This is a genomic window from Moraxella oblonga NBRC 102422, assembly GCF_001598275.1.
GTDB lineage: Bacteria > Pseudomonadota > Gammaproteobacteria > Pseudomonadales > Moraxellaceae > Moraxella > Moraxella oblonga.
This window is the reverse complement of the sequence record NZ_BCYQ01000020.1, coordinates 1-46188: the sequence shown is the minus strand read 5'-3', so window position 1 is coordinate 46188 and position 46188 is coordinate 1. Positions and strand designations below refer to the sequence as shown.

The window sequence follows — 46188 nt, the reverse complement described above, 5'->3', positions numbered from 1 at the left end:
CACCGTAATGTTTAATGTGGATAAAGTGTATTTGATAACAACATCTTTTGACAAATCTTGTTAAGATATTTGTCATTGCAATGTACTCATAATCATTTTGTTGGTGGTTGATGAATTTTGCTTATGAAAAAAGTCTTTGTTGAACCAACCAAGCATTCTCATCAACAAAAGTGTGAGACAACCAACGAATGAACGAATGTATGAATAACATTTAAGTAAATAGTGGCAAACAAGATGATAAGCTGTCGGTGCATTTGGAAGCGTTGCAAAAGTTGTAAATACCCAAATTTGACAAAAATAAATCCAAAAATGCTAAACGGTTATGCCCATGTTATTTTATCCTACAAATGATAGAGCCTATCCATTTTTGGTGTTTGCAAAACGTGCGGTCATCTAAACAATACCAATCTTAAAAAACGTGCCTTATGGGTGCGTTTTTTATTTTATTGGTTTTTGTTTGATTTTTTTAAAGAATAATTTGACAATGGCAAGATAAGCCAATAAAAAAACCGTGATATAATATTGGTTAATTTTTCCAAAATTACCATGACTTACCAACCCTCCGATGTTGCCTTAGATTCTTTGGTATTGCCCCCTGATGGACATTGTTTTCATTGTGGTGAAGTTTTGCCCAGCGAACCTTTTTATACCATGATTTTTCAAAAGGAACGCCCCATGTGCTGTTTAGGCTGTCAGCTTGCTTCTGCCAGTATCGTTGAGGCTGGATTGTCGCAGTATTATCTAGATCGCCGTGAGATTAGCCCAACTGCACCCTTGCCCATAGCCAATTTTGATGCTTATAATCACGATGATGTCAAATCTTTGTTTGTGTACCAAGAAGATGGGGGTAGTGTCGCCGAGCTTTCGGTGGCAAATTTGCGGTGCACGGCTTGCACTTGGCTGATTGAGAGTCGCTTGCGTAGTATAGGTGGTGTACGTGCTTGTCAGGTCAATCTCACACAGGGGCGTATGCGAGTCAATTGGGACGAAACTTGTTGTCATATCAGCGATATTTTGTCCGCCATACATTCGGTGGGTTATGATGCCAAACCCTATCGCCAAGACACGCACGAAGCGATGATGAAACGCCAAAACAAACAAATGCTCATCAGGCTAGGCGTGGCGGCGGTAGGGGCAATGCAGGCGATGATGTTTTCTATTGGTATGTATTTTGGGGATTATTCGGGCATGGCCGAAGAACATCGCCATTTTTTGAGGGCGGTGGCGTTATTTGTTACCATGCCTGTCATTTTTTATGCAGGAGCACCATTTTTTGCTTCGGCTTACCATGCTCTAAAAGCTCGCCAAGTCAACATGGACGTGCCTGTCTCTATCGCTCTCATCATTACTTTTGTGGCAAGTTTATACGCCACATTGACCCAGTCGGGTGAGACTTATTTTGATTCGGTAGCGATGTTTATTTTCTTTTTGCTGGCTGGGCGATATATTGAACAAAATGCCCGTCTAAAAGCGTCTAATTTGGCTTCTGATTTGGTGGTGATTGAGCCAACGTTGGTACAAAAATTTGTTGATGATGTGGGGTTGTTGACCCATTATAAAAATAATACATTAAACAAAGATATCATCAATCAATGGCACACAAAAAACAGCCATGACTACGCCGACAAGATACTGGCACAGACCGTCAAGATTGGTGATGTGATTTGGATAGAAGCAGGGCAACAGATAGCCTGCGATGGTGTGTTATTGTCAAACAACGCAACTGTATCCCAAAGCCTTTTGACTGGTGAGAGTGATTTGATTGTCAAACGGCAGGGCGATGTGTTGTTTGGGGGTTCACAAAATGATGCCCAACCTTTTGCCATGCTTGTAACGGCAGAAATCAACGACAGCCAAATGGCACTCATTGACCGTCTGATGAATCGTGCCATGAGTGAAAAGCCCCAAATTGCCCAAGATGCTGACAAAATGGCAAGGTGGTTTGTGGCTCGTGTACTTGCATTGTCTGTACTTATTTTTGTGATTTGGTTTTTTGTGGATAAAAGTCAGGCAGTATGGGCGACAGTGGCGGTACTGGTAGCGACTTGCCCCTGTGCGTTGGGTCTTGCCACACCGATTGCCTTGACGATGGCAACCAACCGACTGGCTAGTTTGGGGTTTTTGGCGACTCGTGGGCATACCATTCAAAGTTTGTCAGAAGTTACCCATGTGGCATTTGACAAAACTGGTACACTCACGGTAGGGCAGGCGAATCTTTTACATATGGATTATATGGATTTTGATAAAACGCATTGGCTTAAAATCAGTGCCAGCCTAGAAGTGGGGTCAAAGCACCCTGTGGCAAAGGCAATATTGACATCAGCTCATGGACTGCATTTGCTTAAAGTGGATAGCCTGACACATCATACAGCAGGAGGTGTGGAGGGTTGTATTGATGGTGTGTGGTATCGGATAGGGCATGATGAGTTTGTGCTAAATGACACAAAAGGGCAAATCATTGTAGAAAAATTGAGCGATTTTTCGGCAAATATGTCAGTAGCACTCTCCCAAAAAGTTGGCGACACATGGCAAATGGTGGCGCGTTTTTATTTTAATGACGTGATACGCACAGACACAAAAGCACTTATCAAAAGCCTAATTACCAAAAACATCACGCCCATCATGCTCACAGGCGACCCCAGTGATAATGCCCTAACAGTCGCCAAAGAGTTGGGCATACAGACCGCTTATCATGGCTTATCCCCAACCGATAAAGTCAATCACATCAAAGAGTTGCAAAAAAATGGACATACTGTCTTGATGGTGGGTGATGGCATCAATGACGCACCTGTACTGGGTGCATCCAACGTGTCGGTGGCAATGGCGGGGGCTAGTGATTTGGCACAGGTGTCGGCTGATGGCGTTCTGTTGGGTGGTAAGTTATTGGTTGTGGATAATGCTTTGGACATTGCTAACAAAACTCGCCACATCATACGCCAAAACTTACGTTGGGCATTTTTTTATAATACAGCTGTTATTGTGCCAGCAGGGCTAGGTTATGTTCCACCGTGGCTTGCTGCCATTGGTATGAGTGTGTCAAGTCTGATTGTGGTGGTGAATGCGATGAGAATTAAGCGAATGTCAACTGTCAAAAATTGAGCGAATTTTATAAAATCGTGGTAAAATTGCCTCACATCAGCACCATTTGATTTCATGAATTTAGCCATTAGCCAAAACCGCCATATCCTATCAATGATAGGCATACCTGTGTGGGCGAACAAAGCGCACACCACAGAATGTGTGCCTGCCATGAGCGACCGTTTGGGACAAAGACCTGCACCCATGATTACTGGCGTGTTGGTGGGTGGTTGTGATGATAATGATTACTATGATAGTGATGATTGTTATGATAGCCATGATAATGATGATGGCTATGACAGTCATGATGAACGCATTGGCAACGTCGCTGATGACATTGCTATCCATGCACCCACCTCTGATATGCCTGATGATGTGGTAATGCCCAAGCAATTGGTGGATAACTCAACCACCCCCCCACAGGTCGCCACCGCCCAACCTAACTCACCCATGACCACACCTATCCCCAAAGTGGACATTCGCTATCATCTTAAAGGTGTGCGATTTGGGCGGTGGGTGTTGGTGGTGGATTTGCAATTTTTGGATACAGATGTGCATTCAGTTTGGCTCTCCTTGTGTGAAGCGTTAGAGCGTCAAGCCCAAGCTGCCAACCTACCTTATCGCACCCATGAGATACGTTATCCGCTGGTCAAGGACGACTATGCCGAACACCAAGATTTTGCACCTGCCAACCAAGCCTGTTTGGGTTTTGTATTGGGGCTTGCCATGCCTGATGTGATGGGCGTGCAAATTGGACTGCTGACCCCACTCACCGAAGGACTGGGCATTAAAAATGCTTATACCTTGACCGATGTTCGCTTACTTGCCAAGCATAGTGAGCAAAAAAGGGCATTTTGGACATTTGTCAATCAATAGCCTAAGCCCAAGATTAACTTGCCTAATCATGACAATTTTTGTTATACTCATCTCTTTTTCCATGACTTTAACAAGGATTTTTTATGAGCGTTCGCCATTTTCTCACCTTACTTGATTTATCCAAAGATGAATTGCAAGCTGTTATTAGCCGTGCCAGTGAACTTAAAAAAATGCAACACGCAGGCGAGATTTATCGCCCCTTTGTCGGTCGTACACTTGCGATGATTTTTGAAAAATCCAGCACTCGTACTCGTGTCTCATTTGAGACTGGTATGGGGCAGTTTGGTGGGCAGGCTTTATTTTTATCGCCCAACGATACCCAGCTTGGACGTGGTGAACCGATTGAGGATTCGGCTCGTGTCATTAGTTCTATGACAGATATTGTCATGATTCGCACTTTTGCTCATCAAAAAGTACAAACCTTTGCCAAATATTCGTCTGTACCTGTCATCAATGCCCTAACTGATGATTATCACCCCTGCCAGCTTTTGGCGGATATGCAAACCTTTGCCGAACATCGTGGCGACATCAAAGGCAAAACGGTAACATGGGTCGGCGATGGTAATAATATGTGTAATTCTTATATTTTGGCAGCCGAGCAGTTTGATTTTCATCTAAATATCGCCACACCAAAAGGCTATGAGCCAAACAGTGAACTGGTGAACAAATATGCCCACCGTTTGACATTGACCAATGACATTTATGAGGCGGTCAAAGGCTCACACCTTGTGGTTACTGATGTGTGGGCAAGCATGGGGCAAGAGGCAGAGCAAAAAAAACGTGAAACAGATTTTGCAGGATTTCAAGTAACCAAGCAACTCCTTGATATGGCGGATAAAGAGGTGCTTTTTATGCATTGTCTGCCCGCTCATCGTGGTGAGGAGATTAGTCATGACCTGCTAGACGACCCTCGTTCGGTGGTGTGGGACGAAGCCGAAAATCGCTTGCATGCCCAAAAAGCCTTGATGGAGTTTTTGTTAAAAGATAAAATCAAACTGTGATGATATCCATCAAAACTATAAATTTGATACGTTTTTGTGGGGGGCGAATACCCCGCGAACAATCGCTAATTTTGTGTCATTTTTAAAGTTCTTTTGGTGTGTGTAAACCGTTCGTAAATAGCGAACGGTTTTTTTACATATTGGCAAATCAATAGCAAATAATTCCACTTATTTTTACATAAAATATACAAAATAATCATAAAGTTACATAATGTTTATATTGATATAAATTGTTGTTGAATTGTATCAGTATGCTTAGTGTGCATGGTTCTTGCAACACCCTAAGCCAATCAACATCTAGGTTTGAGCATTTTTTTGATAACAAAATGCCTAAATTTGGTTGATGGCGGTTGTATGGCAATTATGATATACTGATAATACAAGATTTTGGGGATTTGAGATGATGACATTACAGCGACAAAAGGGCTTTACGATTGTAGAGTTGCTGATTACTGTGGGTATATTGGCGATTTTATCGGCTTTTGCCGTGCCTACTTTTGTAAAAACCATGAACAAAACTAAGTTTAATGGCGAGGTGCGTGCGGTGGTGGAGACTTTTCAAGAGGCTCGCACCAATGCCGTTATCCAAAAAAGAGCCCACACTGTTACTGTTGGGCAAAGTAGTATCCAGTTTACATCTTCACCTGTAAATAATCCAAGTACTCAAATTACATTCAAACATCTTACCATCTCACCAACCCTCAGTGTAAGTTATGATTATATGGGTCGTGTTAATGTGAAAGGTGCAAATAAAGAAACAGAGTTGGGCGGACATTGCTTCACACTCACTCACAAGACAGATGCAACCATCGTTGCTTCTGTGCTAGTACAGTCGGTTGGTAATCCCAATATTTTTAAAAATAGTAATAACTGTCAATAAAAGAGATAAATAATGAAAAATAGCCAACAAGGGGTAGGATTGATAGAGGTGATAGTTGCTTTGGTAATTCTTGCCGTTGCTGTTTTGGGGTTTAGTGCCATGCAGTTGCGTGCAGTGACTACCAGTACCGAAGCTTCTAACAACGTCTACGCCACCAACATTGCCCGAGATTTAGCAGAGCGTCTGCGTGTCAATCGTCAAGGTTTAGAGGCATTGCAAAAAACTAATTTTAATGTAGCTGCTAAGCCACGTGATTGTGGGAAGAATGTATGTAATGCAACACAAATGGCACAGTATGATTTTGACCAAGTGCGTACACGTGCCACCAATTTAGGTATGCAAATGGCTGTGCTCACTTGTGCAGGTTCTACACTAGCTCGTTCGTGTGTCTATGTATCATGGGGTGATACCAATCCTACCAATGGTAATGACAACAACCCTGATGGTGGCATGGATTGCACCAATGGCACAGTTTACAACACCAACGCACAATGCGTCATCATGGAGATTTATAATCGTGTCTAATTATCAAAAAGGCTTTACCATGTTAGAGCTTATCATTTCTATGGCGTTGGGCTTACTTATCATTGCGGCGGCGACTGGTGTGTTTTTGGCGGGTCAGCGTTCTCTTGCGACACAGACAGGTGCGAGTGATTTGCAACAAAATGCCATTTTTGGTATCGCTCAGCTTACCCATGATTTGCGTCATATCAACCTAAATACCACATCAACCACCACCATCAAAATTGATGATCCAGGGGCGGGCATAGTGTTTAGTGATAAAAACTTTGCAGGCATCCAAAATGTACACGTTACTAAAACGGTTGATCCAAGTAAGGTTAATGACAAGGCTGTGTTTGTAGGACTAAATAACGACCAGCTCACCATTCAGTTTAAACCGCATGTAGCAAACTTGTTGCAAAGCTGTGTGGGTACGCCTTTAAAAGCTAATGAAATCAATGTACAGCGTTATTTTATCCAGCCCATGCCACAAGGCAATGGTCGCTTTGGTTTGTACTGTGATGCAAATAATGATACTGATAAGTTTGGCAATCCACGCTTGATGATTCCTGATGTTGAAGCCTTTAAGGTGCGTTTTGGCACAAAAAATGGCAATAATATGCAATATAAAGGCATCGGTACGTTAACTGCTACTGATCAACTTATCTCTATTGAAGTCGGGCTTATCATGCGTTCCACTCACAATCTAGGTTCATCAAATAGTGTTGTTAATGATGAGAAGACCTACCGTATCGCAGGGCAAGAGGTTAAACTTACCGACACATCAGGAACGCCAGCATTTATGCGTGAAGTATTTAGTCAAGTGGTCGCTATTCGTAACAGTTCTGGGGGTTAAGTATGAATATTAAAAATCAACAAGGGGCGACGCTCATCATGGTGCTGATTGTATTGCTACTCATCAGTTCTATTGCTACTATCGCCATGAAAACAGGTATGTTTGGGCTACGTTTATCTACCAACAACCAAGTGGATAGCCTACTTTTAGAAAACAACAACTCAGCTTTGTTTAACCTAGAAGACCCAAGCAAAGTCTCACAACGTCTAGCAACCAACAGCATGTATGGACATTTTTTATCCAATGCCAACGCTGATGATACATTGGTGTTTTGTTACCGTTCTAGTCAAAGTGAGTTTTTTGACATCACTCGTGCCAGTGTGCTTGGCAATAGCAAGTTGGGCAGCCAAGGGTACTGCGGTGAAAGTGATTTCTCGGGCGGTCGTCAAGTGGTGATTTCACAGATTTATATCAGCCGAGCACCAGATAATGATGGTACGCCATTGGCAGGATTGGCGACAGGGGTGAGTATCGGTCAAGGTTCTATTGGTATCACTAAGATGAAGATGAATGCAACATCCATCTCTATCTTGCCAAGTTTTGCCAATAGTGGTATCAAGGATATTGTAGAGTGTCTAGGTTCTACATATACAAAAATTGAAGACTCTGTGAACTGTCTGGGAAGGGCAAAAGTACCTTATAACAGACAAGATGCCCAGTACATGATTGGTACCGATTTCCAGAATGTCAATACTAAACCTGCAACCACACCATAACCAAGAGAGTATAAATGATGAAAAAATTTAATATAAAAACCTTAGCCCTATCATTGTCTGCTGTCATGACTGCTACCACAGTTATGCCACAAGCACAGGCTAGTGATATTGAGATTTATAGAGAAGCAACAGCAGGGGCAACCAGTTTGGTGTTTATGCTTGATATCTCAGGAAGTATGGACGTGGGAAGCGTTGCTGATGATTATTTAACCAATACTGGTCAAGCACTAAACTGGGCAAATGATAGAGGTGTCAGTGGTGCCAAACCAGCTATGAGTGGTAATACCGTCCTTTTTTACTATTGGAGTGAGAGGGGTTTTTCAGGTTATACACGTGATTATAGACGTGTTCTCAAAGCCGAAGGTGATCGGTCGAAGGCAGTTCAAGAGCAGTGCGTGCTAGACAATGGCTATTATAAATGCTACAGCCGTATGTCTCGCCTACAAGATGCGTTTTATCTACTGCTAAATGGTGGTCGTGATCTAAAAGGTGAGGAAATTACCAAACTGTCTGATGATAAAGTGATTGGACTTTCAACATTGGGTGTATATGTTGATAGTGCTGTTGATACAGGTCGTATGGTCGTGCCTGCACGCCGTTTAGATGCTATGGTAAATGGTAAAACTCAACGCCAAATCCTCACCGATGAGATGTCTAAGTTTACAGCACGTACCAACACACCAACTGCTCGTTCATTTGCTGAGGTGGTGGCATATTTTATGGGTACAAATACCACTAATGTGCCATCAAATTACCAAGCAACCGCAACTCAATATTTGTATATTCCAGGTAAAAATGCACGCTATAAGTGTGATAATACTCACCCCACTCGTTGTAATATGATGCCAAGTGGATTGCAACGCATTTTGTATAACACTGATATTATTGGTTCTGGAAGGGATCCTAATGAAAGTAGACTGTCGTGGACTAACTACCCAATCGGCACAACTTCTGCAACGAATGCCTATACGTCTATGCCGGGCTACACCTACGTAATTAAACCAACCAAAGTTTATGGTAGATCTGGATTTCAGTATTCAGATCCCTTAACCAAAAATGGTTCTAACTACGCTTCTCCCCTAGATGGCGATTCTTGTGCTGCACAAGGTGTGTATGTTTTGACAGATGGTGAGCCAACTCAAGATTCTGGTTCGGAGGGTTTGTTTGCCTCTGCATTTGGTGAAAAAATCACCTGCCCAGATACGGGTGATAGTTTGTATTGTGCAATTACTGCTTCTGAAAAATTACTGTCTGGCAATCACAAGAAAAAAGTTCCCATCAAGACAGCGGTGGTTGGCTTTGGTGCAGTATTTACCAAAATTCCATCATATGATGCAGCCCTAACCAAAGAAGAAAACTTAAAAAATGTAGGTGTTACAGGAACTGACGTTACCACCATTGACAACTTGCCTTCAAATGATAAAGAGCAACGCCGTGCGGCTGCTTGGGGTATTGTCGGTGGCGGTGGTTGGTATTCGGGCAGTAGTACCGTCAGCGTCGTAAATAGCGTAAACTCATTCTTGCAGACATTAAACACCGACATTCCTTCAATGGCAACAGGTTCGCCAACCGTGCCAGTGAGTAGTTTGAATAGACAGTCGTTATCAAGTCAAGCCTATTATGCTTCCTTTGCTCCTCAACCTGACAAAACTCAGCAGTTGTGGACAGGTAACATGAACAAATACAACACCATCAATGGCTCACTATATGGTCAAGGCAATCAATCATTATTTCAAACCAGTGGCTTGATTGATCAAACCACGCTTGGTCTGTGGGATAGAGAAATCAATGGTGAAACAGCAAGTGGTGTGTTTGGCAACCTCAAATTACGTACCAATGAACAAAACCAGACTCAGCGTCAAGTCTATACCGAAAGTACTGGCGATAACCGTGCCTTGACCACAGTTACGGTGGATTCATTAAGAAATGGACAAGATAACAATAAGAATTATTGGCTCAACCTGCTAGGTTACAAGGTATCAGAAAATGAGACTGTGGACTTCAATCAGCTCAGTGCCAAGCCAGAACTTCGTCAGCTTGGTGCGACCATGCATTCTAGTCCAATTTTGCTAACCCAGTCAGGTAAGATTAACAGTCAGCTAGAAGAAAGCAACCGAGACGACTATTTGGTTTATGGTAGTACGCAAGGTGTGTTGCATATTGTAGATGCTGATACAGGCGAAGAGAAATTTGCTTTTGTACCACAAAAAATGGTTGAAAAACAAAAACAAGCCTTCTTGCACGAAAGTAACACATCAGGCGGTAAAGAAAAATTGTTTTATGGCATTGATGGTGCGTGGGTGGCTCACACCGAGTATGTCCCACGCCCTGATGATGGTGCATTGACGGTGGGCCTATCCAATCCAAGTGATGCCAATTCAGCAAAAGGTAAACAGTGGATCTATGGCGGTCTGCGTATGGGTGGTAAAAACTACTACAGTCTAGATTTGAGCAGTATTGCCAATACTGCCAAGCAAGGTCAAAATGACGGTCAAATCTCTGGAGCACCTGTACTCAAATTTAACATTGACCCCGAGGCTGGAGCGGTCTATACCTCATCAGGTAAAAAATCCTATCCAGAGCTTACCAAAATGGGTCAAAGCTGGTCCAAGCCATCGTTAGGCTATGTACGTTGGAATGGTGAGCGTAGACTTGTGATGTTTGTCGGTGGTGGCTATGATGTAGGTTATGAACAGTCAGATTATGCACAAACCAACGGCGAGGGTGCAGGCGTGTATATGTTTGATGCCAACACAGGCGACCTACTATGGTGGGCAAGCAACAATGATGTTACAGGCGGTAAAGCAACCAAACACAGTGCCACAGGCGATGATAACGGTAGCTTGCAATACAGTGTGGTCAGCCGTATCAACACCATTGACCGTGATAGTGATGGCTTGATTGATGCCTTGTATTTTGGGGATTTGGCAGGTCAAGGTTTCCGTATTGATCTAAATAACGCCAATAAGATAAATGCTAACGGCAGTGCAGAAGTGCCATTCTCTATTCGTGTGGTCAAGATTTTTGATGAACACAAGAATGATGGTCTAAGCCCACGCTTATACGAAATGCCAAGCATTTCTGTGCAAGAGGCAGAAGGTATTGGTCGTTTTGCGGTGGCGGCGTTTGGCTCTGGTGACAGAAGTTCACCATTGGCGGGTAACTATGAAAGATTGAAGACAAATCTTAATACTGCTGATGACTCTGTTTTTGTGGTGTATGATTATGATTTGGGCAACACGGCGTGGAGAACCATGTCTATGGGCAATCTTTTGACCCATCATGGTAAAGGTGCATTAAAGACAGCTGTTCTTGACAGTAACCTTAAAGGCACTGAACGTGAAGTGAAAGCTGATGGTAAAAATCAAGGCTGGAAATACGCCTATCCTACGGAGAAGAAAGGTCGTTATAAAGCATTTGGTGAACCCTACGCCATCACCAATCTGTTGTTTGTCAATACCTATGACAGAGATGGTGGCGGTCTAAGTGGTGCATGTGGTGCTGGTGTGGTTGGTGTAAGTCAAGCCTATCAGTTCTGTTTACCAACAGGTATCTGTGAGAAGGACGAGCATGGCTATGTACGCAACGAAGAAACACCAGTAGTTTCTTCTAGCACACCGGGCTTGGTAGAGATGACGCTTGGTCTGGGCGAGAAAGGTGTTGGTAATTTGAGTAACATCTCAGCAAACAGTAGTAGTGCAGACAGTTCTGCAAGTTCTAATGTCAAAATTGATTGTTCAAAAACAGAAAATCAATCAAAGCCTGAATGCTTGAATGTAGAAACACCTTCGATTCTTTCACAGTTGCGTTGGTTTGAATCACGTCAAGAGCAAAGCCAAAACTAAGGATTGTCCATGAAAAAATATCAAGGTTTTACCGTGATAGAGTTGTTGATGGTGTTGGTGATTCTCTCCATCATCACCGCTTTTGCTGTGCCAAGTTACCAAGAGTATACACGCAAAAAGGACAGAGCTGTCGCCCAACAAGAAATGCAAAAAATCGCTGCGGATTTGGAGCGTTTTCGTGGCAAAAACTTTACTTATAAAGGGTTTACATTGCCAAACGAAAGTGGAACAGCGCCACAAGCAAATGCACCAGTGGAGCGTACAGTCTCTGTTAATGGTAAAGAGATTTATACGATTAAGGTAACTGATAATGCAGGTGTCAATATCGCCAATGCAAAGGCCGACGGTTTTGCTTGGCGTATCTATGCTGAACGTACAGATCCAGCCGCTCAAGCACTCAATTATGACTTGCTTATGACGAGTGTGGGTGAGCGTTGTATGACGCAGGCAAAAGATACTGTTAAAAAGGGTACTTGTGGTGACAATGAGGTGAATTGGTGATGCAAAAAGGTTTTACAATTATTGAAATCATCATTGTGGTGGGTATTATTGGTGTGATTGCAGCCATTGCAGTGCCATCTTATGATAAATATGTGGTGCGTACCAACCGCACCGCAGTACAAACAGAGATGGTGCGTCTAAGCCAAGAGCTACAACGTTATCAAGTAACAAACCGCAATAGTTTTCAGGGTGCGGACAATAAAATCAAAGGGGTGAAAAACGCCTCCTTTCCAGACGGTACCCCCCATTATACCATTAACATACAGATTCAAGATAATGGTAGAAAGTGGACCATGACAGCAGAACCTGCGTCCGCCAAACAAAATGGCGATGGTAGTGTTGTTCTAAATAGTCGTGGACAAAAGTGCTGGACAAAAGGATCAAGTTGTACTCCGTCAAGTTCAACTGATTGGAAATGACCTTGATAAAAACGACATCTTAGGGTGTCGTTTTTACTTTTGGGCAATCAATACAAAAAATCATCTTTGGTGTTAGATTGTTGCAAAATTTCATCATTTTTTCACTTGCAAAAATCTGCATTTTGGGCGATATTATGCCTTTTAAGGTCTTAGGGGTGTGTGATGTCTGGTTCTTTACAAAAACGCCAACAGGGATTTATGCTCGTTGGTTTTTTGCTGTTAGTGGCGATTATTGTGGGTTTGGTGTTTTTGGCAATGCACGCTTACAAACTTGATGCCGAAGTGGTTGGTAAGTTTGAGACACGCCGTTGGAACATACCTGCCACGGTGTATTCTCGCCCCCTTGAACTGTTGCCACAGATGCCATTGAGTGATAAACATCTCAAAGACTGGCTTCATCGTCTAAATTATAGCGAGACCAACAGCCAAAAAACAGGGACTTATTATAAAGAGGGCAATACTTACACCATTTATGCTCGCAAATTTGATTATGGCGATGGCGACATAGACGAAGCACGTGTGTTGAAAATCACTCTGCGTGATGGGCAAATTGCCAAATTGCAAAGCACCATCGCCCAAAATAAAGCTCGTTTAGAGCCGATAGAGATGGGTCGGATTTATCCTGAAAACAACGAAGATAGAGAAGTCCTAAAAAAAGAAGATGTACCCAAGCCTTTGGTAGATGCACTCATCGCTACCGAAGACCGTTTATTTTATGAACATCATGGCGTATCGGTGCGTGGTATTGCTCGGGCGATTGTATCAAACATCACAGGTGGGGCAAGGCAGGGCGGTTCTACCATCACACAACAACTCATCAAAAACTTTTATCTCAACTCTGACCGCACCCTAAAACGCAAGGCGAACGAGGCACTCATGGCTTTGCTTTTGGAACGTCATTATGCCAAAGACGATATTTTAATTGCTTATCTTAATGAGATTAATTTGGGGCAAAATGGCAATGTGTCGGTCAATGGTTTTGCGGTGGCATCACGATTTTATTTTAACAAACCCTTATCAGAATTGCGACTTGATCAGTATGCACTGCTTGTGGGCATTGCCAAAGGGTCTAGTTATTACAACCCTAGAAAATACCCCGAACGCACCAAAGATAGACGCGATACAGTGCTTCACAATATGCTAGTCATGGGTAAAATCACCCAAGAACAACATGATGAGGCGGTTGCTCATGATATGGATATTGCGGATAAGCCCATGCTTGCCAAACGTCATTTTCCTGATTTTTTTGACGTGGTTAGACGTGATTTAAAAACGTATTATCAAGAAAAAGATTTGATGAGTGCAGGGCTCCGTATCATTTCTACGCTTGATCCAATTGCCCAAACATCTGCCGATAATGCCATGACGGCACAGCTTGCCAAACTCAAAAAGACCAGTAAAGCCACCCAAAACCTACAAGGGGCGTTGGTGAGTGCTGACCCTCAAACAGGGGAGCTTGTGGCGATTGTAGGTAGTGCAGGGGAGTTTACAGGATTTAACCGAGCGGTGGATGCCAAACGCCAAGTGGGTTCGCTTTTAAAACCTGTGATTTATCTGACAGCACTACAATCAGGTAAATACAACCTAGCCAGTGCTGTTAATGATGAACCTGTGGCGTATCCATCAGGGGGCAAATCATGGACGCCAAAAAATTATGGCGGTAAAAGCCATGGCGAAGTGCCACTCATGACTGCCCTTGCCAACTCTTACAACCAGTCGGCGGTCAATGTTGGTATGGATATGGAGCTTAAAAATTTTCATGGGCAATTGCGTCAGTTTGGTATTGAAGCGGAAATTTCACCTTATCCATCGGTGCTTTTGGGGGCGATGGATTTGTCACCCATGAATATGTTGGGTATGTACCAAATCTTTGCTTCTGGGGGTTATCATGCACCCATTCATAGCGTTAGACAAATCATCAGTGAAACAGGGCAAGTGCTAAAACGAACTGATGACGACCGTAAAGTTCAGCGTTTTAAACCAGAACATATGTATCTAATCAACCATGCCATGACCGAAGTTATCAAAAATGGTACAGCCAAAAAAGCCCTATCTTTGGGAGAGCATCTAAACCTAGCGGGCAAGACAGGCACAACCAATGACGCACGAGATGCGTGGTTTGCAGGATATAGTGGCAACTACGTGTCTGTGGTATGGGTTGGGCGTGATGACAACAAGCCCATCGGATTGACGGGCGGTACAGGAGCATTGCCGATTTGGGTGGATTATATGAGTCGGCTCAATCTAACACCCAACCATTTTGAAACACCAGACAAAGTAACGTGGGCGTGGCTAGATAACGGCACAGGACTGCTTTCTAAGGAAGGTTGTCCTAATGCGGTGTATTTGCCTGTGCTGAATGAATTTATGCCACAGCAAGGCACGGATTGCTACTACGAAACCCAAGTGTCAGAATTTCAAAGCCAATCAACACAGGTGGTAGATGGTGATGATGACAGTCAGACTGAGGAAGAGTTTGTCCCAGATGAAGGCGTGCATTATGGCGAGCCTACCGAGTACAGCGAATAACAGTATAATAAAGGTTAAAAATGCGACATACTACCATTACTTTAAAGGCATCTGCCCTGCAAAAAAACCTAAATACCATACGCCAAAACGCCCCAACCGCCAAAGTCATGGCAATGGTAAAAGCCAATGCTTATGGGCATGGTATTGCTTGGGCTTTGCAGGGGTTGTTGGAAGCGGACGCCTATGGTGTAGCAAGTTTTGGAGAGGGTGTGCAAGTTTTTGACATATTATCCAAAATCAACTGTCAAAAATTGTCAGTTAAGCCCATTGTTCTTATTGAAGGAGTGTTTAGTCAAAGTGAATGGTTACAAGCGTTAGACTATAATTTTAGTTGTGTGGTGCATTGCCAAAACCAACTGGATTGGGCATTGGCAAATGTGCCAAAAAATGTCAGTTTTTCACGTACTATTTGGTTAAAATACAACACGGGCATGAACCGTTTGGGGTTTGGCAAAAATGACGTTTTGGCATCTGCCAAATTGCTTATGGATAAAGGTTATAACATCATTTTAACCAGTCATTTTGCTTGTGCAGACGACAGAGAAAATTTAGCAAATGGCTTGCAAATAGAGCGTTTTAATGAGGTGCTTGGTGCTTTAAAAGCCATGCATGCGGATAAAATACAAGGCTCACTTTGTAATTCGGCAGGAATTTTTAACTTTCCTAGTGTTCATTATGATTGGGTGCGAGCGGGGATTGCTCTATATGGTGGTATGGCTGTGGCGGACAAAACCCCAAATCAGCTTGGGTTGCGACCTGTAATGACTTTTACTACACATATTTTTGCCATTCATGAGTTAAATGTGGGTGAGCAGGTGGGTTATGGCGGATTATGGATGGCAGACAAGCCCAGTCGCATTGGTGTGCTAAGTGTGGGCTATGGTGATGGCTATCCTAGAGTGGTACAAAATGCCCATGTTTTTATCACAAAAAACAGTCAGCAGTTTTTAATACCTGTTGTGGGGCGTGTGGCGATGGATATGATGATGATAGACATTACCGATGTGCCTGTGGGGGTGGGCGATGAAGTTGTGTTGTGGGGAGAGGGTTTGCCTGCCTATCAAGTGGCAAATTGGGCAAACACCATTGATTATGAGCTTTTTTGTAAAACTACCGCACGCCCTCTGCGTCAGCTTGCCATGTAGGGTATGTTATGCTAGAATGAACTGATAGGAAATTTGGAGGTGTGTTATGATGTATGTGGTGATGGCGTTGTTGATTGGGCTTGGTATGTTTTTTGTCATCATATACAATGGACTTATTCGCCTCAAAAACCAAGTTGCCAACGGACTATCCCAAATTGACGTTCAGCTAAAACGTCGCCATGACCTAATTCCAAATTTGGTGAACATTGCCAAACGCTATATGATTCACGAGGAACAAGTGTTGGTCGCTATCACAGAAGCTCGTAATATCGCCCAAAGCATGAATGGCGTGAAAGCCAACCTTAGTGATAATGGCGAACTTGCCAAATTAGCCAGTGCCGAAAATACCTTATCAAAAGCTCTCACTGCCTTCTATGCGGTGGTAGAAAACTACCCAGAATTAAAAGCAGACACCACCCTAAAAGAGTTGTCAGACGAAATCAAAAACACCGAAAATCGCATAGGTTTTGCTCGCCAATTTTATAATGACAGTGTGATGTTTTATAACAATCAGCGAGAAATTTTCCCCAATAACATCGTAGCAAATCTGTTTGGGTTTTTTCCCATATCCCAATTAGAATTTACGGACAAATCCAGTATTGGTGTCTCTCCCAATGTATCATTTTGATGATTGCCCAACATGACCACTCATCATCAATTTTTTGAATTACAACGCCATTACAAAAGAAATAGCCTAATGCTTTATTTTTTATTTGTCATGGCGATGATGATTCATGTGGTGGTAGCGTTATTGGTATTTATGGTGGCTTGGTATTTTATTGTTGGGGTTTGGACAGAATTTTTATGGTTTTGGATTGTTTTAATTATTCCTAGTTATTTTATTTTAAATGTTTTATATCAGTATAATAAAATCACCCACAATCACGATTTAATATTAAAGGATATTGAAGTCAAACGCTTATTTATTAATGTGTCTGGTTTGGCAAATTCATCATCTCAAAATGTGATTTGTGTGAATTATATCAAGGAATTTGAACCTAAATATCGCCGATATTATCAATTTGCCGAACAACTTGCCATTGCTTCTAATATCTATTTGCCAAAACTATATGTCATGAATGATAAAGGCATTAATGCTTTTGTGGCAGGATTTGATGATTATGACATGATGCTTGTGGTGAGTGAAGGGGCATTACAATTAGATAATGAAAGCCTATACGGTTTAATCGGTCATGAATATGGACATATATTACATGGCGATGCCAAATTAAATGTCAAAATGTATGTGCTTATGTCAAGTTTGTCATGGCTTTATGATGTGGCTGATAGCTTGGAGTGGATTTCTAAATGGCGACAAAACCCCAAAGTAAAACGCTATTATCTTACCAACGATAAAGGTCAAAAGCGTGAATATGTACAGGTAGTTGGTGTCGGGCGATTGTCTATTGAATTTATTTCATTGATGATTCGCTTGGTGGGTTTTTTGGGTATGGCAAGTGGCGAATGGATAAAACAGCATTTTAACCGCCAGCGTGAATTTTTGGCAGATGCAACTTCTATCCAATTAACCAGAAGTAATGGTGTAACCAAATTATTAAAAATATTACAACAAAATCCTTTTTTAACCAAAAGTAAGAAATGCTATACCACACATTTAAGTTATTTTTTCTTTTTGAACCCACATAATGATTATGCTCTAAGTTGGCGAGAACGGATTGGTGATTTGGGCAATACCCACCCTGACAATCATGAGCGTATTCATGCTTTGTATGCGTCTGATTATGAAGATTTTGCAAAAATGGCGATTGCTCATTTGGACGTAACAAAATTGCAACGCACTTATGATGATATGATGGCTTTGCAGATTAATGATAGCATTTCCCACATTAGTAAGCACCCAACCAATCATTATCCAACTTCATCTAAAATAACTCCCAATGTCATCAAAGACCAGTTGCCCAATATTATCCCAGTTTATGATAAACCAATCATGCACTTACAAGAAAAAGTTCTCAATGATGGATTGGTAGTTGATAATACAGACATCGCTGATAATGTGATTTATCCTAGTCAAGCAAAAGCGGATTATGAATTGGTTAATGTTCAATACATTAGTATTAATCATATAAAAAAACTACATTTGCCATTAATCATCAACCGATTTTTACACAATAATGATGTGGGTAGAGATGATTTGACGCAGTTATTTCAGCTATTTTACGCGGTTATGATTTGCCATGATAAAAATGAATTATGTCTTGATAAACATATTTGTTTTGGTGATGTTTTTTATGAACAAGATGGTCATGATAGAGTGCTGACAATTGACAGGTCATTATTGATGGAAGTGGCAAAAACGGATAGACGTATTGACCATGGATTGTTGTGTGTTATTTATCAAAGAATTTATCAAGATTTATGCGATAAAAATAAACAATCATGGCTGATGGGTGATTTTTATCAGTTATGCCATTATATCAGTTATGGCAATCATCAAAACACCAACAATAATTCATTGGCTACTTTGTGGCAAGGCGTTCATTTGTATGGATTGCTTTCTGTTTTTGATAAAATGTATGATTTTGAGGAGATTTATCAAATGTTATTTGATAAATTAATCATCAAGGCAAAACAGTACTGTATCAATCATAATGAATGGGTGGTGATTTTATTATTAATAAAAATTATCACCAGTCATCAGTACGACCATCATAAAAGTATCCATACTATTTATCGTTATATACGCCTCATCAATTCCCAATTATCAATCCACCAAGATGATTTGGAAAGTATTATAATGATGATTTTTCAATGCAGTGCGGTGGATATCGCATTGTTGTTGTGCCATTATCAAAATGATGACCTAATGATGAATAAAAGATATTTAGATACTTTGCACACTTCTCTATTGGGTAATGGTGTGTTTGATGAATGTGATTATGAGATTATGTCTGTTTTGTATGACAAATGGTGCCCAAATACCAAATTTATTCCTACGTTGTAATGCAGGTGATGATGGTGTTTTTATTTTTGGGTGGTTATTTTAAAAGCCATACAAATCTGTTACAATAACTCACCAAGTTTTTTTTAAGGATACCTCATGAATCGCCTTGCCAATTTTTGTGCTGGTCCTGCCAGTATGCCTACCGAAGTCTTACTAAAAGCCCAAGCCGAGCTACTTGATTGGCGTGGTAAAGGCGTTTCTGTTATGGAAATCAGCCATCGCAGTGCTGACTACATTGAGATTGCCACCAAAGCCGAGCAAGATTTACGCAAATTGATGGGTATTTCAGACGATTATGCGGTGTTGTTTTTACAGGGGGGTGCATCTTTACAATTCTCTGCCATTCCCTTTAACCTGTTAAACGGCGGAACGGCGGATTATCTAAACACAGGTACATGGTCAGAAAAAGCCTACAAAGAAGCCAAACGTTACGAAGCATTGGGGCTTGGCAAAATCAATCTGGTGGCACAAGGCGATGGTAAAGATGTTCCAAACGCTGATGTTTGGCAGTTGTCAGATAATGCATCTTATTTTCATTATTGCCCTAACGAAACCATTCATGGCGTGCAGATTTTTGATACCCCAAAAGTCAATGCCCCCATCGTGGCGGATATGTCCTCTTGTATTTTGTCTGAACCTATCAACGTCAATGATTTTGGATTGATTTATGCAGGGGCTCAAAAAAACATCGGACCTGCGGGCTTGACGCTTGTTATTGTACGTAAGGATTTGATGGAGCAGGCAAGTGCGTGGTGTCCAAATGTCCTAAATTATAAAAATCAAGCCGAAAATGACAGTATGTTAAACACGCCATCAACATTTGCGTGGTATCTGTCAGGTCTTGTGTTTGAGTGGCTCTTGGAAAATGGTGGGGTGGAAAATATTGCCAAAATCAATCGTGCCAAAGCCGAGCTACTGTACCAAGCCATTGATGATTCTAGTTTTTATCATAATGCCGTTAATCCAAAACACCGCTCTATCATGAACGTGCCATTTACGTTGGCTGATAGCGAGCTTGATAAAGTCTTTTTGGAAAAGTCCAAAGAAGCAGGACTGTTAAACCTAAAAGGTCATCGCATTGTGGGTGGTATGAGAGCCAGTATCTATAATGCTGTTACACTCAAACAAGTACAAGCACTCGTTGATTTTATGAAAGATTTTGAAAAATCTTACGCTTGACGTTTGGTATCCAACTGAACAATCCATGATTTTTAGAAGGTAGGGGCGAATTTCGCCCTTACTTTTACAACCGACCAGTCGGTTTTTTTTGGAAAAACCCATGAAAATTATCCCCATTCCTATTTTAAATGATAACTATGTTTGGCTAATCACCCAAGGCAATCATGCCATTGCGGTGGATATTGGCGATGATGAGCCTGTTATTGATTATTTAAAAAAGCACCATCTTGACTTGTCTGCCATCTTAATCACTCATCATCATGATGACCATATCGGCGGTGTGGCAAATGCCAAAATCGCCTATCCCAATGCCCAAATTTATGCCCATGATACCCATTTAAATGCCATTGGTATTATGCCTGATGTGGTGTGTGATGAAAATACCACATTTGAGCTGTTGGGGTTAAAATTTAATGTGTGGCGGACGGCAGGACATACGGACACACATTTGAGCTATTTGTGCAACATTAATCATCAAACTCATGTTTTTTGTGGAGATACATTATTTAGTGGTGGGTGTGGGCGAGTTTTTACAGGAACGGTGAATGAATTATTTGACAGTATGGAACGTTTTGATACATTATCTTTTAATATTTTGCCTGATGATGTTTTATTTTATCCTACACATGAATATACGGTATCTAATCTAAAATTTGGTTTGTCAATATGTGATGATGTGACCAAAAAAGAGATTTTGGTGCATAAAGAGTATGTAGAAAAACATCTAAAAAACAACACGCCATCATTACCAACCAACCTTAAAACAGAGCGTTTGATTAATGTGTTTTTACAAACAGACAATAAAAAAATGATTGATAACATTAAACAAATTTACCCTTTAAAAAATGAGGATAAATTATCAGTGTTTTCGGCACTGCGTGAATTAAAAAATAAATTTTAGACATTGTTGATTAAAGATACTTAAAAATCATAAATGTATTGCTATTAAATAATACCAATTATTAATGAGTTAATTACATGAATATCGTTGCTCTGACCGCCTTATCTTTTGGTATGTCTATGGACGCATTTGCGGCGTCTGTGGTGCGTGGGGCGAGCGTTCATTTATCAGACAATCGTTTATTTCAAGCCTTTAAAATCGGCATTATTTTTGGCATTGTAGAAGCAATTACGCCGATTATTGGTTATTTTTTGGGTGTGTTGGCAAATGATTTGGTGCAAGGATTTGACCATTGGGTGAGTTTTGTATTATTGGGTGGGTTGGGCGTGCATTTGATGTATGAAGCGGTTTTTGGGGTGGACGATGATGGCAAATCCATCAAAAATAACCTTGCCAAAACCATCTTGACCGCCTTTGCTACCAGCATTGATGCGATGATTGTTGGTGTATCGCTTGCCTTTTTAGATGTCAATATTTGGTTAGCAAGCTTGCTGATTGGCATGGCGACCACCACCATGGCGACTTTTGGGGTGTGTTTGGGGGCAAAAATCGGCAAAGAAGTTGGCAACAAAGCCCAAATTTTGGGCGGAGTGGTGCTTATTGGGATTGGGGTTTTTATTCTCATGACACATTTGGCAAGCCATTGATTTGTTGAATTTTAACTTGCTTATGTGATTGACCATCATTCTTTTCCTGTAATTGTTGATCTAAATGCCGACCATAATCCAATGACGACTAACACCCCAAACAATGGTATGTTAAACATCAGCACAAACGCTACCAAGCCCGCCATCAAGGTGAGACCTCCTGCCAATCCCAAAAATACTCTCAATGTTAGATTTTCTAGTGTATGTAGCCACGACCAACCATTGACGGTCAAAAGGTGTAGCACGATTGGTGTGTAAATGATAAGCCACAATAAGGGGTGATATCCTATGATGTTGCCCCGAATACTCTCACCCACCAGTAGGGCGATGAGCGGATACACCACGCTGACAAGGGTAAAAATAAAAACCGCATACCAATGAGTTTGTATGGCAAAGGGGTTGTCATAACGGTTGGCACGCATAAGACTCCACCATAGCCCAAATGCCAAACCATGCACCATAAAATAACTGGGGTCATCATAGAGCTTCATGGTCTCATCGGTCATGACTGGGCTTTTTTGGAGACTGTGATATGCCCCATAAAAGCCACTGGCAAAGATGAGTGGTATAGAGATGTGTAAGTTTTTAAAATACTTCTCATTCACACGGTGCAGGTAACGCTGATAATTAAATTTGTTAGGCGTTACAAACAGTTGCCACCGCCACCGCCAAAAAATCATCATCATGCCCACAAATATCAGTATGGGCAATACATGATGATTGACAATCGTCATCTTATCAAGGGCAAGAGAAGTTCCCCACACCAAATACCAAATTATTGCACCAGCCATCAACACGTCTTTGGTGCTAAATACGCCGTCAAACGTCCATTCTTTGAGTTCTTTGAGTGTTTTGCTGTTGTGAAGTGAAGTATAAAAAAGATAGTCATTCTTTTTATCTAGGGTGGATAGTGCGTTTAAGGCGTGCGTGATTTGGTGTAAATCATACGACAATGCCCCCACTTTTTCAGGATAAAAAGAGTATTTGATAAAACGGTAGGCATGGACATAGGTGTTGGGGTGGCTGTTTTGATAATATTCATAAAATGCTGGGTATTCTGTTTGTAATAACTGTTCAAATTCTTGCGATTTGTCCAAATCAGTACTGGCATAACTGATAAAATTAGCCACAGTTCTTTTATAACGCTCTTGCAAATCGGTCAGATAATGCCATGGATAACGCTCGATTTGCCAAGTGTCCATGATGGTCTGCCAACCAAAGTTGTCAAACACCCAATGATAACTTTGATGATAAATGTTTTCTCGCCACATAAAAAAATGTAACAAATCTTGCTCATATGCCATGCGGTCATCAAGAGGCAGGTTGGGCAGTTGTTCCACTTGCTCGCCAAGCAGGGCAAGTAAGGCTTTATCTTTGTGCTGATGGCTGGTCTCGGCGTTGTCAATGTCGTACCATGCGTTTGTCAAACTTTCATAATCATTATCATCACTCTCATCTGCCACATCGTCATCAGTCCAGTCGCTTGTTTGGTCTTGATGGTTTGCGTGGTTGTCTGTGTGGTCGTTTGGGTCATCGGTTGGTTGAAAATCATCTGTGTCTACACCGACATGACCGTCATCGCTCTCATTGGGCGTGTGTTTTGTGTCATCAACAATCTGATAATGAATGGTAATACCCTGAGCAGGCGAGATATTTTCTACGTCTTTGATGAACTTGGTAAGGTTGTCATTGACGTGATTGACATCATGGGTGTCGTCAGGTTGACCGCCAACATCCGTCTCATCGCTGTGATGGTCATACTCGGTGTGTTTTAAAATATCGTCATTCTCATCATTCTCATCATTCTCATCGTCATTATCATCATCGGCATAATAATAGCGAGTAGCAAGGGCGTGTTCGTACGCTTCACGCAACTTTTTAAAGCCTTCGGGGTTTTTGTCAGGCTTGTTGTGTTTTAGCTGTTTGGCATAGGCTTTTTTGATGGTGCTTTCATCATCGGTGGGTTCTATGCCCAGTATTTGCCATGCGTTCATCGCCAGTCATCTCTGTTTTCAATATTGTCCAAAAATTCGCCAAATTTGACCTGCGAATGGCGGATTTTTTCGCTGTCTTGACCATCTAGTACGTTTTCAAACCATGCCAAAAGTCGCCCAATCTCCTCTCTGTCATGTCCTAGACGTTGTGAATATAGGCGTTCGGCTCGTGCAATGAGGGCTCGACTCTCGATGGTGTCTCTTGGGTGGATTTTTAGGGCGGATAGTTTGTCTTTGGAGGCTTGCAACTCTTTTTCGGTGAGGCGTTTTGCACCATTTTCAATGGTGAGATTGTGCTGTTTGCCTCCTGCATCAATATCCACTTCTAAAAGCCCATTGACATCATAGGAAAAACGCACGTCAATTGATAACTGGGTAGCCTTGCCTTGATATTCTTTGGGGACTTTGACGGTCAGCTCGCCAAGCAAAATATTGTCTTTGACAAGCCGTGCCTCACCTTGATAAATGCCAAATCGTACTTCGGTTTGGTCGTTGTGAACGGGGCTAAAATTTTCCACACGGCTTGTGGGAATGATGGTGTTGCGTTCAATGATGGGTGAAAAAATGCCTGCTCTGCGTTCGTGCTCGTTCACTTGAATGCTTGTTTCCACACCCAAAGAATAAGGTGATACATCGGTCAATACCAGCTCATCTAGGGCGTTGTCTTCTGCAATCAATCCTGCCTGAATGCTTGCCCCGATAGCGATTGCCTCATCTGGATTTAGGGTGGCGGTGGGAAAACGCCCCAAAAGTTTGGCAATCATTTTTTTAAAAAGTGGCATACGAGTTGAGCCGCCCACCAGCACGATTGCGTCCAAATCTCGCACTTTTAGCTCGGCATCTCGCACAGCCTGTTCAATGGGGGCGGTGATTTTAGCGAATAGAGGTTGGCAAAGCTCCTCAAAGTCATCGCTATTAAGTGTATAATCGTACACTTTATTATCAATGCTAAGATGGATTTGGGCGGTATCATGGTCGGATAACATACGTTTGGCACGTTCACTCTCATCATAGAGCATGGCGTGATGAGCTTGCCAAAAGTGGCTTGGCGTACCTTGATTTTCGTGATGGCGGATAAAATCCTTGATGATGACTTCGGTAAAATCCTCACCACCAAGCAAATTATCACCTGCGGACGCTTTGACTTCCATGACCCCTGCAAAAAGTTCAAGCAGGGTTACATCAAATGTCCCACCACCCAAGTCCAATACCAAAAATTTACGCTCATCATCGCTGTCATATTCGTGCAACCCATACGCCATAGAGGCGGCAGTAGGTTCGTTGATGAGGCGTACAACGTTTAAGCCTGCAAGTGTGGCTGATGTTTTGGTGGATTCTCGTTGATGGTCGTTAAAATAGGCAGGAACGGTAATGACAACATCGCTGACTTCTTGCCCCAGATGGGCGATGGCATCTTGTTTTAGGGATTTTAAAATTAGGGCAGATAACTCTTCTGGGCTAAATTTTTGGGTGTGTTTGCCTGCGGTTAGGGTATAAATTTTTTGGCTACCCATAAAGCGTTTAAAGGTGCTAGCGGTAGCGGTAGGGTGGCTGATAAGGCGGTCTTTGGCAGGTTGTCCCACGAGGATTTTTCCGTCATTATCCACACTCACGACCGATGGCGTAAGCACACTCCCCAAGGCGTTGGGGATTAGGGTGGGTTTGCCGTCCTTAAAATAACTCACAAGGCTGTTGGTTGTACCTAAATCAATGCCAATAATCATCTTTTTACTCTTTTATGCCAAAATGGCTTAATTATAGTGATAAAGTTTTAAAATTACCACAAAATTTATGCGGTGCTTGGTATTTAAATGTAAGTGATGTAAAAAACGTATGATTTTTTAAAACTATTCATCCACTCGCACACAGACCAAATTATCGTGCCTGTCTTTTTCTACCAATTTACAATCAGGCACCAGCGACTGATACACCGCCAACGTTTCGGCTGTCATTTGGTCAATGGTGTATTCATGGGTCATGGCAGGACGAAAAGCATTTTTTAGGTGGGATTTGATGGTTTTGCACAAGGCGATGGCAGTTTCTTCTTTGATGATGCCCTGTGGATAGGTGGCTTTTAAAATATCAGCAAACGCCCCCCTTGCCCAGCCAATGACAGGTGTGCCTAGATGTATGGCTTGAATGGCAGTAATGCCAATGCTTTCAGGGTGGCTTGCTAAGGCAAGTACCACATTGGCAGAGGAGAGCCATTCCCTCATGTCGGGCGGTCGCCTACCGATAAAAGTTACCTTATCTTGGAGATTTAGAGCGTGCAGACGCTGGATAAAATCTTCGTGGGCGACATCTTGGGGTGCAAGTGGGTCGTTGTCTTCGGCGATGATGGCATGAATGTTTGGGAATTGTTCTTGGAGATTGCCCAAAATGTCAATGAGCCACTCTTGTCCATACTCTGCCCCCACAGGCGTGGGGAACATCAGCCATTTTTTGTGTTCAAGTTCTGGATATTGTGCAAATACGTTGTGTAGCCAATAGACAGATGAATGATGGCGATAGGGGTATTTGCGTACATCTATGCCTCGTTTGATGCAGGTGATTTGAAAGGGGAATTCATCAATATCCAACTCTTCTTTTTTTTCGGCCAATTTGTCAATGAGGTAGGCGTGTATGCTTTTTGATGCTGTAATGATAATGTCGGCATTAAATAATGCTTTGGCATAGGAATTGAGTTGATAAAAGCCATACATGGTGGCCACTATCTTGGGGCGAGATGATTTGGGATAGGGTCGTAATGCCCAATGTAGTACCCACGCAGGCGTGCGAGAATGTACATGAATCACGTTGGGCTTGTAATCATCAATCAATGTTCGTAAACGAAAAACGTGCCGTAATGACCACCATGACTTTTTTGGCATAATCATTTGATGATAAATCGTGCCATCACGCACAAGGCGAGTAACCAGTTCGTCATCAGGGTGGGCTGAACCGATAACCATGCTTTCATGACCTGCTTTGGCAAGAGCATGAGTAATGGCATAAATCCCTCGCTCGGCTTCATCATGTTTGAGCGATGAGGATAGGTGCATGACTTTCATTATAAAATATCAAGTAAGGTTTGAGCGTGTTCTTTGGATTTGATGTTGCGAAAACTTGCCGTCATGATGCCATTTTTATCAAATACAAAAGTTGAACGCACCACACCCAGATGAGTTTTTCCGTACATCATTTTTTCTTGGATAACGCCAAAATGCTGGCATAGCTTTTCATCGGTATCGCTAATGAGTCCAATGCTTAGTTCTTTTTTACAAATAAAATTATGGTGCGATTTGATGCTATCACGAGATACGCCAAGTATGGTGTAGCCTTTTTGGGCAAATTTATCTGCCAGTGCTGTAAAGTCGGTGGCTTGCACCGTGCAACCTGCCGTACTGTCTTTGGGATAAAAATATAAAATCAAACCACTATTGTGCTGTTTGATAAAATCATTAAGGCTGATGGTTTGGTGAGTTGGTTCGTTACCTGTGTTTTGTACTAATGCAACTTCAAAGGTGGGTAGGGTGATATTTTCGTGAGAGTTTTTCATAAAAAGTTGTGATTAAAATGGTGTATTTTACTAAAAAAAAATATAAATTGCCATAAAATTGGCATAAAGATGAATTAACTTGATGATTATCATGTGTTATTTACGAAGTTTTGTATAAAAACTTTCGTTAAAAATTTGTAAAAATTGTATCAATACGGTAAAATTACTCGCTAATTTTTTTAGCAACTTTTAAGGCGTTTTATGTCTTTGCTTTCTTTTTTTGATATTGCTGAACGTGGTTCTACAATACGCCAAGAAATCATCGCAGGTTTGACCACCTTTTTGGCAATGGTGTATTCGGTGATTGTTGTGCCAGGTATGCTTGCCGATGCAGGTTTCCCTGCTGAGTCGGTGTATATCGCTACCTGTCTTGTGGCGGGATTTGGCTCTATTTTGATTGGTGTGTTTGCCAATGTGCCAATGGCGATTGGCTGTGCCATCAGTCTGACGGCGTTTACTGCATTTAGTTTGGTTATCGGTCAAAAAATCGCCATTCCTGTTGCTCTGGGGGCGATTTTTTTAATGGGGGTTGTTTTTACTTTTATCTCCATCACAGGGGTGCGAGCGTGGATTTTAAAAAACCTACCAAGCTCTATTGCTCATGGGGCGGGGATTGGTATTGGGTTGTTTTTGCTTCTTATTGCTACCAATGGCGTGGGTTTGGTTGTCAAAAATGATGCAGGTTTGCCTGTAAAAATGGGTGAATTCATGTCATTTGGTGTCATCATGTCATTACTTGGTTTGGCAAGCATTATCGGACTTGAAAAGAAGGGTGTTAAAGGCAGTATTTTGTGGGTGATTATCGCCATTACTATTTTGGGGTTGATGTTTGACCCCAATGTTAAGTTTGGTGGTTCTATTTTTAAATTACCTACCATTTCTGGCGAATCACAATTTTTTAACCTAGATATTATGAGTGCGTTGAATGCTACTGTATTGCCTGTGGTGTTTGCCCTTGTAATGACGGCAGTTTTTGATGCCACAGGTACAATCCGTGCGGTGGCAGGGCAGGCGGGTCTGATTGATAAAGAAGGTCAGATTGTCGGTGGTGGCAAGGCTTTGACAGCTGATTCGGTGTCATCACTCATGTCTGGTGTGTTTGGCACAGCTCCTGCGGCGGTGTATATTGAGTCGGCAGCAGGGACAGCAGTCGGTGGCAAAACAGGTCTGACGGCGGTGGTTGTGGGCGGGCTTTTTTTGCTCATGTTGTTTTTTCAGCCATTGGCATTTTTAGTGCCAAGTTACGCAACCGCTCCTGCCTTGATGTATGTAGGTCTGCTCATGCTAAGCAATGTCTCAAAGCTGGATTTTGAGGATTTTGTGGGGGCGATGAGTGGGCTAATTTGTGCGGTATTTATCGTGCTGACCGCCAATATCGTTACTGGTATCATGCTAGGTTTTGCGTCTTTGGTGCTGGGTCGGGTGATTTCTGGCGAGTTTAAAAAACTAAACATCGGCACAATCATTATCGCACTGGCGTTGGTGGCATTTTATGCGTTGGGTTATGCGATTTAAATTAGACTGATGATAAAAACCACTTGCCCGATATATTGGCAAGTGGTTTTTTTGGATTGTGGTTGTTGAATTAATTGAGTAGCGTGCCAAAATTGGGGCAACTGGATATTTTTTGATTGAAGACAGCGATATCACGCCCCATTTTATCTTTAAAGACAAATTCAAAATTGACACCGTCCATTTGTAAAACTCGGGCAAATAATTTGGTATCGCTTTCACCAACTGCTTTTGATACTATCTTGTCAAGTTCGGGAATTTGGCGACATACTTCTTCGGTCATTTGTTTATCAAATCCTTTTAAGCCATCTTTTGGAATGTCTTCTTTGACGATTTCGTTAAACTGAAAGCTAAAAGTAATCTTGGGGTATTGGTTGTTAATGGTAAGTTTGCCACCCATAGGACCGCTCATTTGGTTCATGCCATCACTGCTGTAATCGTGTGATTTTAGGCTTTGGCGGATTTTTTCCATTTTCTTTTCTGGACTGCTACATGCAATCAAAGCAAACGTTGGAGCAACAGTAAGACAGGCGATGACAATAAATTTTTTCATTCATTCCCTCAATCGGTTAAATTAATAACAAAAACAAATATTTTTGCAAAATTATACACAAAAGATAACATTATTGCAATATTTAAATGGGCGTTATAGTAAAAACAAACAAAGATTTTTTGTTCGTGTGAATTAAGTATATTTGTGGTGTTTTTTAAAATCTATGATTATCTAATTATGCGATAAATCATCAGTAAAGAACAATTATTATCACCAGTTAAAATAGATATGTCAATGATTTATGGCACGCTGTATATCTTAGCGATTGTCGCACTGGTATGTTTTATAGTAAAAGCGATGTGTTTTTTGTCTGCAATATATTTGTTTGGTTTTTTATTGGGGTTTTTAACGATAATTTTAGACCAAAAATAATCAAACGTCAATTAAAAGAGTTGGAAACTTTAAAGAGTACAACACCATTTACCATTCTAGATAAGGACAAATTAGAAGTTTATGACTATAAAGGTGCTGTGGTAAGACGTTTTAAAACTACAAACATCAAGTTTTTTGTTTTTGGGAGAAATCGTATGGTCATGGATATGGCAGTGTGGGGTTTAAAATTACTTGTAAAGATGGTTTATTGAATGGTTTTATTTATGACATCACAAAGGAAGAGAAATGGACTACGCCTTTTATTTGGAATATGATGGGGATTTGTATTATGTGGGTGGCTATTTTTGGATTATTGGTAATATGATTGATATGTTAAATAAAGACCCCAATGCTAAGCATTTTGCATTTAGACGTAAAAATTACATCAATCAAAGAAATTGGGACAATCCATGATTCATGGATTGGGGTGGTTACAGATTACCACCCTTTATCATTACCTATCCATCGCTTCAATAAGCCCAAGCAAATAATCTCTCATGACAGGCAAATCATCTGCCTTGACCTCACCAAGCCACGCTCCGTCCACCGCATGACGCACGACCGTGAGACGTATGTCGTCATCGGTGCTGGTGTGGACGGTGAGTTTTTGGGCAAGCCAGTTTGCCCATAGGGCGTGCATTTGGCTATCTGCCGTCATGGATCGGATTAGCCCTGCCCAGTCGCTTGTCAGTCCAATGTCGGCATTATCAAAAAATACCGTAACATAAGCTCGTGTAAACGCCCCAAATTCGTTGTCCATATGTGCCATAATGGCGGTGTTTACCTGAGCGATAAACAGCTCAAACACACTCATCATCAGCTCATCTTTGTTTTTAAAATGATGAAATAATCCGCCTTTGCTCACCCCTGCCATGTCAGCGACTTTTTGTAAAGACAGATTGGCAATACCATCTCTTAGCATGATGTCTTTGGCACACAAAATCAGACTGTGGCGGAGCAATTCTGGGTTGTTTTTGCGTTTTTTGGGAATGGTGTCATCAAATAAGTCTTGGGTCATGGATTGCATTACCTAATATATTAAAATAAAAACCGACCAGTCGGTATTTTTATTTTAACAGAAAATGATAAAAATACAAGGAAAATTTGTGGGTGTGTTGATGAAATTTTATCACATAAAATCACACGACAAATTGAAAAAATTCTCATCTTGTGGTTTAATGGTGCGTTTCAACTAATGATGATTTTGGGTGGTCATTTTACATGGCATTGACATTCTCCAACACAAAACCACGCTGGATAGTTTTTTTGATGCGTCTGGTCATCGTCTTGGCGGTGGCGGTGGTGTTGGTGCTGTTGTCGCTTCTTTATGCCATGAACACGCAGACAGGGACAGCGTTTTTGCTAGACAAGGTTAGCACTCAAATCGGGGCGAATTTGAATTATTCAGATGGCACGCTCCGTGAGGGTGTGTGGGTGTCTAATTTTCAGCTCAAACCCACTGATGATATTGAGATTAAGATTGACCGTGCTTTTATTAAATTGGGCTGGCGGTCTCTTTTTGCCAAACAAGTGCATTTGGTGGATAGTGAGCTTGGTACACTTGACATCATCAACCATAAAGCTCCGACAGGTGAGCCGTTTGATTATATGACGGTGGATTTGCCCTTTACCTTAAAAGTGGATAATTCTACCGTACAAACCATTGCCTTTCACCAAAAAGACCAAAAAACCTTCCATTTAAGAGATGGGCATATCCAGTCTGCCACATGGTCTGGCACACGCATAAACACCCAAGGTACATCAATCAGCTATGAACGTGATGTTGTTGTCAATAATGCCACAGGCTTTATTGATTTGTCAGATAGCTATCCCTTAGATGTGCGAGCAGACATTAATGTCAAGGCATTAGACGATGTTTATTTTGACACGCTCTACACCCATGCTACAGGCTCTTTAAAACGCACGGTTGGCAAAGTGGTCTCCGCCTACAACGGTTATGACGTGCGTGGCGAGTTTAGCGTGCAGGGGCTAGATGATAATGTACCTTTTTCTGCCAAGCTCTATGTGGACGACATGGTGCTACCCTACGCCGAAGAGCAACAGATTCATTTTACAGACGGAGTGATTACTGCCGAAGGGGTTATTGATGAGATTGAAATTCGTTTAAACAGCGATTTGACTGCCAAAGACATTCCATCAGGGCGTTATCATGGGCGAGGGGTTATCACGCCAACCAAAGGCATGGATATTCCCTTTTTAAAAGCAAACACCCCAAGCGGTGTACTGACCGCCAAAGGAAGTATGGATTGGCAACACGAATTTAAACTTCATGCCGACGTCAAGGGCGACAGTTATCAAATTCGTGATGTGTTACCGATTGAGTACCAAGATTATCAGGCTTATTTGCCAAAAACACTCACAGGCACGTTGGGGGTGGATTATGATTATTTGGACAAAGACAGCAATGAAACTCGCCTACAATTTAACCTAGCCCAACAAGACGGCGAGCAGGTCAATGTTCGCCTTGCTCAGTCCCAAGACAATCCCAATGCTGATTGGCACATTCATGCCGATTGGCAACATTTGTACCGTACCAACGTACCAAGCCTAGACAACATTCACTCCAAACGTGGTAATGTTCACATTCGCCTAGCCGAAGGGCGGACTTTTGTGGAGGGTAGGGCAGATATTGACAAATTGTCTGTTGCTCCAAAGGGTGATTACATCATCAAAGCCAATATTGAAAAAGGCGAACGCATTCATCTTGATGATTTTAAATATCAAGGGGTTATGGGTGATTTGGCAGGTCATGGTCGGATTGACTTGGCAACCAAACAAGCCCCATTAACATGGCAATTTGACCTAAATACCCAAAAACTTGTTCCCAACGCCTATTTTGATACGCCAAACAAAACACCCATTCATACACTATCAGGCAGATTGGTGGCTATGGGGCGACTGCGTGAGGGCGAAAATGGCACAACGCACGATTTTGACATTACTGATAGCGATTTGGTGGCGACCTTAGATGACAAAAAACAACTTGCCCTAGATGGCAAGGGTGGTGGCGTGGTGCTATTAAATGGTTCAGACGTGCGTCATTTTAAGGCATATTTTGATGGGGCAATAAACCAAGACTTTATCAAGCTGGGCAAAAGTAATCTTAATGTCGTGGCACAGGGCAACCTAGATGCGATAACTATTGATAAGTTAAATCTAAATAATGACAAACTGGGTACACTCTCCGCCACAGGCAAACTGGGGCTAACCAAAGGCATTGCTTGGGGTGTGAATGCTCATTTGGACAAGGTGGATACGTCTGTCATTTCGCCTGATTTTAAAGCAGTCATCACAGGCAAGCTCGCCAGTCAAGGGGCGTATGGTGATAAGTTGGACAGCATTCAAGCCAGCTTTGATGGACAAGTTCAAAATGACAAAATCCCACAAGGTAGACTTAATTTTGATGTGCTTGGCAAGGGCAATGTCATTGATATTAAACGTCTAAGCCACACAGGGCAGGCAGGTAGCCTAAACGCCACAGGTAAGGTGGATATTGATAAGCGTGCATGGGACATAAAAGCTGGCATGACGCAGTTTGATATGGGTCAGTTTGTGCGTGGTGTTGATAGTAAGTTGACAGGTCAATTGGCAAGTAAAGGACATTGGAAAGACACCCAAGCCATAGACATAAGCGGACTTGATGTGCATGGGACGCTAAATGGTCAGCCCTTGACTGCTAAGGGGTCTTTGTCAGTGCTTTTGGATTTGCCTAAAAATTTAGATAATTATGTAGCACGCCTAAAACAAACTGCCCACACCCCCAAATCACCCAACGAACTGATTGATTTGCAAAAACAGCTTCATGCCCATGCCTACCAAACCAGACAAATCATCAAGCACATGACAGCAAACGATTTGTCAGTACAATTGGGCGATAACACCCTTGCCATGAATGGTGATAAAGGTAGGCTGACTACTACCGTCAGTGTGCAGGATTTGGGACAAATTGTGCCGTCTGCCAGTGGGCGGATAGTTGGTGGCATGGTGCTGGCTGACGACAGACAAGCCTTGCCCACACTCTATGTAGATTTAGATGTTAATGATGTACGCACCAAAGACGTCATTGTTCAGCGTGTGGATGTACTGGGTAAGGTGGTTAATCTGGGTAATCTGCCCAGTCAGCTTGCCATTGAGGTGGATAACATCATTGCATTGGGGCGAGTGGTGAAGTCGGCAAGGCTGGATTTTAAAGGCACACAAGAGAGTCATACTGCCAGTTTTGCAACCAAAAATGCTGACCTTGAAATGTCCGCCCATGTCAAAGGTGGGTTTAATGGCAAAACCATGCAATATCAAGGTGTACTGGGGCAGGGGCAAGTTGTTAGTAAATTTGGACAAATTCGCCAAACTCAGCCAGCCGAGTTTTCTTATACTGTTAAAAATAACCACATCAAAATCGCTCCCCATTGTTGGCAAACCACCAAAGATGCACGTACAGGCTCGCTTTGTTTACAAGATATGCTTAGTTATCATGATGCAGGGGCAAACATCAACCTTGTTGTACAAAACCTAGATACCAGCGTGCTATCTCCTGCCTTGCCAAGCGATATGCGGTGGCGGTCGGTGCTAAACGGTAAGGTGCAAGCCAGTTGGCAACAGGGCAAAAGCCCGCTCATCAATGCAGTACTGTATTCAGATAATGGGCGAGTGGGCATAAGCCAAGAAGGTGGCTATGTAGAGATGCCTTATGAGCGAGTGTCAGTGATTGCCAAAAGCGTGCCTGCTGGACTCAAAATCCGTACAGACATTGCAGGGACGATTGGGACAGGCTATGCTGATGTGGTGATAGACCCTTATAAAACCAACAAACCCATATCGGGTGCTATGGCAATAGAAGGGGTAGATTTGGCGGTGGTGCAACCATTTTTCCCTGATTTACAAACGTTGGCAGGCATGGTGGACATCGCGGGGGCAGTGGGTGGTACGCTCACCAAACCACTATTTTTTGGGACGGCTGAGTTAAAACGTGGACAGCTTGCGGTGGCAGGCGTGCCATTGATGTTATCTGGCATTCAAGCTGACATGGATATACAAGGTGATTATGCCAAGTTAAAGGGTGGTTTTTGGGCAGGCGAAGGGCGTGGTAAACTTACAGGACAAATTGATTGGAAAAATAGCATACAAGCACAGCTTGGTATTATGGGTGAGCATTTGACGATTGATAGTCCGCCTTTGTTGATGGCAGAGTTTAGCCCTGATATTGAAATTTTGGTTAAACCAACCGAGCAGTATGTGAATGTCAAAGGCGTGATTTCTGTACCAAATGCTACCATTCGTCCGCCAGAGACGACTGAAACTATCGTGAGTCAATCAGGTGATGTTACGGTGATTGACCGCCGTAAAGTGGCGAATGTCAATGAGATTTTGGCAACGGTCAAACCGTGGAGCATTAACGCTGATATTGGGCTTGATTTGGGTGATAATGTGGTGTTTCGTGGTTTTGGGGCAAAATTACCACTGGCAGGGGCGTTGCATTTGACTCAATCAGGACAAGACTCCATGAAAGCTCGTGGTGTGGTACAGGTTGCCAAGCGTGCTACCATTGACGGTATTGGGCAAAATTTAGAACTCAACTACGCCCAAATCCGCTTTAATGGCGACATGCTAAATCCACACCTATCTATTGAAGCTGAAAAACAAATTGAGGGACAAACGGTGGGTGTGCGTGTCAAAGGCACGGCAAACAAACCTGATATTAGTGTATTTAACAGTGCAGGGCTGACCGAACAACAGGCGATGAATGCCATCATCACAGGACGTATCAGTGAAGCCAATGATGCTCAGGTTTCTGAGCAGAGTTTTCGCTCCCAAGTGACCAACAATCTTGCAGCGGCAGGGCTCAACTTGGGTCTGTCTGGTACTAGAAATATTACCAACCAAATCGGCAATGCACTAGGCTTGGAAAATTTGACAGTTGATGCACAGGGTAACTCACATGACACAAGTCTCAACATTACAGGCTATATCAGTCCCGATTTGTACATTCGCTATGGTGTGGGTGTATTTAATGCCAAAACTCAGCTTTCCATGCGATATCAACTTACTCGCCGTGTCTATGTAGAAGCAACCAAAGCCACTGAAAATATGGTGGATGTGATTTATCGGTGGAAGTTTTAATATCTCATCAACCTTAATTCCGTCATCTAATCACATGGTAGCAAAGTGCGTAACAGACCACCATAAACTCAAACCTAAAAATCGTGTGTTATACGCATTTATGATAATTTAACCTCAACAGCCAAAACCGTTCGCTCCAAAGCCCAGTTGTGGGGTTTTTTTATGGTTTGACTTTTCTTGCCACGAATAAAAACTGATGTGATGTATTTTGGGTTTGATTGGTCATATATCCAAAAATTTTTTTTTGGTATGATGTACGACATTTACCAAAACAAAAAGCACCTAAACAGGTGCTTTTTGGTTGGGGTGGTCATCAACTATTTCGTCAAAATGAGACGATTATTGCGGGTTAAACGTAAACGATATTCCTCACCTTGATGCTCAATACGAACTTCCTTGGTCAGAGCAAACAAGTTTTGAGAGTGTAGTGTAGGCAAGCGAGTGGCCTCACGGTTACTAAAATAACGAGCGATAGTTGTAGTCATGGCGATATTCCTTCTAGGTGGGTTGCGGGTATTTTCCCGAGCCACAATGGCTAAACTTAAACATAAATACTAAGTTTCATTCTCAGTATTGAATGATATTTGATTTTAAATGGTATCAATTATCATTTGATGTTATGATAACAGAAAATTTTAAGATTGCAAATATAAATTGTAAAATTTGACAAAATTCACCATTTTTTAGATAAAAGGTATGTATATGGGTATAAAAGGTAATCATGTGAACACAGTCATTCCTGTGGCAGTGGCAGTTCTTCGCTATGGCGAACTTTTGTTGTTGGCGACACGGCTAGACCACCAGCATCAGGGCGGTAAATTAGAATTTGTGGGTGGCAAGATTGAGCAAGGCGAAACCCCCAATCATGCCCTAATCCGAGAAGTAAACGAGGAGCTTGGGCTTGACATCAAAGATAATGTCATGACGAAACTTGGTAGGATTAATCATGATTATGGCGATAAAATCGTGCAGTTATTCGTGTACCAAATCTGGCTTACTGATGAGCAATACCTTGATTTTAAGGATAAAAACATGGGTAATGACGGTCAGCATATCGGTTTTTATGAAAAAGAGATTTTAAACCAAACAGAGCGTTTTCCCACTGCCAATGCCCCCATTCTAAACTGGCTTGCCCTGCCATCTGCCATTGTTATCAGTCATGCGTTGAGCGTATTTAAAAAACAAACCGACTGGTTGGATTGTTACTTATCTTTATCCAAAGATTGTACTCTCATTGTGCGTACACAAGCAGACCATCAAATCAATGCTGAGCTTATCAATGCCTTATCATCGCAAAGAGGGGATTTAAGGTTGATTGTACCCTTGCAGGACATCACTAACAGTCCTAACATCATGGCGGTGCGACTAACGCAAAATGAACTTATGGAGCTAGATTTGTCATCTGATGAGCTACCAAAACTACCTATCATTATCAGTTGTCATGATGTGATTAGCATTCAAAAAGCCAACTTACTGGCAAATACTCACCCTGTCATGGCGATATTGCTATCCCCTGTCAAAGCCACCGCCACACACCCAGATACTCCCCATTTGGGTTGGGAGAATTTTGCCAAACTTGCACAATTCTCAGACGTACCTGTCATTGCATTGGGTGGGCTTAGCCCATCTGATATAGAGATGGCATACCAACATGGGGCAGTAGCAGTGGCAGGGATACGGGGTTTTATAAAATAAATTTTATTATTTTAAAATAAAATACTACCATTTTATAATTAAATAATAGTTGCCAAGCCAACTTTTTTGTTCTAAAATCTCAAAAATTTTGGAATATACTTGATATAATCGTTGTGGGGCGAATATGAGATTGGCGGTGATATTGCCTATATATAATGCACAACAATATTTGGCAACCTGTTTGGATTCATTACTTAGTCAAACATTTGAAGATTTTTGTATTTTGGCGGTTAATGATGCTTCTAGCGATAATTCTGGGCAGATTTTAGAGGATTATGCCAAAAAAGACCAACGATTGCGAGCATATCATTTTGATAACAATCAAGGCGAACCAATTGCCACCCAGTTTGCCATACAATTAACCAACATGATGAAAGTTGATTATGTGGCACGCATGGATGCTGATGATGTTTGTTTGCCTCATCGTTTTGAAAAACAAATTGAATATTTGGATAAACATACCAATATTGATGTATTGGGTTCAAATATGTATTGCTTTACTGATGGGCAAACTGATGAAGGGTATCATACCGACATTCCATTGGTAGATGAAGATATTAAAGTCAACCTCTCACGAGCGGTTGCTAATATTCTAAACCCAACTGCCATGTATCGACAAAGTCGCATAAAATCACTAAATATTCATTATAATCAACAACCAACCGCTTGTGATTATGGTTTTTGGGTAAATTGTGCAATTGGTGGAGCAACTTTTGCTAATTTATCAGAATCTCTTGTATTATATCGTTTACACCCACAACAAACAAGCAATAAAGTTGCATGGATAAAACAATCATCTTTGTTATTTTTAGAAAAATACATGACAGCATTATTTCCCAATTTATCCAAAGATGAAATTCATGGACTGTCAATCATTAACAATGGCAATGGTGAAATTCACCTAAATAAAAACCAAGTCGAATACGCTATTTTGGCTTATGAAAAAATAAAAGATACCAATCAAAGCGTATTGGGTGAAAATAGAGTATTGTTATTAGAGCGTTTGTCTCAAAAAATTCAAACATTAAAAGAAGTGGTCAATCAACATTGATTAAATTTGAGTTAGTTTTATTACATGTTGAGTAGTAACTGTTATTTGTTTAACCTAAAAGGAAAAAGTTATGAGTATCTATCAAACCCACCTTGCCAAACGACAAGCAAACGAACAAACCGCCACCCAATTGCTTGTTGCCCTTGCCAAATTAACCGCCCAAAATGTAACGGTGCTGTTTTTTGGTGAAAAAGTTGCCTTGTCGGTATCGGATATTTTGGCAAAGCACGACAAGGCAGGGATTGATGTGGCTGATAGCTTGGCATTGGCAGATGGACTAGATATTGCCAATACGACATTGGACTTGGGTCAGGCAATCAAGGCAGGCAAAAAGGCAAGCGACTTTGTCAGCGGTCAAGAAATCCCTGCTACCGATGTGGTATTGTATGGTTTTGGGCGTATCGGACGGATTTTGGCACGCCTGTTGATGAGTCGCCCTGCTTCTGATAAGGGCTTGCAATTAAAGGCGATTGTGGTGCGTCCTGCTGGCGATGGCGACCTTGATAAGCGTGGTTCGCTCTTGGAGCGAGACAGCGTACACGGCTGGTTTGATGGGGCGGTACAGATTGACAATGACAATGGTGGGATTGTGGTCAATGGGCGTTTTATTAAATTTATTTATGCTTCCGACCCATCAGAGATTGACTATACTGCCTATGGCATTGACAATGCTATTGTGATTGATAATACAGGCAAATGGAAAGATGAAGCTGGTCTTTCCAAGCATTTGGCAAGCAAAGGCGTTAAAAAAGTCTTGCTGACCGCCCCTGCCAAAGGCGAAATTAAAAATGTCGTCTATGGTGTAAACCACGATACCATTGGCAATGATAGCATTGTTTCGGCAGCAAGCTGTACTACCAATGCCATTACGCCAGCACTTAAAGTCCTACACGATACCTATGGCATCATAAACGGTCATATGGAAACCGTACACGCCTTTACCAATGACCAAAACTTGGTGGACAATCATCACAAATCCGACCGCCGTGGACGGGCTGCCCCCCTAAATATGGTAATGACTTCTACAGGGGCGGCTTCTGCGGTATCAAAAGCCATTCCAGAACTTAAAGGCAAATTGACAGGCAATGCCATTCGGGTGCCAACGCCCAATGTTTCGCTTGCGATTTTGAATTTGAACTTTGAAAAGGCGGTGGGGTCAAAAGATGAGCTAAATGCCTTTATGAAGAGTAAGTCAGAAAGCCTTGAATGGCAAGAGCAAATTGACTATTCAGACAGTCCTGAAGCCGTTTCTACCGATTTTGTGGGGTCGCAAAAAGTGGCGATTTTTGATGCTAAGGCAACAATTGCACAAGACAGTCGTGCAACTTTGTATATTTGGTATGATAATGAAATGGGCTATAGCACGCAAGTGATTCGTGTGGCAGAAACGATGGCAACAAATGGCTAGTACCAACACTCAAAAAAACCGAACGATATGTTCGGTTTTTTTGTTTATTAGCCAAAAGCAGGCATTCGTTTTGGAATGGCACTTAAAAATTCTTGACGGGCATGATTATCATCGCTTAGTTTGCCAAGCGTACTCATCGTACGGGTGGTGGATTGTTGTTTGCCCACACCACGCATCATCATGCACATATGGCTTGCGTCCATGACCACCGCCACACCATGGCAATCGGTCAGCTCTTGAATGGCAAGGGCGATTTGTTTGGTGAGGTTTTCTTGGATTTGTAGTCGGCGGGCGTACATATCCACAATGCGTGCGACTTTGGAGAGTCCTAGTACTTTGCCATTGGGTAAATATCCTACATGAGCCACCCCATAAAAAGGAAGCATGTGATGCTCGCACAGTGAATAAAACTCAATGTTTTGCACAAGTACCAACTCAGGGTTGTCTGATTCAAATACTGCATCATTGGCGACAACTTCTAGGCTTTGGTGATAGCCTTGTGTCAGATAACTAAATGCCTTTGATGCACGCATGGGAGTATCTAATAGACCGTCTCGGTTGAGATCTTCGCCACAACCTTCGATGATTTTGGCATAGTGGCTGGCAAGGGCTTCGTGGTCAGGAACAAAAGTATAATTTGACATAACAATCACAATCGCAAATAAATGTATAGCTTAACGCAATTTTGGATTTTATCAAGTGGATTTTGGTAGTTTTTAAAGTTTACAAATGTATTTTTGCGTAGGCATTTACCAAAAAACATGATATAATCCACGTTGCTTGATATATTTTAAAAAGGTTTATTTATGTTGTTACAAGGTCAACGATTTTTGGTTACAGGCATTGCCAGTAAGCTCTCAATTGCGTGGGCGATTGCCGAATGTTTGCACCGTGAGGGGGCAGAGCTGATTTTGACTTATCCTAATGACAAGATTAAAAAACGTGTTGAAATGGCAGGCGAAGCCTTTAATGCTACCGCCATCATTGAGTGTGATGTTGGTTCTGATGAGTCTATTCAGGCGTGTTTTGATAAGGTGTCTGAATTTTGGGGGCAGGGCGATGAGGCAGGGCTAAACGGCATTGTCCATGCCATTGGCTTTGCACCTGCTGACCAACTTGATGGTGATTTTACCAGTGCAACCACCCGTGAAGGTTCTGCCATCGCTCATGACATCAGCTCTTATAGTTTTGTGGCATTGGCAAAGGCAGGGCGTGAGCTACTTGCCAAACGTCAAGGGTCGCTACTGACTTTGACTTATGAAGGCAGTATTTCGGTATTGCCAAATTACAATGTCATGGGCATGGCAAAAGCAAGCCTAGAAGCGTCCGTGCGTTATTTGGCAAGCTCTTTGGGTAAAGATGGTATTCGTGTCAATGCCATCAGTGCAGGTCCAATCCGTACGCTTGCTGCCAGTGGCATCAAATCATTTCGCCGTATGTTGGACGTGAGCGAAAAAATCGCCCCTCTACAACGCAACGTCAGCCAAATGGAAGTGGGTAATGCCAGTTTGTTCTTGTTGTCTCCTTGGGCAAGTGGAATTACAGGTGAGATTTTGTTTGTGGATGCAGGTTTTAACACGGTTGCTATTAGTGAGCAAATCATGGCAATGGCAGGCGATGACGAATGATGTGTTAAATGTAAAATTTTGTAACATTTTAAAAACACTTGGCTTGCCCCAAGTGTTTTCGTTTTTTGTTAAACTACTGGTAAATTAAATGATTTATTTTTTTTACCATGCAAGATAAAATTCCCACATGGGTACTGTTTGGGGCAGTGGTGTTGGCGTTTAGTGCTGGTATTTTAAACACTACTGCACTCATGGGCTTTACCCATGTTTCAGCATCTCACGTTACAGGTAACATCAGTCAGGTGGCTGTGTCGGTATTTAATGGCAATTGGGTTAATCTAAAACTTTTTGTTATCTCAATTGGTTCGTTTTGGCTTGGCTCGGTGCTAAGTGGGGCGATTATCGGTGCAAGTGAACTTCATATTCGCCGTAACTATGGCTATGCGATGTACTTGGAATTTTTGCTCCTTTGTGGGTCGCTTGGACTGTATTTGCATGACAATGAATATGGGCAAATGCTGATTGCAATGGCGTGTGGACTGCAAAACTCAATGGTGGCAACTTATCATGGAGCGGTGGTGCGTACCACGCATTTGACGGGGGTTACGTCTGATTTGGGGGCGACTGTTGGTAATTGGCTTGTCGGTCGCAAGGTCAGCATGAGTAAGATTATTTTACACAGTGGGTTGTGGTGGGGATTTTTTATTGGTGGTTTTGTGGCAGTATGGCTTTATGCCAAAGTGGGTTATTTGTCCATGTTGCTTCCTATGTCGGTGATTTTGTTTTCGGCAATTACTTATCAGCATATGGAACGCTGGTACACCAAGTCCCAGCGTCTTTTGATGCTTAAATTAAAAAGAAACAAACACAACAAAAACAAATACTTATGACTTTTGCATGAGCTGTGATTCAAATTGCAAAATCTCCCCAAGCCCTAAATTGATGCGGTGAATGTAGTTGATGTCGTTAAGCAAAGAGGCGGTTTGTAGTCCGCTGATTTTGCCTTGATGGAGTTTTTCTAAAATTGCACTGCTTAATGTGTTATTGAGCGTTTCGGCATTGTCAATAAATTCATTTTGGCGTACAATCCGCTCCTCATTGTCAATGGGCAATTCGTGAATGTGCAAAAACGCAAGCAAAATCTCAAACAAATGCTCACGCAAATGTAGATATTCGCCATGAATGGCGTTGTTGGATTGGCTTAAAAACTGTTGCATATTTTTTTGCAAGTGCTTGCTTTCTTTGATAATTTCTACAATATGAAAAGCGCGCAGTTGGGCAAGTGTCAGTTTTTGGTGCAACACCATATTATCATCAATATCAAGACGACTACCAAAATCCAAAATCGCCCCATAAAGCGGTTTGATTTGCCATGAGTATAATGTCTGCACATCAAGTTCAAGTGGTGATTCAGGTTTTGGTAAATTGCCTGTCATACGCCGTAATTCGTCATTGGGGACATAGATGGCATGGCAAATCACTTCTAGCCCAAGTGTGGTTAGGCGGTGTGTTTCTTGGTTGATGGCGTGCATGGCGGTATCGGCAGACAGCAACAAGTTGCTTTGTAGGTATTTGGGCTGAACAGGTTCACTATTATCTGGCAAAGTCTGGGGGCTATGGGTGTATTGGGGAAGCCATTTGGTGAGTTTGTTGGCAAATTGTTCTTTTTTGCCCCAAAAAATCGCCACACCAAGCAAGTTAAATAATGTATGAAATAGTGCCAATTTGAGCAAATCCGACTCAATCCCAAACAAATCTGCCACCCATGCTGTACCATAAGTTAAAGGCATCCATAAAATAATGGACAAAATCGCCGTAACAACATTGAAAATCAGGTGTGCCAATGCCAATCTTTGTCCGTTTTTTTCGCTACCAATCATACCAACAAGAGCAGTAGTGACACTACTGCCCAAGTTTGAACCTACGGCAATGGCAAAACCCTGTACGACACTGATTTGTCCTGCTGATAGGGCGGACAAAGTCAAAATAAGTGTGGCGTGTGATGATTGTAAAACACAAGTAAGTAAAAATCCCACCACAACAAACATCAGTACTTGCCCAAAGCCGTGTACATTGATTTGGCTAAATGAAATGTCGTTTGCTCCAGAAAAACCTTCTTTGATGGCATCAATACCCAAAAAAATGAGTGAAATGCCAATGAGTGCTTGCCCAACTGCTTTTAGGCGTTTGTCCATAAAGCCCATCAACACCCCAAAGACGAGCATGGGTAGGGCAAAGGTATTTAGGCTAATACTCTGACCCATCAAAGCCAATAGCCAAATACCGCTTGTTGCCCCCAAATTTGTCCCAAAGATGATGGATAAACCCCCTGCAAGGCTAATCATACCTGTGCTCAAAAAAGCGATGGTAAGTAGTGAGACCAATGTGCTAGATTGTAGTACAAAGGTCGCTCCCACACCAAACGCAAAGCCTTTGGCAGGGCTTGATGTGGTTTTTGCCATGATTCGTTCAAGTGTGCCACCTGTGGCTTGGTGTAGTCCTGTTTCTATGCACTGCATACCAAACAAAAATAGTGCCAATCCATAGCACAACATGAGCCATGCGGTGCTAAACCAAAAAGAGTAACCAAGCACACCAAGCACAGACAAAATAAGTGCATAACGAATGTGGGGATTTTTCCAAAGAGAGGCAATGAGTGAGAGTGGATTTTTGGTTTTCATGGTAAAAAGACGATGGGTAAAAAAGTCATTTTACAAAAATTCCCCAAAAAAACAAGGGGCTTAAAATATAAGTACAAAAAACCGCCCAGTCGGACGGTTTTGGTGATTGATTAGGCTTGCTCTGTCCAGCGTTTTTGGCTTTCTTTGATGACCTTTTTGGCCTCATCAATGCCAAAGAAACCTTCCACGACGGTTGTGCCAGCTTTTTTCAAATCTTTGTAGTGATTAAAATGAAATTCTAGCTGTTTGATAAGTTGTTTTGGTAAATCGTCAAGGCTTTGATAAGCATCGCCATTGTTGCGGTCATCGGCTGGCACAACAACGATTTTGTCGTCCACTTCGCCATCGTCCACAAACTTCATCACGCCAATCACACGAGCTTCTAGGTAAATGCCAGTGGTCAAAGGCTGTTCGGTAATGATAAGCGCGTCCAATTCATCGCCATCTTCGTCCAAAGTTTGGGGAATAAAGCCATAGTTACAAGGCTTGGCAAAGGCGATGGGTTCAACACGGTCAAGTTTGAAACAGGCGTTTTTTCTGTCCCATTCAATCTTGTGGTTTGAACCTGTGGGGATTTCTACCACGACATTGATGATGCCAGCGTCCACATCGCCTGCGTCTAGGATTTGGTTAAAGTCTGCCATAAAGATTCCTAAGTCAAAAACACTATTGTATTAAAATTGGCATAAATAATCAATCAAATTTACGCAAGGCAATTGTCCCATTTCGTCTTTTAACCAAATTATCGGTGAGTTTTAATATAAATTCATCGCTATCAAATTCACAAAACTGGGCAAGTTTGACCATCGTCATACCTGCATAGCCACACGGATTGATGGCATTAAAGGCGATCAAATCATTGATAAGGTTAATGGCAATGCCGTGATAGCTGTGGCTGTGCTTGATTTTAAAGCCCAAACTTGCAATTTTGCCAAGCATATCGCCATCGGTATTATAAACATACACCCCGGGGGCTTCTTTTCGTGCTTTGGCGGTTAGACCGTTTGGTAAATAGGCGTTTACCACATCTTCAATCGCTTGCTCGGCGTGGCTCACCAAATCTCTGACGCCCCAACAGAGGGCATTTAAATCCCACAAAAAGTATGCCGTCAATTGACCTGTGCCGTGCCAAGTTACCTGTCCGCCTCTATCGGTTTGAATGATGGGTGTGCCTGTGTCGTACAAAATATGCTCTTTTTTGCCTGCTTGCCCAAGCGTATAAACATCGCTATGCTCCACCAGCCAAAGCTCATCAGGCAAAGGGTTGCCTGCTTTTTTTTGGTCAATTTTTTGCAAAGTTTTGTCAAACATTGCTGTGTGTGTGGTGGTATAGTCGGCATTGGGCAAAGTTTTGATGATAAGGTTGTCAAAGGGGGGTAGGGATAGGGTGTGTAGGGTTAGGTTGTTTGACATTGAAAATCTCACTTTTTTGGCGTTATTATAACATAAGTTAAGTTTGGTAAGGTGCGATTCATTGGTAAAGATTAAATAAGACTCTAGACTAGCAATCCAACCTATGCTAGACTAGAGCCTTGAGTAAATTACATTTACCCCCACAAGTCCATAACAAAGTATTTGCTTATATTTGGGGCAATGGGTAAAAGTTTCGTTCGTTGTTAAGTTGATTTATGATAAAATT

General features: G+C 42.0%; 37 protein-coding genes. 26 read left to right on the top strand and 11 right to left on the bottom strand.

Annotation, left to right across the window (positions count from 1 at the left end; translation table 11 throughout):
- Window positions 1-546: 546 nt before the first annotated feature.
- The 17 genes from MOB01S_RS07150 to MOB01S_RS07070 all read left to right on the top strand — a co-directional run bounded on the left by MOB01S_RS07150 (window position 547) and on the right by MOB01S_RS07070 (window position 22039).
- Window positions 547-3099: a heavy metal translocating P-type ATPase gene (locus MOB01S_RS07150; protein WP_066803142.1), complete on the top strand. Its 2553-nt coding sequence runs from the start codon at window positions 547-549 to the stop codon at window positions 3097-3099.
- A gap of 54 nt (window positions 3100-3153) precedes the next feature.
- Window positions 3154-3954: a hypothetical protein gene (locus tag MOB01S_RS07145; protein WP_066803135.1), complete on the top strand. Its 801-nt coding sequence runs from the start codon at window positions 3154-3156 to the stop codon at window positions 3952-3954.
- A gap of 83 nt (window positions 3955-4037) precedes the next feature.
- Entirely contained in the window at window positions 4038-4955 is a 918-nt protein-coding gene (gene argF, locus MOB01S_RS07140; RefSeq protein ID WP_066803133.1) for an ornithine carbamoyltransferase, read from the top strand.
- Window positions 4956-5355: 400 nt separating this feature from the next.
- Entirely contained in the window at window positions 5356-5835 is a 480-nt protein-coding gene (locus tag MOB01S_RS07135; RefSeq protein WP_066803131.1) for a pilus assembly FimT family protein, read from the top strand.
- 12 nt (window positions 5836-5847) lie between these two features.
- Complete coding sequence (gene pilV, locus MOB01S_RS07130; RefSeq protein WP_066803129.1) at window positions 5848-6360, top strand: type IV pilus modification protein PilV; 513 nt, start codon at window positions 5848-5850, stop codon at window positions 6358-6360.
- A complete protein-coding gene (locus MOB01S_RS07125) occupies window positions 6353-7192 on the top strand; it encodes a PilW family protein (RefSeq protein WP_066803126.1) in 840 nt (279 codons plus the stop codon). The genes pilV and MOB01S_RS07125 overlap by 8 nt, the downstream gene beginning before the upstream one ends.
- Before the next feature lie 2 nt (window positions 7193-7194).
- Entirely contained in the window at window positions 7195-7908 is a 714-nt protein-coding gene (locus MOB01S_RS07120; RefSeq protein ID WP_066803118.1) for a hypothetical protein, read from the top strand.
- Between the two features lie 17 nt (window positions 7909-7925).
- Window positions 7926-11753 (top strand): PilC/PilY family type IV pilus protein, encoded by a 3828-nt coding sequence (locus MOB01S_RS07115; RefSeq protein ID WP_169798130.1) that lies wholly within the window; start codon window positions 7926-7928, stop codon window positions 11751-11753.
- Window positions 11754-11762: 9 nt separating this feature from the next.
- Window positions 11763-12254 (top strand): type IV pilin protein, encoded by a 492-nt coding sequence (locus MOB01S_RS07110; protein WP_066803114.1) that lies wholly within the window; start codon window positions 11763-11765, stop codon window positions 12252-12254.
- Complete coding sequence (locus MOB01S_RS07105) at window positions 12254-12673, top strand: type IV pilin protein (protein ID WP_066803112.1); 420 nt, start codon at window positions 12254-12256, stop codon at window positions 12671-12673. Before MOB01S_RS07110 ends, MOB01S_RS07105 begins: the two co-directional genes overlap by 1 nt.
- A gap of 162 nt (window positions 12674-12835) precedes the next feature.
- Entirely contained in the window at window positions 12836-15202 is a 2367-nt protein-coding gene (gene mrcB / locus MOB01S_RS07100; RefSeq protein ID WP_066803101.1) for a penicillin-binding protein 1B, read from the top strand.
- A 20-nt stretch (window positions 15203-15222) separates the two neighbouring features.
- Window positions 15223-16347: an alanine racemase gene (alr, locus tag MOB01S_RS07095; protein WP_066803098.1), complete on the top strand. Its 1125-nt coding sequence runs from the start codon at window positions 15223-15225 to the stop codon at window positions 16345-16347.
- Between the two features lie 46 nt (window positions 16348-16393).
- Window positions 16394-16975 carry a LemA family protein gene (locus MOB01S_RS07090; RefSeq protein ID WP_218016084.1) on the top strand — a complete coding sequence of 194 codons (582 nt, stop codon included), beginning with the start codon at window positions 16394-16396 and terminating at the stop codon, window positions 16973-16975.
- 12 nt (window positions 16976-16987) lie between these two features.
- Window positions 16988-19312 (top strand): M48 family metalloprotease, encoded by a 2325-nt coding sequence (locus tag MOB01S_RS07085; RefSeq protein WP_066803092.1) that lies wholly within the window; start codon window positions 16988-16990, stop codon window positions 19310-19312.
- 96 nt (window positions 19313-19408) lie between these two features.
- Window positions 19409-20491, top strand: a complete 1083-nt coding sequence (gene serC / locus MOB01S_RS07080) for a 3-phosphoserine/phosphohydroxythreonine transaminase (protein ID WP_066803089.1) — start codon at window positions 19409-19411, stop codon at window positions 20489-20491.
- Window positions 20492-20591: 100 nt separating this feature from the next.
- Complete coding sequence (gloB, locus tag MOB01S_RS07075; RefSeq protein ID WP_066803086.1) at window positions 20592-21392, top strand: hydroxyacylglutathione hydrolase; 801 nt, start codon at window positions 20592-20594, stop codon at window positions 21390-21392.
- Between the two features lie 77 nt (window positions 21393-21469).
- The gene (locus MOB01S_RS07070) at window positions 21470-22039 is read left to right on the top strand and encodes a manganese efflux pump MntP (protein WP_066803082.1); all 570 of its coding nucleotides are present in this window, start codon (window positions 21470-21472) and stop codon (window positions 22037-22039) included.
- Window positions 22040-22074: 35 nt separating this feature from the next.
- Here the strand turns inward: MOB01S_RS07070 and MOB01S_RS07065 are convergent, their stop codons facing one another.
- The 4 genes from MOB01S_RS07065 to MOB01S_RS07050 all read right to left on the bottom strand — a co-directional run bounded on the left by MOB01S_RS07065 (window position 22075) and on the right by MOB01S_RS07050 (window position 27571).
- Window positions 22075-24033, bottom strand: a complete 1959-nt coding sequence (locus MOB01S_RS07065) for a DnaJ domain-containing protein (RefSeq protein WP_066803079.1) — start codon at window positions 24031-24033, stop codon at window positions 22075-22077.
- Window positions 24030-25757, bottom strand: a complete 1728-nt coding sequence (locus MOB01S_RS07060) for an Hsp70 family protein (protein ID WP_066803076.1) — start codon at window positions 25755-25757, stop codon at window positions 24030-24032. Before MOB01S_RS07060 ends, MOB01S_RS07065 begins: the two co-directional genes overlap by 4 nt.
- Window positions 25758-25880: 123 nt before the next feature.
- Window positions 25881-27083 (bottom strand): glycosyltransferase, encoded by a 1203-nt coding sequence (locus MOB01S_RS07055; protein ID WP_084349654.1) that lies wholly within the window; start codon window positions 27081-27083, stop codon window positions 25881-25883.
- Window positions 27083-27571 carry a peroxiredoxin gene (locus tag MOB01S_RS07050; RefSeq protein ID WP_066803073.1) on the bottom strand — a complete coding sequence of 163 codons (489 nt, stop codon included), beginning with the start codon at window positions 27569-27571 and terminating at the stop codon, window positions 27083-27085. The genes MOB01S_RS07055 and MOB01S_RS07050 overlap by 1 nt, the downstream gene beginning before the upstream one ends.
- Window positions 27572-27772: 201 nt before the next feature.
- On the opposite strand from MOB01S_RS07050, the gene MOB01S_RS07045 reads away from it, so the two are divergent.
- Window positions 27773-29086 (top strand): NCS2 family permease, encoded by a 1314-nt coding sequence (locus MOB01S_RS07045; protein WP_066803069.1) that lies wholly within the window; start codon window positions 27773-27775, stop codon window positions 29084-29086.
- A gap of 70 nt (window positions 29087-29156) precedes the next feature.
- On the opposite strand, the gene MOB01S_RS07040 is transcribed toward MOB01S_RS07045, so the two are convergent.
- Window positions 29157-29636: a hypothetical protein gene (locus MOB01S_RS07040; RefSeq protein ID WP_066803066.1), complete on the bottom strand. Its 480-nt coding sequence runs from the start codon at window positions 29634-29636 to the stop codon at window positions 29157-29159.
- A 278-nt stretch (window positions 29637-29914) separates the two neighbouring features.
- On the opposite strand from MOB01S_RS07040, the gene MOB01S_RS07035 reads away from it, so the two are divergent.
- Both MOB01S_RS07035 and MOB01S_RS12330 read left to right on the top strand, forming a co-directional pair.
- Complete coding sequence (locus tag MOB01S_RS07035; protein ID WP_066803063.1) at window positions 29915-30220, top strand: hypothetical protein; 306 nt, start codon at window positions 29915-29917, stop codon at window positions 30218-30220.
- A gap of 34 nt (window positions 30221-30254) precedes the next feature.
- Entirely contained in the window at window positions 30255-30422 is a 168-nt protein-coding gene (locus MOB01S_RS12330) for a hypothetical protein (RefSeq protein ID WP_157073927.1), read from the top strand.
- 40 nt (window positions 30423-30462) lie between these two features.
- On the opposite strand, the gene MOB01S_RS07030 is transcribed toward MOB01S_RS12330, so the two are convergent.
- Window positions 30463-31026: a TetR/AcrR family transcriptional regulator gene (locus tag MOB01S_RS07030; protein ID WP_245640016.1), complete on the bottom strand. Its 564-nt coding sequence runs from the start codon at window positions 31024-31026 to the stop codon at window positions 30463-30465.
- A gap of 251 nt (window positions 31027-31277) precedes the next feature.
- On the opposite strand from MOB01S_RS07030, the gene MOB01S_RS07025 reads away from it, so the two are divergent.
- The gene (locus tag MOB01S_RS07025) at window positions 31278-36146 is read left to right on the top strand and encodes a translocation/assembly module TamB domain-containing protein (protein WP_066803056.1); all 4869 of its coding nucleotides are present in this window, start codon (window positions 31278-31280) and stop codon (window positions 36144-36146) included.
- Window positions 36147-36463: 317 nt separating this feature from the next.
- Here MOB01S_RS07025 and hemP read toward each other — a convergent pair whose 3' ends face one another.
- Window positions 36464-36631 (bottom strand): hemin uptake protein HemP, encoded by a 168-nt coding sequence (gene hemP / locus MOB01S_RS12145; RefSeq protein ID WP_084349652.1) that lies wholly within the window; start codon window positions 36629-36631, stop codon window positions 36464-36466.
- Window positions 36632-36869: 238 nt separating this feature from the next.
- Here hemP and MOB01S_RS07020 point away from each other — a divergent pair, with 238 nt between their 5' ends.
- The 3 genes from MOB01S_RS07020 (at window position 36870) to MOB01S_RS07010 (ending at window position 40300) form a co-directional block, all read left to right on the top strand.
- Window positions 36870-37841 carry an NUDIX domain-containing protein gene (locus MOB01S_RS07020; RefSeq protein ID WP_169798129.1) on the top strand — a complete coding sequence of 324 codons (972 nt, stop codon included), beginning with the start codon at window positions 36870-36872 and terminating at the stop codon, window positions 37839-37841.
- 124 nt (window positions 37842-37965) lie between these two features.
- Entirely contained in the window at window positions 37966-38892 is a 927-nt protein-coding gene (locus tag MOB01S_RS07015; RefSeq protein WP_066803051.1) for a glycosyltransferase family 2 protein, read from the top strand.
- 70 nt (window positions 38893-38962) lie between these two features.
- The gene (locus MOB01S_RS07010; protein WP_066803048.1) at window positions 38963-40300 is read left to right on the top strand and encodes a glyceraldehyde-3-phosphate dehydrogenase; all 1338 of its coding nucleotides are present in this window, start codon (window positions 38963-38965) and stop codon (window positions 40298-40300) included.
- A gap of 47 nt (window positions 40301-40347) precedes the next feature.
- On the opposite strand, the gene folE is transcribed toward MOB01S_RS07010, so the two are convergent.
- Complete coding sequence (folE, locus tag MOB01S_RS07005) at window positions 40348-40944, bottom strand: GTP cyclohydrolase I FolE (RefSeq protein WP_066803045.1); 597 nt, start codon at window positions 40942-40944, stop codon at window positions 40348-40350.
- A gap of 162 nt (window positions 40945-41106) precedes the next feature.
- Between folE and MOB01S_RS07000 the strand changes: the two genes are divergently transcribed.
- Both MOB01S_RS07000 and MOB01S_RS06995 read left to right on the top strand, forming a co-directional pair.
- Window positions 41107-41928, top strand: a complete 822-nt coding sequence (locus MOB01S_RS07000) for an enoyl-ACP reductase FabI (protein ID WP_066803043.1) — start codon at window positions 41107-41109, stop codon at window positions 41926-41928.
- A 107-nt stretch (window positions 41929-42035) separates the two neighbouring features.
- Window positions 42036-42758, top strand: a complete 723-nt coding sequence (locus tag MOB01S_RS06995; protein WP_066803040.1) for a YoaK family protein — start codon at window positions 42036-42038, stop codon at window positions 42756-42758.
- Here MOB01S_RS06995 and MOB01S_RS06990 read toward each other — a convergent pair.
- The 3 genes from MOB01S_RS06990 to lipB form a co-directional block, all read right to left on the bottom strand.
- Window positions 42753-44549, bottom strand: coding sequence for a Na/Pi cotransporter family protein (locus MOB01S_RS06990; protein ID WP_066803038.1), 1797 nt, complete (start codon window positions 44547-44549; stop codon window positions 42753-42755). The two genes, MOB01S_RS06995 and MOB01S_RS06990, sit on opposite strands and share 6 nt — an antisense overlap.
- Before the next feature lie 110 nt (window positions 44550-44659).
- Window positions 44660-45193, bottom strand: coding sequence for an inorganic diphosphatase (locus MOB01S_RS06985; protein WP_066803036.1), 534 nt, complete (start codon window positions 45191-45193; stop codon window positions 44660-44662).
- A 49-nt stretch (window positions 45194-45242) separates the two neighbouring features.
- Window positions 45243-45962 carry a lipoyl(octanoyl) transferase LipB gene (gene lipB, locus MOB01S_RS06980; protein WP_066803034.1) on the bottom strand — a complete coding sequence of 240 codons (720 nt, stop codon included), beginning with the start codon at window positions 45960-45962 and terminating at the stop codon, window positions 45243-45245.
- Window positions 45963-46188: the final 226 nt, after the last annotated feature.

Coding starts and splice junctions, on each gene's coding strand:
- MOB01S_RS07120 (WP_066803118.1), top strand. CDS start 7,195: ATGAATATTAAAAATCAACAAGGGGCGACGCTCATCATGGTGCTGATT.
- MOB01S_RS07030 (WP_245640016.1), bottom strand. CDS start 31,026: ATGACCCAAGACTTATTTGATGACACCATTCCCAAAAAACGCAAAAAC.
- MOB01S_RS06990 (WP_066803038.1), bottom strand. CDS start 44,549: ATGAAAACCAAAAATCCACTCTCACTCATTGCCTCTCTTTGGAAAAAT.
- MOB01S_RS06995 (WP_066803040.1), top strand. CDS start 42,036: ATGCAAGATAAAATTCCCACATGGGTACTGTTTGGGGCAGTGGTGTTG.
- MOB01S_RS07065 (WP_066803079.1), bottom strand. CDS start 24,033: ATGAACGCATGGCAAATACTGGGCATAGAACCCACCGATGATGAAAGC.
- alr (WP_066803098.1), top strand. CDS start 15,223: ATGCGACATACTACCATTACTTTAAAGGCATCTGCCCTGCAAAAAAAC.
- MOB01S_RS07040 (WP_066803066.1), bottom strand. CDS start 29,636: ATGAAAAAATTTATTGTCATCGCCTGTCTTACTGTTGCTCCAACGTTT.
- MOB01S_RS07110 (WP_066803114.1), top strand. CDS start 11,763: ATGAAAAAATATCAAGGTTTTACCGTGATAGAGTTGTTGATGGTGTTG.
- MOB01S_RS07055 (WP_084349654.1), bottom strand. CDS start 27,083: ATGAAAGTCATGCACCTATCCTCATCGCTCAAACATGATGAAGCCGAG.
- MOB01S_RS07115 (WP_169798130.1), top strand. CDS start 7,926: ATGAAAAAATTTAATATAAAAACCTTAGCCCTATCATTGTCTGCTGTC.
- MOB01S_RS07090 (WP_218016084.1), top strand. CDS start 16,394: ATGATGTATGTGGTGATGGCGTTGTTGATTGGGCTTGGTATGTTTTTT.
- MOB01S_RS07150 (WP_066803142.1), top strand. CDS start 547: ATGACTTACCAACCCTCCGATGTTGCCTTAGATTCTTTGGTATTGCCC.
- MOB01S_RS07025 (WP_066803056.1), top strand. CDS start 31,278: ATGCGTCTGGTCATCGTCTTGGCGGTGGCGGTGGTGTTGGTGCTGTTG.
- MOB01S_RS07070 (WP_066803082.1), top strand. CDS start 21,470: ATGAATATCGTTGCTCTGACCGCCTTATCTTTTGGTATGTCTATGGAC.
- MOB01S_RS07000 (WP_066803043.1), top strand. CDS start 41,107: ATGTTGTTACAAGGTCAACGATTTTTGGTTACAGGCATTGCCAGTAAG.
- MOB01S_RS07015 (WP_066803051.1), top strand. CDS start 37,966: ATGAGATTGGCGGTGATATTGCCTATATATAATGCACAACAATATTTG.
- lipB (WP_066803034.1), bottom strand. CDS start 45,962: ATGTCAAACAACCTAACCCTACACACCCTATCCCTACCCCCCTTTGAC.
- folE (WP_066803045.1), bottom strand. CDS start 40,944: ATGTCAAATTATACTTTTGTTCCTGACCACGAAGCCCTTGCCAGCCAC.
- hemP (WP_084349652.1), bottom strand. CDS start 36,631: ATGACTACAACTATCGCTCGTTATTTTAGTAACCGTGAGGCCACTCGC.
- MOB01S_RS07145 (WP_066803135.1), top strand. CDS start 3,154: ATGAATTTAGCCATTAGCCAAAACCGCCATATCCTATCAATGATAGGC.
- pilV (WP_066803129.1), top strand. CDS start 5,848: ATGAAAAATAGCCAACAAGGGGTAGGATTGATAGAGGTGATAGTTGCT.
- MOB01S_RS07135 (WP_066803131.1), top strand. CDS start 5,356: ATGATGACATTACAGCGACAAAAGGGCTTTACGATTGTAGAGTTGCTG.
- MOB01S_RS07085 (WP_066803092.1), top strand. CDS start 16,988: ATGACCACTCATCATCAATTTTTTGAATTACAACGCCATTACAAAAGA.
- MOB01S_RS12330 (WP_157073927.1), top strand. CDS start 30,255: ATGGACTACGCCTTTTATTTGGAATATGATGGGGATTTGTATTATGTG.
- MOB01S_RS07105 (WP_066803112.1), top strand. CDS start 12,254: ATGCAAAAAGGTTTTACAATTATTGAAATCATCATTGTGGTGGGTATT.
- MOB01S_RS07050 (WP_066803073.1), bottom strand. CDS start 27,571: ATGAAAAACTCTCACGAAAATATCACCCTACCCACCTTTGAAGTTGCA.
- mrcB (WP_066803101.1), top strand. CDS start 12,836: ATGTCTGGTTCTTTACAAAAACGCCAACAGGGATTTATGCTCGTTGGT.
- MOB01S_RS07035 (WP_066803063.1), top strand. CDS start 29,915: ATGTTTTATAGTAAAAGCGATGTGTTTTTTGTCTGCAATATATTTGTT.
- MOB01S_RS07010 (WP_066803048.1), top strand. CDS start 38,963: ATGAGTATCTATCAAACCCACCTTGCCAAACGACAAGCAAACGAACAA.
- argF (WP_066803133.1), top strand. CDS start 4,038: ATGAGCGTTCGCCATTTTCTCACCTTACTTGATTTATCCAAAGATGAA.
- serC (WP_066803089.1), top strand. CDS start 19,409: ATGAATCGCCTTGCCAATTTTTGTGCTGGTCCTGCCAGTATGCCTACC.
- gloB (WP_066803086.1), top strand. CDS start 20,592: ATGAAAATTATCCCCATTCCTATTTTAAATGATAACTATGTTTGGCTA.
- MOB01S_RS07045 (WP_066803069.1), top strand. CDS start 27,773: ATGTCTTTGCTTTCTTTTTTTGATATTGCTGAACGTGGTTCTACAATA.
- MOB01S_RS06985 (WP_066803036.1), bottom strand. CDS start 45,193: ATGGCAGACTTTAACCAAATCCTAGACGCAGGCGATGTGGACGCTGGC.
- MOB01S_RS07060 (WP_066803076.1), bottom strand. CDS start 25,757: ATGATTATTGGCATTGATTTAGGTACAACCAACAGCCTTGTGAGTTAT.